Raw genomic sequence first — 57,671 nt, 5'->3', positions numbered from 1 at the left:
GCGCAGTTCGATATCCTCTTGCGTAGGCTTTGGAATTTTTTCTAATAACCAGGTAAAAAACAATAAGGGCAAAACAAATAATGCGCCTGTAATGGCAGGCATCCAAAACTGGGAAAATCCCCAGGAATCCATTACAAAAAACCCTACTGATTTCACTACACCACTTGAAACGATAAAGCTGGTGCTTAAGGCGACCCCTAATATTTCGGTGAATTTCCTGCCTTCGAGATAGGAAAAAACAATTCCCCAAATCATTCCCAGAGGAACCCCATTCAGGAACATAAAAATAACATTAAACGGTTTGGGAACCAAAGCAAATAAAACCAAGGCCAGTTCCGCAATGAGAATTAATGCTACAAGATAATATGCTCGTTGGTTTGCTTTTAATTCTGAAACCACTTTAATTCCAATAAATTTAGAAAGTGCATACCCTAATACCTGTGCGATAATTAAAATAATTTTATAATCAATATTAAATACTTCCATCCCTTCAAATGTGGCTACACTAAAGGGTTTCCTGAAGGCATACATGCAAAAATAAGCCCCGAAAGAAGCCAGTGAAGCGTTCAACACAAAAGGAATATTTGATTTTTTTGCTAACTTTCGCATTAGTTTTTTAATACTTTAATCGCACTAGATTTCATCTCAGCATCTTTCAATTTGCTGTCTAAAACCTGTAAAATAGTTGGTGCAATTTGGGTGCTAAACAACTGCTCTTTTGTTTTAACTTCACCTAATACGGAAACATTATTTCCAAAAACTATAAACCAAACCTGATCTGCCCCTGCTATATCTGCCCCATGACTCTTCCAAGTGTCTATTGGCTGCGTCCCTCTGCCATGATCTGTGGAAAGAATAAAAACCGTATTGTCTTTATAAAAAGGATCACTTTGTGTAAAATTCCACAATTGTTGTAGCAAAGCATCGGTATTATTTGCTGATGTTAAATACGCATTATAGTTCCCATCATGTGCAAAATCATCTGTTTCTCCGTAGGAAATAAATACCAATTCAGGATGCTCTTTTTTCATGTATTCCAAAGCATAATGTGACGTAAAAGCATCTAATCTCACACTCCCAAACGGAGATGGAATTTGTGTTTGCAATTCATTTAAGAAAATTTCATTGGGGCTAAGAGTATTTCCTGTTGCGGATTCAAAACCTGCGTTCACAGGAATTCCGGAACGTTCTTCGTTTATAATGTAAGGAAACACGTCCCAGCTCCCAAAAGCGGCTACTTTTCCTTTGTATTGGGCCATGTTATTTATTTTTTCTAAAATTGTAATATTAGGATTATTGAATTTATCGTTACTCGAAATTCTTTTATCGTCAGCTGAACCGGTTAAAATTTCGTTATATCCAGGATAGGAAAACCACATAGAATTAGTGAGATTTACGTTGCTATCTTCGTTTCTGTTTCCGTGCAACTGTCCCATTTGAGTGACTTTATTCCATAAAAAAGGCATTAAAGCAGTTCTTCTTTCACTTGGAGTGTTTCTCCAAAATTTCGTTTTTAGTTCTGCTGCATCATGGACAAAATCTTTATTTTCGATAAGATTAGCATCGGCACCAGTGAACAATTCTTGCCAACGCAAACCATCTAAGGTGATTAGAACGATTTTTGTTTTTTGAGTTTCCGCTTTCGGTTGTGCCTGGGTTGTTAAAAAAATTAGTCTAAATAGGCTTGTCAGTAAAATTAATTTTTTCATTTTATTTTGTTTTATTTTTGATGTTGTACTATAGTTAAACTTTCTTCTAAAATTTGCAAGGCTTCCTTCAATTCTGCTCTACTAATGGTTAGTGCCGGCGATAATTGCAAAACATTTCCCGCCGAAACTTTAAAACTAAGCCCGCGTTTCAAACAAGCATACATAACTTTTTCAGCCTCAACAATCGCTTTTTCCTTTGTAGTTCTGTCTTTTACTAATTCTATGCCCCATAAAAGTCCTATGCCACGAACATCACCAATGAGTGCGAATGTTTCTTGAAACCGTCTTAATACTGATTGCATATAAAGTGCATCCTCCTGTACTTTCTCTAAGAGATTATTTTCTTCAATAAATTGAATCGTAGTCAGCCCCGCGATTGCACCAACAGGGCTTTTTTCATGGGTATAATGCCCCAAAGAAACAGAGCCAAAAACGTTATATTCGTCTCTGGTAATTATAGCGGCCTGCGGAAAAATTCCACCTCCTAAACCTTTTCCTAAACACAGAATATCGGGTTCAATATCATAATGCTCAAAAGCAAACATTTTCCCAGTTCTTCCTAAAGCTATTGGGATTTCGTCTAACAGTAACAATACACCATATTTATCACAGAGATTTCTTGCCTCTCTCCAAAAATGTTTCGATGGAATTTGGACATCGGTATTTCTGATAGTTTCCACTATAAAAGCACCAATATCTCCCTCTTTTGCAAATACATATTCCAGATATTCTAAACATTTATTTTCATTGTTTTCAAAAATACCCCGATAGGTAACAGGAGGTGGTATTCGTTCAATTCCAGGCAGTAGCGGCCCCATATATTCTCTAAAAACAGATTCTCCGCCCACGCTGATAGCATCTAAAGAAGCACAATGAAAAGAATCCCAGAAAGAAACAACCTTAAACTTTTTAGTAATTGCTCTGGCTAATTTCAATGCGATTCCAACAGCAGAACTTCCGTTTGGCGTTAAGAGAATTCTGTTTAAACTTCCTGGACATAAACTAGCCAATTTTTCTGCAAAATTGATAGCAGGTTCATTTGTAAATCTTCTAGGTGAAAAAGATAAACGGTGTAACTGAGCAGTGATCTTTTCAATCAGTTTAGGATTTGAATACCCTATTTGATGGACATTGTTTCCATGAAAATAATAGTATTTCTTACCCGAAATTGCGGTAAAACTAGCATCATTGCAATCATTTAAAACATCTAAACAAGGTGTCGACAAAGCTTGATGCAAAAAATAACGGGCATCTTTATCTAAAAGCATTTTTGTCTTTTCGTCAATTGTCGTGTCTAACCAATCGATACGAGCCTCGGTAAGATTGATATCGCCTTCGGTTACACTATTATTTATAGAATTTTCTTGTTGCATTTTAAATTTTCAAAGCTATTGAGCTGTTAAAACTGTCGTCGGGATAATTTGTTTTGATATAATACTACTTTTGTAAAACACATCCAACCAACCATTACCGCCACCATTAAACCAACCAACTTGTAAAGAGTAAATACCTGGTTTCAGCATGATTTGACCACTTTTTTCTTTTACACCGTGATCCCCGTCATTATCTGTAATTAATTTAGAATCAATCCATAATTTACTTCCATCATCGGAACGTAAATAAAAAGTATAGGTATCCTCTTTATCAATTCTAATTTTAGTAGTAAACTGTACCACTGTATTATCTTTAATTGGTGCTTTTACTTCATCAGAAGTTATCTCAAAAGATTGTCCTTTAAAATCAGGTTTCATTTGGTCAACATTAGGCAAATCGGTTAGTGTATCTAAATAGTAAACCGAATAATCAATTGGAGCCGCAGTACCTTTCTCTTTTATGCGATAAAAAGCCTCGGATACTAAACTATTTATTTTACCTTCATTAAAAACAGCGCTTTTGACTACTGTGTTTTTGTTTATTTTGAAAGCTTGCCTATAGCGGTTTGAGTTTTTGGATGGCATCGTACCATCTGTTGTATATAAAACTTCGCCACTTGTGTTTAAATTTTGGATGACAACCATCGTTTCTTTCTCAAAAAGGCCTCCTGATTTTTTATTTAACTTTCCGTCCGGGAGCAAAACAGGTTGTAAATAACGTGATACTACTGGAAAATCATCTCCTATATTTATTCCTTCAAAGACATTCAAAACGGGTTTTCCTACCCAAGCTGTCGGAATAGAAACTCCTAATGCATAGGCTACTGTTGCTGCATTATCGTATTGATAAACTGGCGTTTTGATCCCTAGATTTTTCTTTATCGATTTACCCCAAACAATAAAAGGAATTTCAACTTCTTGCAAAGACTCGCCACCGTGACCCTGACCAACACCTCCGTGATCTGAACTAATAATCACCATCGTTTCATCGGCAATTCCCGCTGTAGCAATCGCTTGAAATAGGGTTGCCAATAAAGCATCTGCTTTTTCAACCGATTGGTAATATTCTGGAGTACCGTGACCAAATTCATGACCAGCGTGATCGATATGATCAAAGTGAATAAAAGTGAAAGTCGGTTTTTTAGCAATAATATAGGCACTGGCTACTTTTGCTGTTTCCTCTTCTGTTTTAGTATTCACATCATAATCAACGGCATTTTTTTCGAATAAACGACCAAAACCATCCCAATGATAAATAGCTCCTATTTCAGCATTTGGTATTTGCTTATCTATTAAAGAAAAAATAGTAGGGAATAAAAAATCTTCTCCTTGTACTATAGCAGGTAGAGTAAAAGTATCTTTTTCCCAATCATTCGATGTAATACCATGTTGCTCTGGTCCCGCTCCCATAATCATGGTAGCCCAATTAGTACTGGAACTGGAAGGCAATACTGCTCTGGCATGAAAACTGTAAGCACCTTCTTGCATGATCTTATGAAAATTGGGCGTCGCTGCATGAATCAAACCATCCGCGGACAATCCATCAAAACCAATCACAATTACATGTTTCGATTTTCCTGCAAGAGCGCTAAGCTGTGCCTTTGCTGTATAAGACCATAAGGAAGAAATCCCTATGGCCATACTTAAAATTTTTATGTACTTCATCCCTTGATTATTTTAACAACCACATTTTGACATTGATATCATCTGATCCTCCGTATTGACTTGTCAATGCAGCATTAACATTGGTTTTATTGGTTTCAAATTCAACTTGTGGATATTTCCATCGCATCGGGATTCGTAACCCATTTTTATTGGCAGGTCCTATATTAAAAATGGGAACTCCTGTTCTTCTATAATTAAAATAGGATTCCCGTTCTGAGTTTTGAAAAAAGGCAACATACTTTTGACTCAAAATTTGCTCTAATCCATCTGCTGTATTTCCCTTATAAACAATATTGGCACTAGCTAAAAAAGTATCAATATCACTTTTGGAAACAGCATAAAACTCCATTGAAGCTTTAATCCCTAAATTATAGAAGGTGGCCGCATCACCTGCAATCCATCCTCTATTAATGGCTTCTGCTATCCCAAATTGTTGTTCGGCATAGCCAATTAAGATATAATCTTCCCCTTTATAAGTGCTGTAATATCTTTTTTCATTTGGATAAGAAAATTTCCCTTCATCGGAAGCGACTTGCATGGCACCTTGGTCATCCCCCGTATTGGCACCAACATAAGCGCTTAATTTTAAGGGATTATTTGCATCGTAATAAAATTGAGCTGGGTCGGCTACTTTGTAAATTCTAGGGTCATTATTTTGTTTTAAGATATTTAAATAGGTTCCTCCCATAATATTTCTGTTCCTGTTAAAACCGTAACTACTTGGGTTTAATTCATAATTATTGCCATTCTCATCTGAAAAACAACGGGCCATATTATCCACAATTCCAGTCATAATTGGGTATTTTGTTGGATTGGATATGATCTGATTAAATTGTGTTTTAACAGCGATCTCTGATGTTTTTTTACTCAAACTGATTAAAACTCTAAGACGAAAAGCATTAATGGTTTTTTGCCATTTGTCTAAATCTCCTTGAAATAAAAAATCTCCTTCAACAGCTCCAGTCCCTACTTCTCCCTTAGCGATAATGATTTGATCATTTGCCGCTTCAAGGAGTGTTAATATTTCTACATACACTTCCTTTTGGCTATCGTATTTAGGTTGTGTAATAGCATCGGTGCCTGTTGCTCTTAATGATTCTTTCATCGGAATGTCTCCCATCCTTTTTGTCATGTAATCTAAAAAGTAAGCTTTAAAAAACTTAGACAATGCACCGTATTTATTTTTGGTGTCTAGATTTGTAGCTTCTTTTTCCATCGCGAGGACATTAGACAAGGTCGTATATCGCAAAGGTGCTGATCCCCAATTATAATCTTGAGATCCGTAATAATCAAACGATATTGCCCAGAATTGATTGTCTCTTTGTGCGTCAGACCAAGGACCTTCCCCAAGGTTATTCATCACTCTTAATACCTCTGATAATAACATCGAAGGAGGGACGCTTGTTGCTCTGTTTGGATCATTGGTTAATTCATCAAAATTGGTACAGGAACTAACTATGAAAATTAGAGCAATCGCAAATACTTTTTTATAATTATTTAATGTTTTCATTTTTATATTTTTTAAAATTTAAAGTTGAAGTTAAGACCATAACTTTTTACTGTTGGCGTCTGTAAAGGGGAAGAACCTTCGTTTAAAAATTGATCTAAATCTATGTTCTTGTTTTTAGAGAAATACAATAAATCTCTTCCTATCAATGAGATTGAAGCACCACTTATAAATGATTTTTTTAGAGTGGATTGGGCTAAATTATACGTAATACTTACTTCTCTTAGTTTAAAGAAGGTTTTATCTATAATATTAGCTGCAGTTTTTCCATGATATGATTTAGCATAATCTTGAAAATACATTTTTGTGGTATTAGTGGCATAGGTTCTGTTATCTGTCAGCACATTTCCTTGTCCATCAGTGACTAATTCTCCTCCTGTTACTATTACACCATCGGTTATATAAGACTTTATACCTTGAACATCATTGGCTCTTTCTGGAGTATCGCTGAATTCATGTCTACCACTTTGCCACATTTTAAGATTTACATAATTTTCGATTTTCCCACCATATCTTCCATCAAAACTGAAGTTCAATTCAAAGTTTTTATAGCTAAGATTGTTAGTAACTCCTAATGCCCAGTCTGGTGCCTTGTTCCCAACCTTAGTTTGGTACGAATTCATTAAAGGTTTCCCGTCTCCACCCACTATTAGTGCACCGATATTAGATCTCATAAAATCATAAATATAAAATCCATCAACACGTTCTCCAATATTTATTAAACCATTGTTTTGAATACCTGCATAAACTTCTTTCAGGTACTCTTTATAAGTAGACCAGTTTACATTAAAATTCCATTTAAAATTTTCACTGGCTATAGCTTTAACGAACAAAGAAACTTCAACTCCTTTTGTTTTTGTTGTAATTCCGTTTGCTTTACTTCCTAAATATCCAGAGGTTTCAGAATATTTTAAATCAAAAATTTGAGGTCCATTGGTGTTTTCAAAATAGGTTACATCAAATCCAAATTTATTTTTTAGCATTCTTGTTTCTAAGCCAACTTCTATAGAGGAATTAAAAGCAGGTTCTAAATCCGTATTGGATAAAACCTCTCCAACATAAGCCGCATTATAGGTTTTTCCATCGATTGTAAAAGGGTCTCTAAGTCTATAGGTATCTTGATTACTATAAATATCTAGAGAACTACCTACTTTTGCATAAGAACCTCTTACTTTCAAATAATCTACATGAGGAATATCAATTAGCTCACTCACTATAGCACTCACACCCACAGAAGGATAAAAGAACGTATTGTTTTGTTCTGGCAATCTCGAATCAGTATCAAACCTTCCTGTAGCTCCTAGAAATAAGAATGATTTATAGGATAAATCGAAGGAACCATAAGCACTATTACTTTCAAAATGACTCTTATAATTAGTGGGTTGAACCGGAGTTTGAGTATTGCTCAGGGTATACAATCCCGGAATAATTAAATAGTTCGTAGTAGCATAGGAATTTCTATACTTCTCCGTATTATTATTAAAACCAAGAGTGGCTTTCATTTCAAAATCATTGATTGTCTTAGTGTAATTCAACATCAAATCAGAATAATTTTTGAATTTATAATCGTATTGTTCTTTATAATCGCCTTGTGCTTTTTCTCTTCCATAAGTAGTCATGGAATAAGGAAATTTTTCATCTCTAAACAAATTACTCAAAGCCACGTTGGTTCTTAAAACAACATCAAAGTTGGTATTAAATTTATGGTTTAAACTAATTTGTCCGGAATAGTCATTTTTATAATATCCTTTTAGCCATTCATAGGCCATAAAATAAGGATTGTTATAGCGTGTATATTCAAAGCTTTTTACTTGTAAACCTTCTTTTCCTTCTTGCCAGTAATCTCTCAAATCTCTAACATCATAATCGGCTCCACCCCAAATTAACATGTTATATAAATAACTGTTAGGACCGTATTGCACATTTGGATTATTTGGAGAAGTTTGAAAATTAAAATTAGAACTTGCATCCACCCATGTTTTATCACTTAAATTATATCTGCCACTTAAGTTATAGTTGTAGATGTTTAATTTAGTATTGGGATTAATCCCTTTTTGGTAGGTATTAGAAACAGAGAATCTAATATTTCCCTTATCAAATGTAGAAGCTAAAGCTAAGTTGTCCGTAATTAGCAAACCGTCTTCCATAAAATTTTTAAAATTATTTACCCCTCTCGCTAGCCAAGGCGTTGCAATAAGATTTCCATTGGTGTCTAACGGACTGTCATATTGAGTAATTAATTGTCCGTCAAACTTGGGTCCCCATTGATCATAATCCGCATCATTAATTCCTCCTCCTTTACCATCTTTAAAGGCATAATTACCATAAGAACCTGGTCCATAAGAATTTTGTGTGTTAGGAATGGCATTAAACCCCGATTGAAATAAGGAATTATGATTAAACTCAACTACAAATCCTTTCTTATTTTTAGTACCTCTTTTTGTAGTGATTTGTACCGCACCATTACCTCCTACAGAACCATATAAAGCGGCGGCATTAGCTCCCTTTAACACATTGATACTTTCTATATCATCTGGGCTAATATTATAAGTGTCTGTACCTAATGGGACTCCATCTACAACAATCAAAGGACTTTTCCCTCGCAAATACAATTTTGGACTGCTAAAAAATTCTGAAGAGGCGGCAACTATTAAACCCGAAACTTTTCCCGAAAGAGAGTTCATAACATTTGCATCCCTGCCTCTTGATAAATTACCCTCCACTTCTTGAACAGAATATCCTAATTTCTTTTTTTCTTTCTTGATTCCTAAAGCAGTTACAACAACTTCATTTAAACTTTCTGAACTTGATTGAAGTACTATAACAGCACTGGTCAATTTTGTGGTGTTAAAATCAATAGAATCAAAACCAATATAAGAGATTGTAATAATCTCATTCCCTTTTGGTAATTCAATTTCAAAGTTACCATTCATGTCAGTTCCCACACCTGTTACTTTTCCTTTAATAAGAACAATTGCTCCCGGCAGTGAAATGTTTTGTTCGTCAACCACCTTACCCTTAAATGGGGTTGTTTGCGCAAAAATTATAGATGTAGTTAACATCAATAACAAAATCATAAAAGTTTTTAAATTTTTCATCATATTTTTAAATAGTTACTATTAGTAAATTTTACAAGGCAAATTTGTAAATTATTTTACTATTAGTAAACTTTTTTGTTTTAATAAATCTTTAACAAGTCTTTAATGTATTGTCAATTAAATGTTAACTGATGATAACGAAAGGGGGTTAATAAGTAAATCCTTTATTATATTTTAAATAAAAACCGAACAAAATTATCCTGATTCGGAATCATCTTGTTCGGCTAACCGTGGAGCAGAAATTATTAATGGCTTAAATATTTATTCCTTTTATTTTGTTATCTAATCGATGAGCATCTTATTCTTTAAGACTTCAAAATAAAGGCTAATTTTCAAGTCTATTTTAACCCATTGGATATAATTAGTTTTTAATTATAATTTTCGTTAGAAAACTATATCGAGAACAATAAAATTTTGAAATAAAAACGGTTCTCGATACAGTTTTTGTTCCGTTCTACGCAACAAAAAAACTCTAACTGACGTTTGGTATAATTATACCAAACGGGCTTATTTATTAATTTTCGGGTTCTTTTAAAATTGCATTCACGTCCTCTTCAGTTGTGGTTAATTTAATTTGCAAATTTAGTTAGTGCTGTTGCTCTTTTTACTTTTTCAGATAGTTCGTCAAAAGAAGCTTCTCAAAAGCAGTCCTATAATTCAATTCATCTTCCATTTTATTCTTTGATTTTGTGATTGAACTGTCTATTGTACCGTTAAATAACACTATGTTTATTTTTGTACTTTCTTCCAATTGAGAAATATCATTGACCGCTTTGCCATTTATATACGTTATGCTAAAACCTCTTTTTAAAATATTCATAGTCCATGATTTGGATGTTTTTTCTATGTTTTCCAATGCAAGTTCGGAATTTCTGATATAAACGATGGGTTGCATTTCTAATTTTTATTGTAGTTGAATTACAGCTGCATTTAATTGATTCAGATTTAATTTACTAGCAGTCAGTATTTTGACATGTAATACGTTTAATTTTTCGTGATTGTTTTTACTATAAATTATGATTATCACCGCCGCCATCCCTGCTAATGGCAACTAAACCAAAATGATAGATTCCTTTTTTAATTCTTTCTAATTGCATAATAATGCCACGAACTGCTTTGTCTCCTTGCAGTATGAATGAAATAAAATATAAAAAAACTTGTAATTCCAAGAATTTTTCATCCATTACATCTAAAAATTATCAAAATATTTGCTGTTTTCTACCGAAATTATCGCAATTCATTGGAGTAAAAAAGAGAGTTCTAGCTTTTTGTTTTAATCATAAATACCCGCTAGCTGTAGTTTTTTAATTGTTTCACGCTTTTCATTTGCTAAATCTTCCATAGTGCACTGGTTATCAATAATCTATTATTTGAAGTGAAAGTCAAAAGCAAAATCCAAGAATATTTTAGCAAGGAATAAAATTTTGATTCCATCTTTGAGCGGTTCCTTTAGTACACTCAGAAAATTGCGATTTATATTTTGGGAATCATCACGCCATAAGGATGCTTTTATTTACGCAATTATTTTTAAGTCTACTTTTTCTATTATTTCGGGAAAGCAGTGACCTAATTGACTGTAATGATTCAACTTATTCATTTCAACTTTAATCTAATATGTACTTTTATACCTTCCTTCTAAGGTTTTTTTGATACTGTTAGTTACCTCTAGCAGCTAAAAAATAGTCTTATTATTGATTTTTTCAGGCATACCAATTTATTTTGGATTTTTGTAGAAAAGGATGGTTCCTTTTATTTACATCAAAGATAAACTCCTTTTTTCCATTCTTTTATTGGATGGTTATTTTTAGTTTGGTTTTCTTACAGCAAAGAGGTTAGAAATGAGAGTTAGTCGTTATTGTTTGCTAATTGGAATGAATACATGTAATAATTTTGTTATTACGGGAGAAAATCGTTCCGAGCGAACGGGTTCTGCGGGTTTTACTTGCCTATCCAAATGATCAAAGAATTTCTTGAAGTTTTCATGAATTCAGAATAGTCTTACAGCACTAGATTATGGGCTGAGTTAATAAATCTCAGCTTTTTGACCGCATCTTTTATTATTTATCATCGATTATTAAATCAGCTGTCCAAAACAGATTTTCTAGAAAAATAATTATTTTTACTTCTCGTTTTTTTATGACAATTTACAAATTAAATGGAGAAGCCAATTTTATAGCTTCTTTTTTCTATTATCGGACTATAATAATAACCTATATATTTAAAAGGAAAATTCTTGTATATTTTAAATAAATATGCCGTTAATCGATTTTATCGAGTCTTTACACGATCAATGCTAAAGTATTTTTATTTTAGTATGGGGAAAAATAATTATTTTTTTAATAAATATAAGTTCGAAATTCAAGTGTTTTATTTATCTATTTACTTTTAACTAACCAACTAATTTTACATTTTTATGATTAAAAAATTACATAAAAAAGTGTTCCTTTCTGCAATATTTTGTTTCCAGGGAATAACGATGTTACATGCTCAGTCAACAGAACAGCAAATTGTCGTCAATTTAACCAATGATCAAAGAGTGAAGGTTTTTACCATGGAACCCAACCTAGGGACTCCTTCTTTGATCACGATGAAATCGACAGGTTCAACGCTTTCTTTAAATGAAACGCCTGCCTTTTTACAAGCGGTATTAGGTTTAGGTGAGGGAACCACTTTTCTAAAGGAAAATACCATCAATTCAAACGGTATTCAAATTGACAAATTCCAACAATACAATAATGGAATTAAAGTAGAACACGGCGTTTTTAAAGCTATTTCATCTAAAAACATTGTTCAAGGTTTTACTGCAGAGTTTTACAACCTCCCTTCAATGTCCATTAACCCTGGATTAAGTGAAAGCGCAGCCTTGCAAAAGGTGCTTAACCACGTAGGAGCAACTACCTATGCATGGGATTACATTCGGTCTCTAGGGAATTCACCTGAAATTACAGCCGCCTATAACGAAGTTTACCCTAAAGGTGAATTGGTTATCGTTGATAATTACATGACTCCTGCCGCCGATCTAACTTTGGCGTACAAGTTTAATATTTACGCTGCTGAGCCATTATCACGTGCTTACATTTATGTAGATGCAACGAATGGACAAATCTTACTATTAGATGCCATAATTAAACATGCAGAAGCATTAAACGGAAAGGAAGAAGTTACAAAAACTATAAAAGCACCTGGAACAATAATTGCTAACCCATCAGCCAACACATTTAAAATGGGGTCTTTCCCTGCCGCTTATACTGCCGCGACAGGAAAAACTCGTTATGCGGGAAATAGAACTTTTGAGACTTCAAAAAACGCTAATGGATTTTGGGAATTAAAAGGAATTTCACCGTCTGGAATCTCAAACGAGACCAAAAGTTACAGAGGTTTAGGTGGTGCTCCGATAAGTGTACCAGGATTATCTGATTTGACTGTTTCTATATTTGATGGAGACAGTAGTGCCTTGTATAATGAAACAGCCGATAACACTTGGACTTCAGCAGAGCATAAAAAAAATAATTTTTCTGCTACCAGCAGATACCCGGTATCCAATGAATTCAATAATGATGATATAGCTCTTGATGCACATTGGGGTGCGGAAGTTGTGCTTGACTATTGGAAAAACATTCACAACAGATCAAGCTATGATAATAAAGGGACAAAAATCATTAATTATGTACACTATGGTGATGCTTACGACAATGCTTTCTGGAACGGAAGCGCTATGACTTACGGTGACGGTAGTTACCAAGGTGGAACAAAACCAAATGGTTCTTTTGCTCCATTAACATCAATGGACGTATGTGCACACGAAATTGGACACGGTGTTTGTCAATTTACTGCTAATTTAGTGTACCAAAGAGAGTCTGGGGCTATGAACGAGGGTTTTTCAGATATATGGGCGGCTTCGGTTGAAAATTACGTACTCACGAATATTGATGGGACCTTGCCATACGACCCATGGGGTATCGGTGAGCAAATTGATGAGCGTGATTTAGGTGTTGGACCAGGTCAAGCTACCACAAGAGCTTTGAGGTGGATGGATGATCCAAAGGCGGCCACTGCACCAGACTCTTACGGAGGATTAAACTGGAAAGAACCAGAGTGTGGAACACCAACTTTGGCGAATGACCAATGTGGTGTGCATACGAACAGTGGTGTACTGAATAAATGGTATTACCTAATGGTAACTGGTTCTGGAAAAGCACTCTCTTTAGGGAAAAACAAAAAACCTTCCGATGATCAAATTACTGACAAAGGAAATGCCTATAAAGTATTACCTATAGGATATGACAAAGCTGATAATATTACGTATTTAGCAGAAACTATGCTTGCTCCTAATGCAAAATTTGCTAACATGCGTGCTGCCTCTATATTAGCTGCTCAAGTATTATACGGAATTGCATCTAATGAAGAAAAACAAGTTACAAATGCTTGGCATGCAGTAGATATTGGAAATGCATACGCTGCTGGGGTTCCTAATACAATTGTTTTCAGCACAAGTAATAATCAAATTTTATCTGAAAACAATCAAATTGATGGTTGTTCAGATGTTAACACATATGATATTATAATTACAGGAAATCAGGTTTCTCCACCGGTTACAGTAAGCTTTAGTCTTGCGGGAAGTACTGCAACTTTAGGACAGGATTTTACGCTATCTAATCAAAGTTTAACCTTTAACGGTACTGAAACAAAAACGCTTAAAATTACCGTAAATGATGACGCATTAATTGAAAATAATGAAACGATCGTATTGACTTACTTATACAACGGTAAATTAGAAAAACAAGTATTTACTATAGTTGATAATGACTTTGTTCCTAGAACTGGTAAAGATGTTTTCGAACTATTACCTACAGAAACTTTCTCACAAGTTGGTTTTCCTTCCGGATGGTCTACAGTTTTAATAGACACTGCAGGAACGAATGTATGGGCAATTAATGGTGCTTCAAGTGGAGCAGGAAGAGCATTTATTACAGATGGACTCACAAATACTACATTTTATAATTCTAATGTTCCCTCTAATACTGTTTTAAGATCTCCGGTATTAAACGCTAGTGGAGCAAGTAATGTAACGGTAAGTTTTGATTGGGAAGCTGGCGGAGAAAGAGATGCTGCCGAAGAAAACAGTATTTTTGACTTTGGTGAATTTGTTTATTCTACAGATGGTGCCAATTATATTTCAGTTAAGAAATTTGTGGGAGCAGCTCCAATTGGTGCTGTAAATACAAGTGGAAAATACACTGGTATTATCAATCAATTAGATGGTCAGTCCTTCTATATTGGATGGAGATGGTTTAATGACTCCAATGCAGGATCTCCATTTAGTTTTGCGATTGACAATGTAGTTGTTTCTGCCAAACCGGCTGGAATAGAAACGCAAATAGGAGAACATGCCACTGCAACACTATATGCAGGAAATTCAATTTATTTCATTAGTACTACCGATAACGCTTTAATAGCTAAAGTTGAGAATGCTTCTACAGATCTTGGATGTGTGACTTTATCTGTTATCGATGAAGGAACAACTGCCAAAACGTTTTCAAGTATTGCTACTACCAGAACTGCAAAAGCGTATGCTATAAATACTGCAAACGCTGAAGCTACTTATGATTTAACAGTTTATTACACAAATGAGGAGTTAAGTGCATTTAACAATGCATCGGCTTTAATTCCAATGAAAGTGAATAGTTCAAACATTGACGATGCTAATGACAAAGCAAAAAACTTTATATTATATGGAGTTTTGACAGAAGTTAATACTATAGGTCAATTTAGGGCCTACACAGGTAAATTCAAAGGTTCTGGAACTGTTACTCTTGTTAATGATTTTATATATTGTAAAGACGCACCTGCTCCTTGGATATCAGGTGCAGTAGGTACTACAAATACTGGTTCAGTATGTTACAAAGCTGGTAATTTTGAAGTTACAGCTTCGGGAAGTGGATTTAATGATTCTAGAATTGATTCGTTTAATTTCACATACCAACAATTAATTGGTAATGGAGAGATAATTGCTAAAGTAACGAGCCTTAATAATACAAATAGAGCAGCTAGAGCGGCAGTAATGATTAGAGGATCTTTAGATAAAAGTGCTATGTTTGCTATGACTTCAATCGCTTCAAACCCTAATTTAACAGGAACAGCTGTTAATTTTGAATCCAGAAAAGCAGATGGAGATAAATCTAAAATTTCTGGGTTTACTACTTGTATTTTGCCTAATTATATCAGAGTAGTTAGAAACGGAAGTACAGTTACTTCATATACTTCCTCTACAAATGGTAATTGGGTACAATTAGGCACCAACATTGTAAATTTTGGAGAAACAGTATTGATAGGATTAGCAAGTACATCAAATCTTGATGGAGTTAATACAGTAACTAATTATACTGATGTTACTATAATCTCAGGTTCTGGCATGGCCAAATCTACAACTGCTAAATCAGCTTTAAATCCAGTGGTAGATGAGGATATTAAAGAGAATTTCGTTACGATTTATCCTAATCCGGCTGTTAACTCTCTTAGCATTGAGTTGTCAGATTCTACAGTTGAATCAATCGCGATTTACAATTTCTTGGGTAAAGTTGTGAGAGTTGAGAATTTGAAATCACCCAACAAAACTGCTAATATTGATGTTTCAGATTTTTCTAAAGGGTTATACCTTTTAAAAATAAATACTACGGATGGAAGATCATTAAACAAAAGTTTCTTAAAAGAATAACTTTAATGGTTTTTAATTTCCTCAGATTAAAGGGGCGGATTTATCCGCCCTTTTTTTATGCACGGACAATTCCATGTAGTACCATTATTGTCTCGTCCTAGTATAGCTTGACACTAAAATACAAGAAATGAAGACACAAACAGTAAAAAAGATAAAACCAAATGCTCCAATTAGTAGAAAAAACAGCTGGAATGATTGATAAGAAAGGTAAATTAAAAATTGTTGAGGTAGTAAAATCAGGTATGATCAGCTACCTCAGTGCTAGTCGAAAATATGGGGTTTCAAGAAATAGTATCAAAGCATGGGCAGGAAAGATTAATTAGACTATCTCGTTTATTGTTAGTAAATTTTTACAAACTATTGATATTACCCAAAACTATGAATCTAAGTTGCTTGTAAAGAAAATAGAAGAACTCACCAGAGCTTTAGAGTTATCACGATTGGAGCATCTTACCCTTGAAACAATAATTGAGGTAGCTGAAAGTGACTTCCATATCAAGATTCGAAAAAAGCATGATACCAAACAGTGTTAAGAACGCGGCAAAAACATCCAGAATATACTCTGGTGGAGTTTTGTGCACTGTTTAGAGTGAGCAGACAAGCTTACTATTTAGCTCATCATAAAGCGACAAGAAAAAGTATAGCACATTTTGCATTGCCCTGAAATTTCTTCTCATTTTAGGTTACATAAAAACGATAACTAACCATCATTTCGGTATTTTACTAATGGTAAGCTTGCTTTAGTATGCACGTTTAAATCTATTCGTGTTCCGGTATTGATTTTTGTGTATTCAAAAACAATACATCCTTTACGTATTTGGCGTTTTTCAAGTAATACAAATCAATCAAATAACACCCGCCAAAATAAAACTGCAAGAGGAATAAATCCAAATATTTTTGTTTTCATTTTTCAGATCTAATTTTCAGTTCCATTATAATAGGTGCTAAAATATCATAATCAGGATGCTTGCTGGAAATCGTTTTTCCATAAGCAATAAAATGAGTAACTTTGCAAAGTGCAATAGTTTTTGATTTACGTATATTTTGGTGCGCAATTTCTACTACCAAAGGAAAGCCTTCGGATGATTATTTTCCGGAGGCAAGAAGCTAAATTTCTATTTTCATGTTCGTGATTTGTTCGTGAAAATGTAGCAAAATGTTGCGATATTTTGTTGTGAATGTAGGAAAATAAGAAATACAAAAATCATTAAACGCAAAAAACCCACTGAATTCAGTGGGTTTTGTTGTGAAGGCAGAAGGATTCGAACCTTCGACCGCCTGCTTAGAAGGCAGGTGCTCTATCCAGCTGAGCTATGCCTCCATTGCTCGTGTAAAAAATCTAGTCGGGGTGGCAGGATTCGAACCTGCGGCCTCCTGCTCCCAAAGCAGGCGCGATAACCGAGCTACGCTACACCCCGAAAAAACAAAATTATAAAGCGGAGGGACAGGGACTCGAACCCTGGCACCGATTGCTCGGTGACAGTTTAGCAAACTGCTCCATTACCACTCTGGCACCCCTCCAAGCTCAAGAAACGTGTCCTGTTTTGCGGTTGCAAATTTAAGACATCTTTACGTTTCTCACAACTATTTAAAGGCTTTTTTTTAATATTTTTTATCATTTTTATAAAAACACTTCACAATCAAACATATAGAATCAAAATAAATTTAAAAAAGATAATCTCAATATCAAAATATGAAATTGTTTAAAAAAGATTAAATTTGCTAGATAAACTAACATTATGAAAGTCATGAACAAAAGAGTTGTTATCGTTTCTGCCGTTAGAACACCTATCGGAAGTTTTATGGGGGGATTATCTACAGTTACTGCTCCAAGATTAGGCGCAATAGCCATTAAAGGTGCTTTAGACAAAATAAAATTAGACCCAAATTTAATTGATGAAGTATTTATGGGCAATGTAGTGCAGGCTGGTGTAGGACAAGCTCCTGCCCGACAAGCTGCTATTTATGCCGGTTTACCAAACACTGTTGCTTGTACCACTATAAATAAAGTATGTGCCTCTGGAATGAAAGCGGTGATGTTAGGCGCACAAGCCATTCAATGTGGTGATGCTGAAATCGTAGTAGCTGGAGGAATGGAAAACATGAGTTTAATTCCACATTACATGCATTTGAGAAATGGAACTAAATTTGGTCCTGCAACCATGATTGACGGAATGCAGAAAGATGGACTTACAGATGCTTACGATAACAGCGCTATGGGAGTGTGTGCTGATTTATGTGCTTCAGAATATGAATTTACACGTGAAGACCAAGATAACTTCGCAATTCAGTCTTATGAGAGAAGTGCAAAAGCATGGACGGCCGGTAAATTTGATAACGAAATAGTTCCGGTAGCAGTTCCCCAAAGAAAAGGAGATCCAATCATCGTTTCTAAAGACGAAGAATTTACAAACGTAAAACTAGATAAGATCCCTACATTAAATCCTGTTTTTACAAAAGACGGAACGGTAACCGCAGCCAATGCATCAACAATAAATGACGGTGCCGCAGCTCTAATACTAATGAGTGAAGAAAAAGTACTTGCTTTAGGCCTTAAGCCTCTTGCTTATATTAAAGGATATGCTGATGCAGCTCAAGAACCAAAATGGTTCACAACTACTCCATCTAAAGCAGTTCCTAAAGCATTAGAAAAAGCAGGAATAGCAATAAATGATGTTGATTATTTTGAATTCAACGAGGCATTTGCAGTAGTAGGTCTAGCAAATTCAAAAATTCTTGGGCTAAAGGATACTAATGTAAATGTAAATGGTGGCGCTGTTTCTTTAGGACATCCTTTAGGTTGTTCCGGTGCAAGAATAATTGTTACTTTATTAAATGTTTTAGAACAAAACAACGGAAAAATTGGTGCCGCTGCAATTTGTAACGGTGGTGGAGGTGCTTCAGCAATTGTTATTGAAAGAGCCTAAATAATTATAAGCTATGAGTTATAGGTTTAAAAACGTATGACTCATAGTTCTTAACTCAAAAAATGAACCTGAATGTTCGGAATTTGTAATCTAGCCATAATCCCACTCCGCTTTGAACCCAGTGATCGAAGCGAAATTGTTTCTCAAGTTTTATTTGGTGAACATTTTGAAATTTTAGAACAATTAAAACAATGGTCTAGGATCCGTATGCAATATGACGATTATGAAGGCTGGATTGATACCAAACAATTACAACTGATTTCTGAATCTAGTTTTAATTATTTATCTACCGAAGCCATCATTCTTAATGCTGATTTATTAGAATATATAACAGGGCCAAACAATCTGTTAATACCCATTCCTCTTGGGTCTTCGATATCATTTATCCATCATACTGATATAAACACTTCAAATTTTGATTTTGAAGGAACTAAAATCAGTGGTATAAAGAATAAGTCAAATTTAATTAATACCGCTTTTATGTATTTGAACGCCCCTTATCTTTGGGGAGGAAAAACACCTTTTGGTATTGATTGTTCTGGTTTTACTCAAATGGTGTATAAATTAAATGGATACCAATTACTCCGCGATGCATCACAGCAATCAAAACTGGGAGAAGCCCTAAGTTTTATTGAAGAAAGCGAACCAGGAGACTTGGCCTTTTTTGACAACGACGAAGGTAAAATTATCCACGTAGGAATAATAATGGATGATAATTACATCATTCATGCTAGTGGAAAAGTACGTATTGACCGACTGGACCATTTAGGAATATTCAACGCCGAGACTAATAAGCACACACACAAGTTAAGAGTTATTAAAAAAATTATATAAAAAAAACCTATCAAGAGTATACTCTTGATAGGTTTTTTTATAAAAACTAAAATTATTACAACTTTGCTTTCAACGCTTTATACTCTGCTGTCATTTCTAAAGCACTATAAACGCCTAAAAGAGTTTTTGAAACATCCGTGTTCTTAGGATCTAACTCAACCGCTTTTTGAAGAAAAGGAATTGCACTTCTGAATAAATCCTCTCTTTTCTTTTTCAGTTCATCATAACGCTTCATATCTTTAGCAGAAGTACCCAACTTATTCATTTCGTCAATAATGGCCTTTTCATTTTCTAATTTTAAGGCTGCTAAATTAATATATCCATTAATATATTTTGGATTAATTTCTATAACTTTTTTATAATATTTTTCAGCATCTGCTACATTTTTAGCATTTGCACTTAAGACACCCAAGTTAAAAATTAAATCAGCATCATTGGGATTTTTTTCCAATACTTCAGCAATTAATTTTTTATACATGTCAAAATCTTTTGTCTCCAAATAAAGATTAGCTTCAGTTAAAGTCAAGGAAGTATCTTCAGGATTTGCTCTTCTAGCTTCTGAAATTGCTTTTTTAGCTTCTTCAGTTTTACCTTTTTCAACTAAAATCAAAGCTATATTCTTGTAGATTTCTCCTCTTTTTGATGGAATTACTTCTGTTCTAGGTTTTTCATGAGTACCTAATTTCACCATTCTGTCTCTTTCTTGAGCTGTTGTAAAAAGATCTTCTTCGTTCGTTAATTTATTAACTGCAAAATAACTCGTACCAATACCAGAATAGTTTAGTATTTTCAAATCATCATACAATTTGAGAGCCGTATCATATTCTTTTGCATTTACATAAGTAGAAGCAGCGTAATATAAATTTATAGTATCTTTTTTATCTAACAAATACGCATCATATAATTTTTTAGCACTATCAGCTTGCTTATCTACTTTTGAATCAGCAATGGCAGCATTAATTAATTTAAATTTTATGTCGGTAATTGAAGTTGCTGCCTGAGTTGAGAATTTTACTTTCCCAGAAGTTTTTTCTATAGCAATTAAATCTTGATACGCTTTTGCTGCCAGTGAAAGATTTGAATTAGCATCAATATTCTTGTTAGCTAAATCTAGTAAAGCATTGCCTTTTACAAAGAAAAATTGCGCTTTTTCAGCCTCAGTTGCATTTACTATCAAAGATTCTGCACCCATTAAAATGGTAACAGCTTCTTGTGACTTTCCACCTTTCAATGCTTTCTCCGCTGCTTTAATTTGATCTTTTTGAGCAAAAGTAGCAACTGATATCAATAACGCTGATGCTAGTAATACATATTTACTTTTCATATATTCTATTTTAGTTTAATAATTATTCTTCTTTTTATATTTCTAATTTTAAGCTTCTTCATCTGAATCATCTTCTTCAGTCTCCTCATCAAGGTCTTCTGCTTCTTCAGAATCGTCGTCATCGTCATCATCTTCAATTCCTTCATCTTCTAGAATTTCTAGAACAGGCTTCACTCTTTCGATAGCTTCAGATTCAACAATATTTCCTTCTTCATCAACCACCACTTCTGCCACATCGTCTTTCATTACTTTTGTAACTGCAGCAATAGAATCATTCCCTTTGATATTGATCAGTTTAACTCCTTGTGTTGCACGACCCATAACTCTCAAATCTTCGACTGCCATTCTGATAGTCAATCCAGATTTATTGATAATCATCAAATCATCTGCATCTGTAACTGAATTTATAGAAATCAACTTACCCGTTTTTTCCGTAATATTTAAGGTTTTTACTCCTTTACCACCACGATTTGTAATTCTATATTCATCAAGGCTTGAACGTTTTCCGTAACCGTTTTCGGCAACAACTAAAATTTCGCTGCTCATATCATTTACAGTAACCATGCCAATAACTTCATCCGTATCATCCTTAAGGGTAATCCCACGAACTCCAGAGGCTGTTCTTCCCATAGGACGCGTTTTTGTTTCTTCAAAACGAACTAATTTACCAGATTTTACGGCTAAAATAATTTGGCTTTCTCCGTTAGTTAATTTTGCTTCCAGTAATTCATCTCCTTCTTTGATCGTTATTGCCGCTACACCATTTACTCTGGGTTTAGAATATTTCTCTAAAGACGTTTTCTTGACCTGACCTTTTTTAGTCACCATAATAAGGTTATGGCTGTTGATGTACTCTTTGTCTTTTAAATCCTGAGTACAAATAAATGCTTTTACTTTATCGTCACTTTCAATATTAACAAGATTCTGAATTGCTCTACCTTTAGCTGTTTTACTTCCTTCTGGTATTTCATAAACACGCATCCAGAAACATTTTCCTTTTTGGGTAAAGAACATCATGTATTGGTGATTCGTTGCCACAAACATGTGTTCTAAGAAATCCTGGTCTCTTGTACCAGCACTTTTTTGTCCAACTCCACCTCTATTCTGAGTTTTGTATTCGGTAAGATTAGTACGTTTTATATAACCCGCATGAGAAATGGTAATCACCACATTCTCATCGGCAATTAAATCTTCAATACTTACATCTCCTCCTGAATATTCAATTACAGAACGACGCTCATCTCCATATTTATCTCGAATTTCAGTCAGTTCTTCTTTAATCAAAGCAATTCTCAGGTTTACATCTGCTAGTAAAGCTTTCAAATGCTCGATTAACTTCATGATTTCATCGTATTCAGTTCTTAACTTGTCTTGTTCCAGACCTGTCAATTGTCTCAAACGCATTTCTACAATGGCACGAGATTGAATATCCGATAATTTGAATCTTTCAATTAATCTTTCTCTGGCTTCTTCGGTACTTTTTGAGGCTTTAATTAAAGCAATTACTTCGTCAATATTGTCCGAGGCAATAATTAAACCTTCCAAAATATGTGCTCTTGCTTCCGCTTTTTTTAATTCAAATTGCGTTCTGCGAGTCACTACATCATGACGGTGTTCAATAAAATAGTGAATCAGATCTTTTAGATTCAACATTTGCGGACGCCCATTTACAATGGCAATATTGTTTACACTAAATGAAGATTGTAATTGCGTAAATTTATAGAGTGTATTTAAAACTACATTTGGCGTAGCATCACGTTTCAATATATAAACGATACGCATCCCGTTTCTATCCGATTCATCTCGGATATTAGCAATACCCTCTATTTTTTTATCATTTACCAAATCAGCAGTACGTTTAATCATGTCTGCCTTATTGACTTGATACGGAATTTCAGTAACGATGATACACTCGCGACCATCCACTTCTTCAAAACCAACTTTAGCACGCATTACAATACGCCCTCTACCAGTTTTGAATGCTTCGCGAACCCCTTCATATCCATATATTATACCTCCAGTAGGAAAATCTGGGGCTTTGATATGGTTCATTAACTCATCAATCTCTATGTCATTATTATCCATGAAAGCCAATGTACCGTTAATCACCTCAGTTAAGTTGTGAGGAGGCATATTGGTTGCCATACCTACTGCAATTCCTGTTGCCCCATTTATTAATAAGGTAGGAACACGAGTCGGCATGACTGTTGGCTCTTCAAGCGTATCATCAAAATTTAATTTAAAATCAACTGTCTCTTTATCGATATCTGCCAAAATTTCTTCCGAAATCTTGCGCATTCTAGCCTCTGTGTAACGCATCGCTGCAGGACTATCTCCATCTACCGATCCAAAATTACCCTGACCATCAATCAATAAATAACGCATGCTCCATTCTTGAGCCATACGAACCATGGCATCATAAACGGAAGTATCACCATGAGGATGGTATTTACCAAGAACTTCTCCGACAATTCTTGCTGATTTTTTGTGGGCTGATCTTGAGTTAACACCCAAATCATGCATACCAAATAGTACTCTTCGATGTACTGGTTTCAAGCCATCTCTAACATCTGGAAGTGCTCTTGATACAATTACCGACATCGAATAATCGATGTAAGCTGTTTTCATTTCATCTTCTATGTTAATGGGAATTAACTTTTCTCCTTCAGACATAAGTTGTTATATTAAATAATTATATTAGTTTCAAAACGTGCCAATATACGATTTTTTGATTTTTTTTTATCTATTTGACTCTAGTTATTTCAACGATTTATTAACAAATTTTTCCGCTCTTTTAGTTAATAATTTAAGTAAAATTTAACTTCATTATTACTATTATTTTTGTCTATTAGCTGACACTACTACTTATAGGAATGGTTTTTGTTTTTAAATTACTAATTCACTAAATTTACGATATCAAATATATATTATGGATGATAATTTTTCACCAAGAGTAAAAGACGTTATCACTTACAGCAAAGAAGAAGCTTTGCGGTTAGGTCATGACTTTATAGGAACAGAACACTTAATGCTGGGCATTTTAAGAGACGGTAACGGAAAGGCTATTCAAATATTGAACAACCTCGCTGTTGACCTAGACCACTTACGCAGAAAAGTGGAAATTTTAAGTCCGGCAAGCCCAAGCCTGGAAGTAAATGTTGAAAAGAAAAACTTACACTTGACCCGACAAGCGGAACGAGCCTTAAAAACAACTTTTCTTGAAGCTAAAGTATTTCAAAGTACATCCATTAGTACTGCACACTTATTGTTGTGCATTTTACGAAACGAAAACGATCCTACAACCAAGCTATTGAATAAATTGAAAATTGATTATGATGTAGCTAAAGAACAATACCTAAACATGACTCCAAACGAAGAAGATTTTATAGAGAATTTGCCACGAAATGAATCGTACAATGACGATTCAGGACAAGATGACAGTCTAAAAGAAGGGACTTTTAATAATCCTGCTAATAAATCCAACAAAAAATCTAAAACACCTGTTTTAGATAATTTTGGAAGGGATTTAACAGAAATGGCTGAAGAAGGAAAACTAGACCCCGTTGTGGGACGTGAAAAAGAAATTGAACGCGTTTCTCAAATTTTGAGTCGTCGTAAAAAGAATAACCCATTACTTATAGGGGAACCTGGAGTGGGAAAATCAGCAATTGCTGAAGGCTTAGCTTTGCGAATTATTCAGAAAAAAGTATCACGCACTTTATTCAATAAACGTGTAGTAACTTTAGATTTAGCCAGTCTTGTTGCTGGAACAAAATACCGCGGACAATTTGAAGAGCGCATGAAAGCAGTTATGAACGAACTAGAAAAAAATGATGATATCATTCTTTTTATAGATGAAATTCATACTATAGTAGGTGCTGGTGGTGCTACAGGATCACTAGACGCTTCTAATATGTTCAAACCTGCATTGGCCCGAGGAGAGATTCAATGTATTGGTGCAACCACATTAGACGAGTACAGACAATACATAGAAAAAGATGGAGCATTAGAGAGACGTTTTCAAAAGATAATTGTGGAACCTACATCTGTTTCTGAAACAATTACTATTCTGAATAATATCAAAAACAAATACGAAGACCATCACAATGTTACCTACACACAAGAAGCAATCGAAGCGTGTGTGAAATTAACAGATAGATATATGTCGGAACGTTTTTTACCGGATAAAGCTATTGATGCTTTAGACGAAGCAGGTTCTAGAGTTCACATCACCAATATTGAAGTTCCAAAACAAATTCTAGATTTAGAACGTCAATTAGAAGATGTTCGAGAACTGAAAAATGTTGTGGTAAAAAAACAAAAATACGAAGAGGCCGCTAAACTTCGTGATGACGAAAAACGCATTGAAAAAGATTTAGCAATTGCCCAAGAACAATGGGAAGAGGATGCAAAAAATAACCGAATTGAAGTTACGGAAGACAATGTTGCTGATGTAGTTTCTATGATGAGTGGAATACCTGTAAATCGTATTGCTCAAACCGAAAGTAATAAGCTCGCTAAATTACCAGAACTGATTGAAGGAAAAGTAATTGGACAAAGAGAAGCCGTAATGAAAATAGCGCGTTCGATACAAAGAAATCGTGCTGGGTTGAAAGATCCGAACCGTCCAATTGGTTCTTTTATTTTCTTAGGACAAACCGGAGTTGGTAAAACCCAATTAGCTAAAGTATTGGCTAAAGAATTATTCGATTCTGAAGATGCATTAATTCGCATTGACATGAGTGAATACATGGAGAAATTTGCAATCTCTCGATTAGTTGGAGCACCTCCAGGTTATGTAGGATATGAAGAAGGTGGCCAATTAACAGAGAAAGTGAGAAGAAAACCCTATTGTGTAGTCCTACTAGATGAAATTGAAAAAGCGCATCCTGATGTTTTCAATATGTTACTGCAAGTTTTAGATGATGGTTATTTGACAGACAGTTTAGGCCGAAAAATTGATTTCAAAAACACAATAATTATCATGACTTCTAATGTTGGAGCCAGACAATTAAAAGATTTTGGACAAGGAGTAGGTTTTGGAACTGCTGCCAAAGTGGCTCAAGCAGATGACAATTCAAAAAGCATTATTGAAAACGCATTGAAAAAAACTTTTGCTCCTGAATTCCTTAACCGAATTGATGATGTCATTGTGTTTAATGCTTTAGAAAAACATGATATTGATTTGATTATTGAAATCGAATTGAAAAAATTATTCGCACGTGTTGCTGAATTAGGCTATCAGTTGAATCTTTCTGACAAAGCAAAAGCATTTATTGCTGAGAAAGGTTTTGATAGACAATTTGGCGCAAGACCATTAAAAAGAGCGATTCAGAAATATGTAGAAGACGCCCTTGCCGAAGAGATTATTACTTCGAAAATCACTATTGGTGACGAAATTTTTATGGATATTGAAGAAGGCTCACAAGAGTTAACGGTAGAAATTCATAAGGCTGGAGAACCTACAAATCCATAAATTTACAAGCAACTATAGTAAAATAAACCCGTTACGTTTTTATAACATAACGGGTTTATTCTTTACAGTAAACACACTTTTTTTGAAAACAAATATTTACATTTGGTCTTTATAAAAAAGGTTAATTAAAATTAATTTATGTCAGATAACAAAGTTATTTTAGGTAGTGAAGAATGGTGTTCTTTTCCAGAATTAGGAATTCCTACTATCAAAGCCCGAGTGGATTCCGGTGCAAAAACATCTGCTTTACATGCTATAAACATTGCTCCATTTATTAAAAATGAAAGCAACTGGGTAAAATTTGACATTAACCCAATACAAAATAATTTAAAAACGGTAATTCATTGTGAAGCGCCTTTAATCGACAAACGCATTGTTAAAAGTTCCAGTGGTTTCAGAGAACAACGTTATGTTATTCAAACTAACCTACAAATAGGAAGCTCTAAGTGGCCTATTGAAATGACGTTGACCAATCGAGATTCTATGGGGTTTCGAATGCTTTTAGGCCGCGAAGCCATGAGCGGAAGAGTACTTGTAGATCCAGAACAAAAATATCTCTTGGGACAACCCACTTCTGATATTTTAAAAGAGCTGTATAAGAATTCAGAAAAAGCGAGCTCTGGTTTACGTATTGGTCTTTTAGCCAGCAATCCTGAATTGTACAGCAACAAGCGTATTATGGAGGCGGGAGAAATGCGGGGTCACGAAATGCATTTTTTAAATATTAAGGAATGCTACATGAAACTGGATGCAAAGACACCAGAAATACATTATCGTGGCGGTAAAATACTAAATCAATTTGATGCCATTATACCAAGAATAAGACCTAGTATTACTTTTTACGGTTGTGCTTTGACCAGACAATTTGAAGCATTAAATGTATTTTGTTTAAATTCATCTACCTCAATTACACAATCTCGAGACAAATTATATTCCTTACAATTGCTTTTGCATAGCGGCATCGATATCCCTACTACGGGCTTTGCAAATTCTCCATTGGACACTGATGACTTGATAAAAATGGTTGGGGGCTCTCCTTTAATTGTAAAATTACTGGAAGGAACCCAAGGAAAAGGAGTAGTACTGGCGGAAACAAAAAAAGCTGCGGAAAGCGTTATAAATGCATTCAAAAGTTTGAATGCCAACATATTAGTACAAGAATTCATAAAAGAAGCGAATGGCAAAGACATTCGTTGTTTTGTAATTGATGGAAAAGTAGTTGCAGCCATTCAGCGTGAAGCAATGCCCGGAGAATTTAGAGCCAACATCCATCTTGGAGGAACGGCATCTATTATAAAAGTAACTCCCGAAGAAAAGCGTATTGCCATAAAAGCGACCAAAGCAATGGATCTTAAAGTCGCAGGAGTTGACATTATCCGTTCTGCTAAAGGACCATTATTATTAGAAGTAAATTCTTCACCCGGCTTAGAAGGGATTGAAGGTGCCACCAATAAAGATATTGCTGGAGAAATGATAAAAGCCATTGAGAAGAATTTTAAACTAAAATAATGACCAGTGATCACTCCTATTTTTTGTTAGTGGCAAAAATTTGTACTTTAAACTTTATTCAGAAAAAAAGTGAACGAATATCTTGATATAATTCTTCGAAGTACTGCTGTTTATTTTTTTATGGTTATCGCCTTACGTATTTTTGGCAAAAAAGAACTATCTCAACTGAACACAGCTGACGTAATACTGATATTGCTGATAAGCAATTCTGTTCAAAATGCAATGGTAGGCAATAATACCAGTCTTTATGGAGGTATAGCTGCGGCAACTGTATTGTTTACCATCAATTTTATTTTAAAAAAATTGATGTACAAATACAAGAAATTTGGTGCTTTTATGCAAGAAAAACCAGAGATTCTAATTCATAATGGCACATTGGATTTTAAAGTATTAAGCAAATTAAATATTTCTTCGGATGAATTAAAAGAAGCTATGCGGGAACATGGCATTGAATATTTTAAAGATGTGAAATTAGCAATGTTAGAAATAGATGGAAATATCAGTATTATATCCGGTGACAATAGTCTTCGTCAAACCCATTACAAGCGCAGACACAATCACAAAAATTTAGACGGAATAAACTAGATAAAGTCACTATAAAAAGATTAAGTATAGTACCAATCCAACCGTTAAATAATTATGCTCGATTCTTTCAAAACCTATTTTCAATCCAAAACTAATATAACAGACGAACAATTTCTTTCAATTACTGGTACATTGGAATCCAAAAAAGTAGAAAAAGGGTCCATCCTACTGCATCAGAGCGCTATTTGTCATCATTCGTTTTTTGTATCCAAAGGATTATTGCGTTCGTACACCATTGACGAAACCGGAAAAAAGCATATCATTCAATTTGCGCCTGAGAATTGGATTATTTCCGATAGAAGCAGTTCATATTTCAATGAGCCTTCTGAATTGTTTATTGATGCCATTGAAGATACTGAAATTGTATTTATCGACAAAAAATTCATTAATGCCGCAGCTGAAATCAGCATTTCCTTTCGAGAACAGGATAATATTGCTTTACACAATCACATTCGCCAACTTCAAAAAAGAGTAAATCTTTTACTAGGAGCAACAGCTGAGCAACGCTATATGGATTTTATAACTATTTACCCAAGTCTAACAGTACGCATCCCACAGTGGATGATTGCCTCCTATTTAGGAATTACACCCGAAACATTGAGTAGGGTGCGCAAGGAATTGGCGAAGAGAAATTTTAAGCCTTATTAGTTTTCCAAATTCATTACTTATCCTACATCAAGGCACTTGAATTTAATTTATAATAAATTTGTATTGATATTAATAGAAGACATCCAAATGAAAACAAAAAACATTGAATTAGTATTGGCTCCACCTCCACCACACATGGTCGGTGACGGATTTAGAGTACACAATTTTATCCCAAGTGGCCCTGGTTTAGACATGAAAAGAATGAGTCCATTTATTATGATGGATTATAATTCTAAATTTTACTTTCCGCCAACGGACCAACCCAGAGGCGTTAGTGTTCATCCTCACAGAGGTTTTGAAACCGTTACAATTGCCTACAAAGGAAAAGTAGCACATCATGATAGTTCCGGAAATAGTGGTATCATTAGCGAAGGTGATGTACAATGGATGACTGCCGCCTCGGGAATATTACATAAAGAATACCATGAAGAAGAGTTCAGTAAAAATGGGGGTGATTTTCAAATGGTACAGCTTTGGATCAATCTTCCCGCAAAAGACAAAATGTCTACACCAAAATACCAGGGAATTACTAACGACCAAATCAACAAATTTAAGCTTCCTGAAAATGGAGGCGTAATTGAGGTTATAGCAGGACAATACGAAAATGTTAAAGGTACAGCCTCAACTTTTACACCAGTGCATTTACTAAATGCCAAATTGAATAATGGCGCAAAAGCGTTTTTCCATTTTCCGGAAAATTACAATACTGCTTTATTAGTAATCGAAGGAAGTATAAAAGTCAACAATACGGAACATATTTCTGGAGACCATTTTGCATTATTTGAAAATGATGGAGAAGAATTTACAATTGAAGCAATTGAAAACACAATAGTTCTAATTTTAAGTGGTGAACCAATTCAGGAATCTATTGCAGCACACGGTCCTTTTGTAATGAATACTCAGGCCGAAATCAGACAAGCATTTGAAGATGTGAATACCGGTAAATTTGGATATTTGGAAGAGTAATACGCTAAATTTATAGTTAAAAATAGAAAAAATCTCTAAATAAAATCATTACAAATTAACATTCGAACAATAGTAACTTTGCAGTTGGGCAATTGTTTGCCGTTTCGGAAAAATAATGGTTCCCCTTTACATTTTTTAAATACATGAAATCAAAAGGTAAGAGTGATTATGAAAATTTAGACACTCCATCACAACCACAAATTAAACTTTCTACCTTTACTTATTTGTTTGAAAGCAAGTTTTCTATTCAGGACAAAGTGTAAGCAAAAAATAACAATAAAAACAATGTAGGAAGTAAAGAAAAACAATCTTGAAATTGTATCCTACTATACTTTTCTAAAAGCGTATTTACTGAATCTAAAGATATAAAGGCTCTACAATTTTAAAAAAAATTAATTTTTTAGATCATAAAAAAACCATTCTTAAATAGAATGGTTTTTTTATGCTTCTTAATAACTTCTAAATAAAAATACTAAAAATATAGTAAATTATTGCTGCCAAAATTGCCGATATTGGAATTGTTAAAACCCAAGCCCATAATAAACTTACGGTCATCCCCCATCGAACTGCAGATACTCTTTTAGTAAGTCCTACTCCAATTATAGATCCTGTAATAGTATGTGTTGTACTTACAGGCACTTTAAAATGTTCTGTAAAATATAGTGTTAATGCGCCGGCGGTTTCTGCGGCAACCCCTTCAAAAGAAGTCACTTTTGTAATTTTAGATCCCATTGTTTTGACGATCTTCCAACCGCCACTTAATGTTCCTGCGGCAATAGCAGAATAGCAAGCCAAAGGGATCCAAGTAGGCATTTTAAAAGCACCCTCATCATTTGGAAGAACAACGTCTAGCCAACTAGGTAAACTTTCTTGCGCTACCCCGCTGGTATGAATGTATACCGCTACTGCTGCTGCAATGATACCCATTACTTTTTGAGAATCGTTCCCACCATGACCTAAACTAAAGGCTGCAGACGATAATAGTTGCATTTTTTTTAACCATGCAGTAGCTTGAGTTAAATTTAAACTACTAAAAATCAAACAAAAAAAGCTTATTGAAAGAATAATAAAGGCAACCAAAAACCATTTAATATTGTGTGCTTCAAAAGCAACGCTCCAGAAATGAGAATCAAAACGAGGTTTCACAATTTCATTGTAGTAAACCATTTGACTTTCTACGAACCAAATCGTCAAAATCATTAAAGAAGCTGTAAAAATTTTTGGATAAATACTCTTTTTGGACGCATTAAGCAGCCAAATCGAAATCAAATAAGACATTAAAGCACCTAACAATGGAGCCAATATAATAAAAGCAATAATAATTAAAACACCTGTTGGCATCCCTCCATCACTTCCTACTTTGTACCAAGAAACTACACCAAAACCAGCGTGAGCTATCGCTGCACCAGCAAAACCGCCTATGAGTGTATGAGAAGAACTGGAAGGTATTCCTTGCCACCAAGTAAATAAATTCCAAATAATAGCCGCAATTACACCAGCCAGAATAACAACCAAGTTGATATCCATGGTGTTAGCCGTTTTTGCAACTGTATCTGCTACACCAAAACCAAAAACCCAATAGGCCAAAAAGTTAAAAAAAGCAGCCCAAACCACTGCTTGAAAAGGACTTAAAACTTTTGTGGCAACAACGGTTGCAATAGCATTAGCCGCATCATGAAAACCATTAATGTAATCAAAAATTAAGGCCAGGACTATAATAACAATAAGTAAAGTAAATTCCATAATTATAATTTCAGAATAAAACCGATTGAATTAAGAATGTTTAACAGCAATTGATTCTAAAACACTCGCTACACTTTTACATTTATCCGCAGCAGTTTCTAAAACTGACAATACTTCTTTGTACTTTATAATGTTTTTAGCATCCGTTTCATTTTCAAATAGATCCAGAACTGCTTTATCATAAACATTATCTGATTTATTTTCTAATTTGTTGATTCTGACACATGCGTCGGTGATATTTTTTATTTTTTTCAAATCCCTTAATTCTTTCACAGCAACATCAATATTTTGACAGGCTTCAAGATTGATTTCGGTTAATTTACGTATTGATTTTGTAATTTTATCAACTTGATATAATCTCATTCTGCTTGCTGCACCATGAAGATTATCCGCCACATTATCAATAGAAGTAATTAAAGAATGTATATCTTCTCTATCAAATGGAGTAATAAAATTTCTACTCAATTCAAGACTCGTTTGACGGGTTATATCCTCTCCTTTTTGCTCTAGGGTATCAATTTTTTGAAAAAGATCCTCACGTTCCTTCAAAGGAAGATTTACAGCTTCGTGCAGGTTTGTCGCTATTTCAATTAAATTGCTAGATGCTTGTTCAAAAAGTGGAAAAAACTTTTTATCTTTAGGAACCAAAAATTGGAAAAAATTATTTATGTTCATTTCATTAAAATTTAGTTTGGCAAAATTACTTGATTATTAACGGCTAATGTTAAGCTAATATTAACAAATCACTCTCTATTTGAAAAGTATTTAAAAACAAAACCGTCTTCTCAATATCATAATGCAAAATCCGATCTTCTTTGATTAATGGAACATCTTTGCGATACGCTCCTAAAAACATTTTAATAAAATCACTGGATAATAATGGTTTTCTGTATTCGATTGCTTGTGAGGCGTTCATCAACTCAATCGCTAAAATTCGCTCTAAATTATCTAAAACTCGCAAAGCTTTTGTTGCGGCATTTGCTCCCATGCTCACATGATCTTCTTGTCCGTTACTAGATACAATACTATCAATGCTCGCAGGAGTTGCTAATTGTTTGTTTTGACTTGCAATACTAGCTGCTGTATATTGCGGAATCATCAACCCGGAATTCAATCCTGGATTATCTACCAAGAAAGCCGGAAGACTTCTGGAGCCCGAAATCAGCTGATAGGTCCTTCTTTCGGAAATACTCCCTAATTCTGCCAAAGCAATTGCCATAAAATCTAAGGCTAAAGCCAAAGGCTGTCCGTGAAAATTTCCTCCTGAAATGATTTGATCACTTTCAATAAATATATTGGGATTGTCGGTAACTGAATTGATTTCTGTCTTAAACACTTTTCTTACATATTCGATTGCATCTTTTGAAGCACCATGCACTTGTGGCATACATCGAAAAGAATAAGGATCTTGAACGTGCGTTTTGGGCTGTTCGATAATTTCGCTACCGTCCAGAAAGCCTTTAATGCGGTTTGCAGTTACAATTTGACCTTTATGAGGTCTAATAAAATGTATTAATTCATTAAAAGGCTCTATTCTTCCATCAAACCCTTCAAGGGAAATTGTTCCTATTAAATCAGCCAAATAAGAAAATTTGCTGACTTTCATTAAGATATGTACTCCATAGGCACTCATAAACTGTGTTCCGTTTAATAAGGCCAATCCTTCCTTAGATTGTAACACTATTGGTTCCCAATCAAAATGCTTTAAAACGTCACTAGAATGCACTTTCTTTCCTTCAAAATAAACCTCTCCTTCCCCTAACAATGGTAACGATAAATGAGCCAAAGGCGCTAGATCTCCTGAAGCCCCAAGCGAACCTTGTGTATAAACTACGGGCAGAATATCATTATTATAAAACGCAATCAAGCGCTCTACCGTTTGTAATTGAATTCCGGAATAACCATAACTTAATGATTGAATTTTTAGCAATAACATCAGTTTCACAATCTGGGCAGGTACTTCATCACCTGTTCCGCACGAATGCGATTTTACTAAATTTTCCTGTAATTTTGATAAATTTTCGCTAGATATCTTAACATTACAAAGCGATCCAAAACCTGTATTTATACCATAAATGGGATCCGAATGCGAAGCCAATTTTTTGTTTAAATAATCACGACATTTCTCAATATTAATTTTTGCTTCTTCAGACAGTGCCAAAGATTTATGATGCGAAACAATTTCTTCTAATGCTTCAAGGCTAAGTAATTCAGTACTAATATAATGTATGTTATCCATTTTGATCGTGTTTAAAAAGTAAAAATGAATAAATCTTTATAAATACGCAACATTTATTGATAATAATTTAAACTTTACAGTTAAACAAAACCTAATAATAAATTTCATGTAAATATTCACATGGGACCTAGAATAGCTATAATTTTAATTGCTCCCTTTTTTCTTCTTTAAAATATTATACAAACCTTCACCTTTTAAATATAGACAAGTTCAGCCTAATTTGAATGCAACACAAGCATCAATTGAATCAATTGACTAAAATAAAACTATATTTGAATTATATTCAACCTTTGTAAAAAGAACTAAATTATACGAATAACTCCATTACGCACATCATAAATCACTCAATATTTAATTATCCGCAAATAGCACTTATAATTTTAAAATATTCGCAAAAACACAATTAAACCTCTAGTTTTTTGCGAAAAACTGTACTTTTGGATTATCAAAATGGTAAACAATAAAACAACATATCACTCTTCGATAACAACTCAAATTTGGGTTGATACTGCTGTTAAGTCTACTACTACTTCTACTACCCCATTGGGGTAAACCTTTCACATATAATCCTAATTATCTATTTTTTCTGAAGAAAGAAAGTTCTTGGGTGTATAACAAACGGTTGTTTTTTCAGAAAAACAACACATACAATTAAATTGTCAGCCTGTCACAAATAAAAAATGGCGATTCCCTATTACATAAAAAACAAATAACTTCGTATGAAAGTATTAAAATTTGGCGGAACTTCGGTTGCCAATGCACAAAACATAAAACTAGTTTTAGCTATTATTAGCCATAAAGCACAAGAAGAAAAATTAATAGTTGTGGTTTCTGCTTTCAGTAAAGTTACTGATTTACTCCAAATTGCATCCCAAAAAGCAGCAGCTGGAGATGAAGGCTTTAAAGATATTCTTGCCGATATAGAGAAAAAACATTTAGACGCTCTCAAAGAACTTATTCCCATAAACCAACAAAGTAGCCTTTTGAGCCATATCAAAAGAATTATCAATCATTTGGAAACCTTATTGGATGGATGTTATCTTTTAGGAGAGTTATCAACCAGAACTTCCGATACAATTTTAAGTTTTGGCGAATTATTGTCGTCCTATATTATTGCCGAGGCGTTAAAACAAAATCTAAAAAACTGTAGTTATAAAGACAGTCGCGAACTGATAAAAACCAACAATCGTTTTGGAAAAGCTGTGGTTAATTTTGACATTTCTAATAAATTAATCATTGATTTTTTTGCTTCAAATGAAAATCAGGTAGTGGTCATGCCCGGATTTATTGCTGCCTCCTTGGACGGTATTAATACCACTTTAGGTCGCGGTGGATCCGATTATACTGCAGCCATTATTGCTGGAGCAATGCATGCAAATGACTTGGAAATATGGACAGACGTCAACGGAATGTTTACAGCCAATCCAAAAATTGTAAAACAAGCGCAACCCATTGCGTTTATTTCCTATCAGGAAGCGATGGAGTTATCCCATTTTGGTGCCAAGGTTTTATATCCGCCAACGATTCAACCGGTTTTGAAAAAAAATATTCCAATCTTAATCAAAAACACTTTTGAACCTGGAGCCGTAGGAACATATATTTCAAATCAAGAAATAGTCCAATCTAATCCTATAAAAGGAATTAGCCATATTGATCACATTACATTGATTACGCTTGAAGGATCAGGAATGATTGGAGTTTCCGGTTCATCTAAAAGGCTTTTTGAGGTATTATCACATAAAAATATTAATGTGATTTTTATTACTCAAGCCTCATCTGAACATTCAATTTGTATCGGAATTCTAAATTCAGATGCAAATGTAGCCGAAGATGCAATTAACAAAGCTTTTGAAGTGGAAATTTTACAAAATAAAATAGAACTTTGTATTGTTGAAAAAAACCTTTGTATCATTGCTTTGGTTGGCGAAAATATGAAAAATCATCAAGGTTTAAGCGGTCGAATGTTTAGTACTTTGGGCAAAAATAACGTGAACATCCGTGCGATTGCTCAGGGAGCTTCCGAAAGAAATATTTCGGCAGTAATCAATGAAAGAGATGTAAAGAAAGCATTGAATTCATTACATGAAAACTTTTTCGAAGAAAACACCAAACAATTGAATCTATTTGTGATGGGCGTTGGAAACGTGGGGGAGAAATTCATTGAACAAATTCACCAACAAAAAAAATTCCTAAAAGACAATCTAAAAATAAACCTACGTGTCATTGCTTTGTCAAACTCTAGGAAAATGTATTTCGACGAAGATGGAATTTCTCTTAAAGATTGGCAATTTGCATTAGAAACTGGGGAACCCGCAGATAAAGAAAAATTTATTTCTAATGTAAAAGAACTCAATCTTCGCAATAGTATTTTTGTCGATATCACTGCAAATGAAAGCGTATCGAAAACGTACGAGCAGTACTTAAAACGAAACATTGCCGTAGTAACTTGCAACAAAATCGCTTGCGCCTCCGAGTACGACAATTATAAAAACCTTAAAAAATTATCCAGACAATTCAATGCACCTTTTCTTTTTGAAACTAATGTTGGAGCTGGGTTACCAATCATAGATACGTTAAAAAATCTTGTTGCCTCAGGAGACAAGGTCAATAAAATACAAGCTGTTTTATCTGGAAGCCTAAATTTTATTTTTAATAATTTTGATAAAAACACTACTTTTCATGACGTTGTTAAAGAAGCTGGTGTACAAGGATTTACAGAGCCGGACCCTAAGATTGATTTGAGTGGAATTGATGTAGCAAGAAAGATATTAATTCTGATACGAGAAAGCGGTTACAAAATGGAAATTGACGAAATAACTAACGAATCGTTCTTACCAGCAGAATGTTTAAATACGACCTCAAATGAAGCTTTTTTTGAATCCTTATTGAAGCATGAGCCCCATTTTGAAACTATTTATAACGAAGCATCAAGTAACGATTCTCGATTAAAATATGTAGCGCAATTCGAAAACGGAAAAGCAAATGTTGGTCTACGATTCATCCCGAAAGACCATCCTTTTTACAATCTGGAAGGAAAAGATAATATCGTACTATTCTTTACAGATCGTTATCTAGACCAACCATTAATTATAAAAGGAGCCGGTGCAGGAGCTGCAGTTACCGCATCGGGTATATTTGCTGATGTGATTAGAATTGGAAACATATAAATAAGTAGTAAAGTCGAATGTTGTAAAGTCTAAAAGGAGCCTCTTGATTTTATATTCATTCCAAAGACTTTACCACTCTATGACTTTAGACTTTAAGACTCGTATTATGAATGAAATAAAAATATTTTGCCCAGCCACAATCGCTAATCTTTCCTGTGGATTTGATGTCCTTGGACTGTGCTTAGAAACTGCGGGTGACGAAATGATTATCCGAAAATCAGATAAAAAAGGGATTCGCATCACTAAAATTGTAGGTGCAGACTTGCCCTTAGAAACTAAAAAAAATGTAGCTGGCGTATCTGCTTTGGCAATGCTAGAAGCGATAGAAACCGACTTTGGGTTCGAAATTGAAATTTACAAACACATCAAAGCAGGTAGCGGAATTGGTAGCAGTGCCGCAAGTTCAGCTGGTGCTGTTTTTGGAATCAATGAATTACTGGGACGCCCATTTACAAGAAAAGAATTAGTACAATTTGCAATGCAAGGTGAAAAACTAGCCAGCGGAAATGCACATGCTGATAACGTGGCTCCAGCCCTTTTAGGCGGATTTACGTTGGTAAGAAGTTATAATCCTTTGGATATTATCAAAATTGAAAGTCCATCTGAATTGTATGCTACTGTAGTACATCCTCAAATTGAGTTGAAAACCTCGGATGCTCGTTCCGTATTAAAGCAAACTGTTTCCTTGAAAAGTGCGATTGTGCAATGGGGAAATGTGGGGGGATTAATTGCTGGTCTTTACACTAAAGATTACGAATTAATCGGGCGCTCGTTGCATGACGAAATTGTCGAACCGTTGCGCAGTGTCTTGATTCCCGGATTTGATTTAATCAAGCATACGGCATTAGCAAACGGAGCCTTAGGTTCCGGGATTTCGGGTTCAGGCCCTTCAATTTTTGCGCTAAGCAAAGGAAGAGAAACTGCTGATAAGATCGCAAAAGCTATGAGTGTAGTATACGATTCAATGAATTTACCATACGAAATTCACGTTTCTAAGGTAAATGATGAAGGAATGAAAATAATATAATTCCTTGATCAGAGAAGGGGAAATAAAAAGAAATAAAAATAGTAATTTTAAAATTACAATAAACACGTTCTAAATCCAGTTTCGTCTCCCTTCCCTTTGGGAAGGGTTAGGTTGGGGATTCTAAAATTAATATAACTAATGAAATATTACAGTTTAAACCATAACGCACCCAAAGTTTCTTTCCGAGAAGCCGTAATCCAGGGATTAGCAACTGATAAAGGATTGTATTTTCCAGAAACAATTACCCCTTTAACTTCTGTTTTTTTTGACACTATCGAAAATTTAAGTCATGAAGAAATCGCTTTTGAGGCAATCAAACAATTTGTGGGTAACGAAATCCCAGCAGACACTTTAAAACTAATCATTGCCGAAACGTTATGCTTTGATTTTCCTTTAATCGAAGTCGAAAAAGATATGTATTCCTTAGAATTGTTTCATGGTCCGACCATGGCTTTCAAAGATGTAGGCGCACGATTCATGTCACGTTGTCTGGGTTATTTCAATAAAGATAATAAAGATAGTAAAAACACAGTTCTCGTAGCTACCTCTGGAGATACAGGTGGTGCGGTAGCCAGTGGTTTCCTTGGCGTAAAAGGCGTTGAAGTAATTATCCTGTATCCTTCAGGAAAAGTAAGTGATATTCAAGAACGGCAATTGACCACATTAGGTCAAAATATTAAAGCACTTGAAGTAGATGGTGTTTTTGATGATTGTCAGGATATGGTGAAGAAAGCTTTTCTTGACGAAAGTTTAACACATAGAAATCTAACTTCGGCAAATTCAATTAATATTGCGCGCTGGTTGCCTCAGATGTTTTATTTTTTCTTTGCCTATAAGGCTTTAAAAAAGCAAAACAAAACATTTGTATTCTCTTGCCCAAGTGGTAATTTTGGAAATGTTTGTGCGGGAATCATTGCTAAAAAAATGGGATTGCCTATTGAACATATTGTAGCCGCTACAAATGTAAATGATACCGTACCACGATTTCTAGAAAACGGAATTTACGACCCTAAGCCTTCTATTGCCACTATTTCGAATGCGATGGATGTGGGAAATCCAAGTAATTTTATCCGAATTCAGGAAATGTATCAAAATGATGTAAAACAGTTCAAAAAAGATTTTTCTTCGTTTATGTTCTCTGATGAGGAAACTATTAATGCAATGAAAACCATATACGATATCGACGGTTACATCACAGAACCCCACGGAGCAATAGGTTATTTGGGATTACAAAAAGAATTACAAAACCATCCGAATGCAATTGGTATTTTCTTAGAAACTGCGCACCCTATTAAGTTTTTGGATACGGTAGAACCAATCTTAAACGTAAAATTGCCGATTCCTTCGCAAATTAAAAGTGTTTTAGGAAAGAGAAAAGTAAGCGTGAAAATTAAAAATTATCAGGAACTAAAAGCTTTTTTGGCGTAAAAATTCTCCTAAATTAACACTAGTATGATTTGATAAATTTTAAAGTAACAAGGTCAAAATAAGACTAAAAATTAAACCGCAGATTTAAAAATTAAATTCTTCCAAACGAAACAAATAATTCAGAAAGCTGACACGAAATTTTAGTATTTAAAGCCATTTTTAAGAATTGTAATTTTTGTCTACTGAAAAAATGACAAAATCCATTTCAACTGTTTGTTTATACTTAAATAAACCTATTAATAGAGTGACCATAAGAATGAGTTTTAGAATAACAAATAGTAATCTTGCCCATTTTAGTCTCCAATTTTAAATATATAATTATGAGTAATTTAGGGGTAACAAAAACAATAAATTTCGAGGCAAAAAAATAAAATTCCAGATCTGAAAATATTCTTTGAATATGATTTATATTATACCTAGTTTTGCACGAAAATTAAGTAGTATATCTTTAGGTCTTGTATGAATACAAAAATACAAACCACACAAAAAAATGACTAAGTATCTAATACCTTATTTGAATCTTATCTATAAAATTCAATGAATTAAAAATACTTCAAAAAACTACCTGATAAAGTAGCTTCCCATATCAACATAATTTATTAAAAGAAGGAGAAAAAAGTTTATGACGGATCATAGCATGAATGCTGTTAGTTTTGAAATTGAATTATTGGATAAGCACAAAGATTATAGGAATCAATATAAATCAAATGATTTGTATTGGGGCGTAGGAATCGAAAACGAATGTTATTTAGAGTTTGAAAATCATCGCGTGGTGGACAAACATTTTTTGCTAAACAGAGGACTTCGTGAAAAATATAGTGTAAATCATTTTAACAATTACAAAGAAAACATATTCAATACTTCATTACAAAAAATATTATCCGATAAAGAATACTATTTACCAGTGCTAATGAACTCCCATTCGTTTACAAAAACGGACATCAATAATCAGCATAAAACTTTTGACCCCATTGATAACGAACCAAATCCAGAATATTCAGGGGAAAGTATCTTTGAAATACTTCAAAAAAGCAATCCTTATTTTATAGATGAACTTCAAAAAGAATTCATTTTTGATGGTGATACTGTCGAGTTTGTTACGCAAAAATTTTACAAAACAGATGTTGATTCCGTTATTACTGAACTTGCTACAATTAAACAAGGCTTTATAAATAATTTACAAAATGCCTTTCAAAAAGATAAAATCTTTACGGAATATGGCGCTATAAAAATATGTTCTGAAAACCATCCCTTTGCTATATTTATTTCAAACAACACTAATTATTCTGTTTTTAATAATATGACCTATCATTTCAATTTAACTATTCCAACTGAGTTAAATAAGGAAGGTGAAATTAAAGACAAAATAGATTTTATAAAAAAACATCAGAGAGCTATTCGATTATTTCAATGGTTGAGCCCCTTGTTTATGATAAAATTTGGTTCATCCGATTATTTATCCCATCATGACAGCAGTGTCAATTTAACTAAAGCATCTCAAAGATGTGCTATGTCAAGATACATTGGGGTGGGTACATATGATACCAATGTAATGAAAACCGGGAAAATTGTTCAAATGAATTTTAATGAACACCCCATGCATGAGAATCCAATGTGGTGGGTGAATCGCTATTCTGAAATATCAGATTACGAAAAAATTGATAAAATTGGGCTTGATATCAATTTCCACAAGCACAAAAATCATGGCATTGAGTTTAGAATATTTGATTATTTCAACGAAAAATACTTACAAGAAGTTTTGAATTTTCTTGTTTTTATAATGGATCATGCCTTATTGAACGAAATCGAAAATCCAATTTGTGATTTGGAGTGGAATAACTTTGTCTATGAATCTATAATACATGGCAAAGAAACCTGTGTACCATCAAACCTTATTCTCCTTTTAGAAGACATGTTGTCTATTAAAATAGAATCTAATGATCCTATACTAATTTACGAACAAATATACAGCAGCTTACATGATACCTATTACAAAGAAGGTTTTTGCAGCTCTTTGTTAATTAAAAAATAAGTGACAAACACTATACTTCTTGTTGCCCTATGACAGCAAGAAGTACACTATTTAAAGGTTTTACTAGTCATGATAATAAAAAATAGCAGAGGCATATCCTTTTTCCTGCTCTTTATTGTTCCACCAATCTTTTCTTATTTCTGAAAAATAATTATAATTATCAGCGCCTGCTTGGGACTGTAATGGATAAATCACCTTGCCGTCTTTCCTGTAGGCCTTGTATGTATCAGTTTCTGGCACTACCACTACAATATGTCCCGATTTATTCAAAATTAGTCTTTTGGCACAAATGATACCTACTCCACCATTAGCATTTACTTTCTTTTGAAGTTCATCTACATCCTCAATCCTTACCCATCCAAACTCATTCCCAGATTGTATAAACCAATCATAAATGTAATTTGAATAAAAAGGCTTTACAGTATCATCAAAAACCAATGCAACTTCGTTCCCTTTCTCAAGCTGCGCAATTGCCTTATCAGTCCATCTGAGTCTGGGGATATATACCTTGGCAAAAAAACAATAGTCAAATGTGTAAATATTACAATAGGTATCCGAAGCATCTTTCTGATACCTGAAACTATTTGAAACATCCAGCGCCTTTATTATGTTTCCAATTGAAATCAACTTAGATTCCGTACTTGTTAAATCCCTAAAAGGGATGGAAGTATCATCAATAGGTTTGTACGTTTCTTCCTTATTGTTTAGACTTGCTTTAGCACTTAGTTCAAAATTAGGAATTTCAATATCTATACTTTTTACGTTGGTTTCAACAACGGCCTCGATATCTTTATAAAACACAAAACCCTCTTTTTCAGTATTTAAAAGTTTTACTTTCCACCAATCTGGTGTCGTTTTCTCAATTAATTTTACGGTATGCCTAAAAGGTATTTGTATTAAAATTTTGGAATTATTTTGCGTTGCCGGTAAATCTCTGAGATTTAATGACGGGGAAGTGACTCTATATTTCATACTAATCAGTTAATTATAAATGATTCTGGAGCCAAAATACTAAAAACAACCAAGAAAGTATCAAAGAAAACGATTATTTTTAGTGCTTTTTATTATTTTGAGGTTAAGTACTAATTGATTCCACAGTATTCTGAGACAACAAAAATTTTAACTAGGCATCTGTTTTTTCTTTAATAAATTCAAAACTCAATCCTACCAATGGATACTTATTTATTTGAATTGGTAGTAAGGGACTATCTTTTACTTATAAATAACTTACTTTTCCTGATATAATATAATTTATTTACTTTTCTAATTTTATTCTTGTATTTAGGTTACTACAATTTATAAATAATTTTTTAAGAAATGTATGGTACAAACAGAATGAAAAGTCAATAGTTTTAATGTTAAAAAAGCCAAAAATTTGGTTCTCAATTTAAACTGAAAAGTTACGTTCAGTTTTAACCGAAAATAGTGGTTAATTTACATTGGAACTGGGATTGTCAATTTGAAGGTTTTTCAAATATCAAATTTATTTTAATTATAATAAAAAAAAATTATTAGCCATTATAAATTTACCCTTTCACACACTAAATCAGCAACTTACAATATGCGAATGTTATAATAAAAAATAATAATTGTGTAAAAATCAAACCTTCATTTGTTCTCATCTTTGTATCGTTAAACTTAATTATCAATCTAAATACTAAAAAGATGAATACTGAAAAATCAATTAGCATAATAAATTCTCTTATTCAAATCAATAATGATAGAATTGAAGGTTATGAAACTGCTTCAAAAGAAGCGGATGAAACAGACTTAAAAACACTATTTTCTCATTTTACAGAAACCAGTTTAAAATGCAAAGCTGAACTTGTTGCTGAAGTAAAAAAATTAGGAGGAGAACCTAAAGAAGGAACTACAACTTCCGGTAAATTTTACAGAGTTTGGATGGACATCAAATCGGCAATTACAGGCAGCGATAGAAAAGCAATCATTAATTCTTGTGAATATGGAGAAGATGTAGCTGTTCAGACCTATCTAGATGCTTTGAAAGAAAGCGAGAACTTATCTCCAGATCAGGTCATGATGCTCAAGCAACAACATTTACTTATAAAAGCGGATCACGATAAAGTGAAGCACTTAAAAGATATCATGGAGTAAGTTACATCCTTCCGATCAGCAACAGTATTTATCTAAACCACTAAATAATATGTACATTTCTGGTTCCGCAAGTGTAAATGATATAAGTTTTTTAAAAAATTTTATAACATTTAGCATCAATAATCATAATATATTTGCTAAATAGTTATAACTTTAATAAAAAAAGAGATAATTATTTTGAAATGCATTTTTTAAATCAATTTGATTAAAAATTGATTTAAAAAAAGAAATATAAATCTTAAAAAAAAAATTATGAATCTTAAAAGAATCTTTGGAGCATTACTTACTGCTCTTGGAATAGGTGGTCTTATTTACACTGCAGTTATATTTGCAGGAACATCAGGTGAAACTAGAGATGTAAAATCGCTAATTATTTATGGTATCCTTGGAATTATTTTCTTTGTTTCTGGAATTAGCTTAGTTCGTACTACTAAAGACGAATCATAAATTTTAGTTCCGAAAAAGTTAGATTGCAAAACAATTTAAGTGCAATTCAAACGATTAGAAAAAATTTGCAACAATATGCTCTTTAGATTCTCTTTGCTTTTCTAGCAGAGAGAATTTATTTTATATACAATACAACCATCCTTTGCTTGCTAAATATTTAATATATAAAAATATTTAGCATTATATAATTGAAAATCAGGTATTTGTTACATAAATTATACTTAAATTTAATAATTATAATTTTATTGTAAAAAAAGTGAATTTAATAAATTCACTTTTCTATTTCTAAATTAATACTGCCTTTTATGAAATAAAAAAGAGCCCTGTTAATTAATCCATATTGGTAAGCTTTAATAAAATATTACATGTCATTGAAGCTCTAAAAAAATTACACTATTTAGGAATTGACGTTTATAATTATTCAAGACGATTTAATTCAACACTTTAATCGCTTTCAAGCGTATTAATTATTCGAAAATTAAGGTTTTTTATTAAGGAAGCATTGAATCAAATTACCTCAACAACTTTAAAAAAACTTACTGATTTTGAAGAGGATTTTCCATTCCAAGACGAACTGAAATATTAAATAGGTATATTAACTTTCCAAACTTATATATGTGAATTTTACAATTTCTCTTTAATATTATGTAATGAATACCAAGCTATTAAGGCTCAACTTTACAATATTGAACTACGGTCTATAAATTTAAACAAATGAAAAGTACAATCACTAAATCGGATAGAAAAGCCATGCTAAAAAAAGGGAAAGGAAATTCAGACCAAACAACTCCTGAAACTAATAAAAGTTGTCGTAATGTTTTTGTTGAGGAATTAAAAGAAATTTACTTGACAGAAAAAGCACTCATCATCTCGATTCCTATAATGATCCAGAATGCCGCTACTGATGAATTAGTAAAAGCACTAAAAGTCCATTTGGATTTTACATTACAACATATAAAACGCCTTGAGGATTTTTTTAATTCAATAGGAGAAACAGAAATCATATTAAAATACGAGGCAATGTACGGATTAAACATACCTGAAAACCTACAAAAAAAACCGATTAACCCTTCTAAAAAATAAAAAATGGCTATTCAAACTGTTAATCCTAATACTAATAAAGTCGAACGAACATTTGATGAAATGACGGATGAAGTTGTAGATCTGTTAATTGCGCAATCTGCTGAAACATTCGTTACATGGAAAGAAAAAAATTATGAAAGCCGTGCTCAAATATTACATAAAGTCGCATCATTAATGCGAGAGAAAAAAGAATCATTGGCTAAAATAATAACCCAAGAAATGGGTAAACTAATAGCTCAAGCCGAAAGTGAAATTCTATTAAGTGCCGCTATTTTTGATTATTATGCAACTCATGCTGCAAAATTTCTGGAAGACAAACATTTAGAGCCTACAACGGGCAGTGCATATATCCGTTGCAGTCCAATAGGCGTACTATTTGGAGTGGAACCATGGAATTTTCCATTTTATCAAGTTGCCCGGTTTGCAGCACCTAACCTAATGGTAGGAAATACAGTACTTGTCAAACATGCCTCCATGGTGCCACAATGTGCTTTAGCCATTGAAGCTCTATTCCAAGAAGCAGGTGCTCAAAAAGGACTTTACACCAACTTATTCATATCCGCAAAACGTGCCACTTCCCTAGTTTCAGACAAGAGAATTAAAGGCGTTTCATTGACAGGAAGCGAAGAAGCTGGCGCAAGCATAGCCGCTGAAGCAGGTAAAAATTTAAAAAAATCAGTATTGGAATTGGGCGGTAGTGATGCTTTCATTATTCTTGAAGATGCAGATATAGATAAAGTAGTCGAATGGGCGGTAGTGGGTCGAATTAATAACAACGGTGAGTCTTGTGTTGCATCTAAAAGGTTTATAGCCTTAGAGGCAGTTGCAGACGAGTTTATTGAAAAATTCAAAGAAAAACTATCCAATTTAATTGTAGGAGACCCAATGGATCCTAAAACGCAATTAGGACCAATGAGCAGTGAAGAAGCCGCTGTGCATATTATTGACCAAATTAGAAAATCTGTGGATGCAGGAGCTACTCTTTTATTAGGAGGTACACGTTCTGATTTGCCGGGTGCTTTTGTCCAACCAACAATATTAACTGATTTAAAGCCAGAAATTCCGGCTTATTATGAAGAAATATTTGGTCCGGTAGCTTCTTTCTACCGTGTAAAGGATGAGGAATCAGCGATTATTTTAGCTAATGATTCTGATTTTGGACTTGGTTGTTCTATATTCAGTCAAGATATAGCTCGTGCGGAACGTATTGCGGATAAAATTGATACTGGAATGGTATTTATAAACCATCCAACCGGAACTCAGCCGGATTTACCTTTTGGAGGTACAAAAGGTTCTGGATATGGTAGAGAACTATCCGAATTAGGAATCCATGAATTTGTAAATAAAAAATTAATTCGCATTAGCGACATTTCGGATCCATTATAAATTTAAAGTAGAACATAGAATAGCAATACATTCTGTTAGGTAACATTTTTTCTGGTTTGCCAGATTGGCGTAACGGCATCAAGAACATAGGGGTTTTCCAATCTTCCGCCTATGACCAACGAAATGGTACACGAGCTTGATAACCGTTAATCAGAGTATAAATAAAAATGTTACCTAACTTTTTTAAAAAATAAAATTACTTTCAAACTAACGAGTAAATTCTCAATCAATAATTCTGATACACTAGTAATTATTTTATGTTGTTAGTAATACTTTAAAGATTTAGTTTAAGAATTATTGTACAATGGAGAAATATACTACCATTAAATTCGCTGTAGGTATTTACTGCAAGTATTTAAAAAATATCTTCAAATACATGTAACCAAACAACTAAAAATTCCAATTAAATAAATTCTAAGAGAAGAGCTATCCAATAGTTGTTTCAACCAGAACTTAGGAGATGCTAATTGCTTATTAACGACTATTGCATTATTATAATTTTAAAATCAGTTAAATATAAGTACCTTTATAACAACACCTTAAGAATTATTAAAATGAAAAAAAATAATTTATTTACACCAATAAAACTGGGTTCAATCGATTTGAAAAACAGAATTGTAATGGCACCAATGACCAGATGCAGAGCGATTGGAAATGTACCCAATGAACTAATGGCTAAATATTATAATCAACGTTCAAGTGCTGGCTTAATCATAACTGAAGGAACATCACCATCACCTAACGGATTAGGCTATGCTAGAATTCCTGGGATTTTTAATGCCGAACAAGTCGAAGGATGGAAAAAAACTACAGCTGCTGTTCATAAAAGTGGTGGGAAAATAATAGTGCAACTAATGCACTCCGGAAGGATTAGTCATCCGCTAAACATGCCCAAAGGCACTCAAATACTTGCACCCTCCCAAGTAAAAGCAGCGGGACAAATGTGGACGGATACTAATGGTTTACAGGATTTTGTTGTTCCCAATGAAATGACTCTTCAAGATATTTTACATGCCAAAACAGAATATATTTCTGCTGCAGAAAATGCCCTATTTACAGGATTTGATGGTGTAGAATTACATGCTGCCAATGGATATTTATTGGAAGAATTTCTCTCGCCAGTAAGTAATATACGAACCGATAAATATGGAGGAAGTATAGAAAATCGATGTAAATTTGTCATAGAAGTAGTTACAGCAGTGGCTCAGGCCATTGGAAAAGAAAAGACCGGAATACGATTATCTCCTTATGGAGTAGCAAGCGATATGCCCCATTATCCTGAAATTGAAGCCACTTACGATTACTTATCTAAAGAACTGAACAAGTTGGAAATTGCTCACATTCATCTTGTAGATCATTCCGGTATGGGTGCCCCAGCTGTCCCTTTGGAAATAAAAAAATTAATCCGTGATAACTTCCAGAATACTTTAATTAGTTGTGGCGGTTATAGTAAAGAAAGTGCCGAAGAAGCCCTAGAAACAGGACTTGCTGATCTTATCGCTTTTGGAAGACCTTTTATTAATAATCCAGATTTAGTAGATAGATTTCAAAATAATTGGCCCTTATCTCAAGACCTCAACATGGATTTATTTTATACTGCTGATGAAAAAGGATATACAGATTATTCTGTTTATAAATCTTAACTCAGCCCAATCGTGACTTTTTAAATATTTTTTTTATACCAATTACACCAAATTGACAATGAAAGATATATCCCAATTACTCACTTTATTAGGCGATGAGAAAGACACTTTGTTAAACCACGTTTGTAAAACAATTCCAAAAGATCTGATTAATTTGCCCAATCCGGCTACTATTGATACCTTTTTTTTACAAAGCAATCGAAATGGACAAACCATTCGGAGTTTAACGCAACTCTACCACCATGGCCGACTTTCAGATACTGGCTATCTTTCCATTTTACCAGTAGACCAGGGAATTGAGCATACTGCGGGAAGCTCTTTCGCTGTAAATCCATTGTATTTTGATCCAGAAAATATTATCAAGCTAGCTATTGAAGCAGACTGTAATGCTGTTGCCTCGACAATGGGAGGTCTTGCAATGCTATCAAGAAAGTATGCTCATAAAATTCCGTTTGTAGTAAAAATTAATCATAACGAATTAATGACGTATCCTAATAAATATAATCAAATCATGTTTGGAAACGTCCGAAACGCTTGGAATATGGGAGCTATAGCTATAGGAGCTACAGTATACTTTGGGTCTGCCGAATCCGACAGGCAAATCATAGAAGTAGCAAAGGCTTTTGAAGAAGCTCATAGTTTAGGTATGGCAACAATACTTTGGTGTTACTCTAGAAATGATGCTTTTATAAAAGAGGGAATTGATTATAATTCAGCCGCTGACATAACAGGTCAGGCAAATTATCTAGGCGTTTCAATTCAGGCAGATATCATTAAACAAAAATTACCATTGCTTAATGGTGGTTTTACTTCTATAAAATTTGCCAAGACTAATCCCGATATGTACACCAAATTATCCAGTGCTCACCCTATAGATTTATGCCGTTATCAGGTTATAAATTGTTATTCTGGTCGTATTGGGATGATTAATTCTGGTGGCGAATCAAAAGGGGATAGCGATTTAGCAGAAGCTATAAAAACAGCTGTAATAAATAAAAGAGCGGGTGGAGCAGGAATGATAATGGGCCGAAAAGCTTTTCAACGCCCCTTTAGCGATGGCGTAAAACTTATACATGCCGTACAAGAAATTTATTTAGCTAAAGAAATTTCAATAGCCTAACGCACATATTTAGGTAGTATTTACTCTTGTACCATTTAAAATATTCTTTAGAAAATGTTTGATACAATAGAACCTAATTCTTTTGGAACTGTTTTTCTTTAAATTAATTTATTACAAAAAAACATATTTATTAATCACAACGGTTGGTTTTCTAATTGTTAGAATAAGAACAGGTGTGAAATATATAACTTCTTAAAGTAATTTTATAATACTTTTTAAAAGCAATAAAATGAACTTTGTAACGTAAAATATTTATTAAAAGACAACTATTATTAATTGTTTAAATTAATATTATTTTACAAAAATAGTCTACAACTAAAACATAGAAAATATGAAAGTTCAAATTGGAATTACCGAAGCACATTTAAAAAACAGCATTTCAATACTATCTTCAATTTTAGCAAATGAAATGACTTTATATATAAAATTAAGAAAATTTCATTGGAACGTTTCTGGTCAAAGTTTCATGGAGCTACATAAATTATTTGAGGGTCAATATGTACAACTGGAGGAATCAATTGATGAAACGGCAGAACGTATTAGTAAGTTAGGTGGGAAGACTATTGGGACAATGAAAGAATTTTCAGAATTTACAATTATCAAAGAATCTCCTAATCAGTATCCTGAACAAAAGGAAATGCTACAAGAAGTATTAAAAGACCATGAAACCGTTATTATTCACCTGCGTAAAGATATTGACAAAAGCGCTGATGAAAACAAAGATGCCGGCACAGCTGATTTCCTTACAGGTTTACTACAAGCGCATGAAACAATGGCTTGGACATTGAGAAGATATTTAGAATAATTAAGAAATAAAATATAAATAAAATGGAAAATATAGAATCAGACGTTTATTTAGTCTCCAAAAGTCATTGCAGAGTGGGCAAAATAACTGCTAAAAAACGTTTTGAAGAAGTTAAATCAGTCCCTGAAACAGAAACCAAAACATACATTATAGAAAGATAAAAATCAGATCGTTTGCTCTTTATTTTTTATATTTAGCAGTAAAGCTTTCGGTTTCTTTTACAAATTAGAATCATTTAAAAAAAAATTTAAAACACTCTCATTTAGTGTTTTAAAAAAGTTTTTAAATGGTTTTTTTTTATCTATTAATATTTGATCAAATACTCATTTATCATTCAAACTAAAAAAATTATAGGTGTGAATGATACAAATTATAGATAAAGTTCTATAACAAATAATATATCCATGTTTATAACCTTTGTGTTAAATAATTTAACAATAAATTAATATGAAAAAGATCCTTTTACTATGTACATGCTTGGCATTTACAGTAATCTCAAAAGCCCAAACTGAAGACATGAAATGGAACGTTGGTCTTCATGGAGGAGTAACCCAATACCAGGGTGATTTAGGTAATAATTTTTACAAAACCAATAAGGCGTATTATGGTTTTGGCGGTATTTCTGTATCTAGATATTTAGGTCGCTATTTTGATTTAAATTTTTTAGCTTCAAAAGGAACAATTGGTTACAATAATAGTCCGAATGGAAGTTTCAAAAGTGATTTTAATTCGGTTGCATTAAATTTAAGATTTAACATGACAGGTCCAGAATCTATTGTGAGACCATATGCATTTGCAGGAGTTGGTGTTATTCTATTTGACAAAGACGTAAACTTTGATCAGGACAGGATTGATTATGCATTACCTACTGCAGGGGGTGGATTAAATTTTAGGTTGACTGATGTTATCACATTAAATTTACAAGAAACATTCAGTTTTTCTAATAAAGATAGAAGAGACGGTGTTGTAAATGGTAAAAAAGATGCATACTTATCGCACATGGCCGGTTTGACGTTCAATTTAGGAGAGAAAAAAGATGCTGATAATGATGGTGTAGCAGACCGTAAGGATACATGTCCTAATACTCCAGCTGGTGTAGTTGTTGATGAAAATGGCTGTCCATTAGACAGAGACAAAGACGGTGTAGCTGATTATTTAGATACTTGTCCAGATGTGGCAGGAATTGCCTCTCTAAATGGTTGTCCTGATAGTGATAAAGATGGGGTTGCTGATATAAATGATAAATGTCCAGATACTAAAATGGGGACCAAGGTAGATGCTACAGGTTGCCCTATGGATAATGACAAAGATGGAATAACAAATGATTTAGATCGTTGTCCCGATGCTGCAGGACCAATGAGTTTAAATGGTTGTCCAGATACTGATGGAGATGGGGTAGCAGATATTGATGACCGATGCCCTACTGTAAAAGGCACAATGGAAAACAAAGGTTGTCCTGAAATTACAAAACAAGATGTAGAGAGAATTACTTACTTAGGAAGTAAAATATTTTTTGAAAATAATAGTGCTAAATTAAAAGTGGGTTCTTTAGTACAATTAGATGAATTAGTAAATTTAATCAATAAATATAGTGCCTCTAACTTAGTTATAGAAGGTCATGCTGACAGCAATGGTAGTGATACTTTTAATTTAGAATTATCTCAAAAACGTACTGAATCCGTTAAAAACTATTTAATGGAAAAAGGGGTTTCAGGATCGAGAGTAACTGCAATTGGATACGGAGAAAGTAAACCTATTGCAAGCAATGGTACTGCTTTAGGACGTGCAAAAAACAGAAGAGTTGAGTTGAAAATGACCTACGAAAAATAGTAGGACCAGATTAAATTTTCATTATATAGGCTTAGGGCTGTTGGAAACGACAGCCCTTTTTTATGAAGGCATTAAAAATAAAAATCGAATTCAAATTTTTCATGAGTAAAGCTCCTCTTTTTTGAATGTTTTAAAAGTAACAATTTCCCCTATATTCCAAATTAATTTTGCTTTGTTTTGTTTTTTATTAGAAGATTAAGAGTAAAATTATATAATTTTTATCTAAATTTATATAACAATTAAACACTTGAACTTTAGAACTTTATATTTTATTAATATTTATTAAATGTTAAACCACGTAACATTAATAAATCCAAAAATAGATAATCATGTCAGCAACAAAAAAATTAGGAATTTGGATGGATCATTCGTTTGCACATTTAATGGAATTTACATCCAAACATTTTGAGATTGAAACAATTGAAGCTAAATTTTTAAACAACGAAAAAAAACAACGTTACGACTACTACAAAAAAATTGGGGAAGCCATAAAAAATTACAAACGTGTAATTTTGTTTGGTCCTACTAATGCGAAAGTTGAACTTTTTGATCTTTTGAGTGAAGATGAGCGATTTCTTAAAATTAAATTCGAAATAAAAGAGACTGATAAAATGACAGCAAATCAGCAACATAATTTTGTTAAAGAATATTTTTCGGGCGTCTAATTTTAGCTTTTTAAAATTACTTTAAGAAAAATTAACTTTAAAATAATTAAAGAAATGAAAACTAAAACTATAGGGATTTTACTGATTATTTTGGGGATATTCATGTTGCTCTACAACAGCTTCAATTTTACAACTACAGAAAAAGTTGTAGACATAGGTCCTATAAAAATAAATAAAGAAGTCAATCATCCCATAGCCTTATCTCCTTTAGTAGGAATAATACTTGCTGCGGGTGGTATTGTTTTGTTAGTAATGAGTAGTAAAAAAAGTACTTAAAAAAAATAATTTCATTTTTATTTAACGTAAATAATATAACATTTTAAAATATTTATATAACAAATTTTACTGCTTTCAGTATGAAATTTGTTATGTAAACATTTTAAAAACACACAATGGTAATTCAATACAATTTAGACATAAAAAAAATATTCTTTGGCTTTTTAACCATATTCATTTTGCTATCACTTGTTTCATGTGGAAAAAATATTGCTTTTCAAAACTCCTCTATAGTCCCTGCTGCGCAAGGCAATGTGAGTATCAAAAAAGACAGCAATAAAAATTATTCAATAAAAATTAAAATATTAAATCTAGCAGAGGTAAACAGATTGCAACCTCCAAAAAATGTTTATGTAGTTTGGATGGAAACTAAAGATGCGGTAGTCAAAAATATTGGACAAATTAAAAGCGACACAGCATTCTTTTCTTCAAAACTTAAAGCAGATTTTGAGACTGTCACATCATTTGAACCATCAAAAATATTTATTACCGCTGAAGAAGATGCCGATGTCAAATACCCGGGAATGCAGCTTGTTTTATCGACGAATAGATTTTAGATATATCTTCTATTACCATAAATATTTATTAGAATTAAGCGTGAATGAATACTTTTTATTAAACGTTAATTTTTTCTAGAAAAAGAAACCTAATTTTAGTTTATTTCACATAATAAAGAAAAGGATGAATACAGAAAAATCAATCTTAGTACTAAATAACCTCATTGAAATCAATAATGACAGAATTGAGATTTATAAAACCGCTTCAAAAGTAATTGAAGAAAATGATTTGAAAGATTTATTTTTTGAATTTCAAAAAACAAGTACAATTTTCAAATCAGAATTGGTTCAACAGGTCCATAAAATGGGAGGCACTCCTATTGATACAATCAAAAATAATGGATTATTTTTAAGAATTTGGATGAATTTTAAATCAATCCTAATCGAAAAAGGCAAAGAGGACCTCTTGAATACGCTTGAATACAATGAATTTGTTGCTATTAATAGTTATAAAAACAGTTTGTCTGACAATTTAGAGAATCTTACAGGCGAACTACATAGTATGCTTAAATCACAACAACTATTGCTGACAGCACATCATGATAAAGTAAAAAAATTAGGAGATTTGATGTTATCATAAAAAAGCTTAATTACTTTCGATTATTAATAATTTCTAGACTCTAATTTCATAGAGCTCTACTGCCCTATTCATATTGAAATAAAATATGATAACTATATAATTATAAAGAAACAGATTAACATTTTTCTTTCATAGTAATTTTAGTTTCAAAAAAACATCCAAATTAATTACAACCTAAAAATAATAAAATGATACATGAATACTATAGTAACAGCTAAAAAGGAAAGTTTAATTATCTATCTAAAAGATACTTTTAATGATGTGGGCCAAGTTACATTATTTGCTGCACGTTTTTTTAAAGAAGTAATTAAACCACCATATGAAATGAAGGAATTCATTAAACAGTGTTATATTATTGGTTATAAATCCTTACCCTTAGTAACTATTACAGGTTTTATTATGGGATTAGTACTTACACTACAGTCAAGACCTACTTTAGCCAAGTTTGGTGCTGAATCTTGGTTGCCAAGTATGGTAGCACTTTCACTTATTAGAGAAATAGCACCTGTAATAACAGCTTTGATATGTGCAGGTAAAGTTTCTTCCGGTATTGGTGCAGAATTGGGTTCGATGAAAGTGACAGAACAAATCGATGCTATGGAAGTATCAGCTATAAATCCTTATAAATACTTAGTTGTGACCCGTATTTTAGCTACAACACTTATGATCCCGCTTTTAGTTTTTTATGCTGATGGCATTGGGGTTTTAGGAGGGTATGTTGGAATTAACATTCACAGTGATGTTAACTTTTACAGGTATACCTCACAAGTGCTTGAATCAATTGCATTTTTAGATATTTTTCCAGCGACTATCAAAACTTTTTTCTTCGGCTTTTTCATTGGTATGATAGGATGTTATAAAGGATTTAATGCCGCAAATGGAACAGAGAGTGTAGGCAAAGCTGCTAACTCTGCTGTAGTCACTGCATCTCTTACCATATTTATTATTGACATGCTTGCGGTTCAAATAACTGATTTATTTTTCTAGTATGATAAATGAAAATAAAGTACTAAAACCAAATCCTATTCCTGAAACAAATTCTCCAGTAATAGAAATAAAAAACCTTTATAAATCCTTTGGGAAAAACGAGGTTTTAAAAGGGGTAAATCTAACCGTAAACAAGGGAGAAAACTTGGTTATTCTAGGAAAATCAGGGTCCGGTAAATCAATTACAATAAAATGTATTGTTGGACTTATAGGTATTGATAAAGGAGAAATAAATGTCTTTGGTACTGATATTGCGAAATTAGATCCTACTGCACTTAACGAAATTAGGATTAGAATTGGGTTTCTATTTCAAAATGCTGCCTTGTACGATTCTATGAGCGTTCGGGATAATCTTGGATTTACATTAAAACGTCATGCTAAAGATCTAACTCCAGAGGAAGTAGAAAATCAAATAAAAGAAATATTGGAAAGTGTAGGTTTGATTGAAGCTATTGATAAAATGCCTTCAGAATTATCAGGCGGTATGCGCAAAAGAATTGGTCTGGCAAGAACCCTAATTCTTAAACCGGAAATCATATTATATGATGAACCCACAACTGGATTAGATACAATAACATCAAGAGAAATCAGTGAATTAGTATTAGAAATCCAGAAAAAATACAAAACATCCTCTATCATCATTACGCATGACATGGCTTGTGCAAAACATACTAGTGATCGACTGATGATTTTAAAAGACGGTATCATTCATGCCGAAGGAACTTATGAAGAATTAGAAAAAAGTGACGATGAATGGGTTCGTTCCTTTTTCATTTAACCAATAAAACAAAAAAAATGAACAAAGAATCTGGATACCAATGGAAATTGGGAATGTTTGTAATTATAGGATTAATCCTTTTTGTAGGAACTATTTATTTTGTTGGTAAACAGAATAATTTATTTGGTTCAACTTTTGAGCTAAATTCAAAATTCAATTCGGTAAATGGTCTTGAAGTAGGAAATAATGTTCGTTTCTCTGGTATTAATATTGGTACTGTTGAAGAAATTGAATTTCTTACAGATACATCAGTAGTGATTAAATTAGTCATAAAAGAAGATGTTCGAAAATTCATAAAAAAAGATGCAGTTGCGAGTATCAGTTCTGATGGTTTAATGGGTGATAAAGTACTTACCATTTCTTCAGGGAAAAATTCTAAAATAATTGTGGAAGACAATGATAATATAGCTTCTAAACAGGCTATAGAAATGGATGATTTAATGGTTAGTGTCAAAAAAAGTGTCGATAATGCAGGAATAATTACCGCACAACTTGCCCAATTCAGTTATAGCATGAATAATGGAAACGGAGCTTTGTCCAGGTTAGTTTCAGATGAACAATTTGGAAATAGTATAAAAAACATGGTCACTAATCTTGAAAATAGTTCCACAGAATTTAAAAAATTTACCTATAATATGAATAATGGCAAGGGGGCTTTGTCTAAACTGGTAAGCGATGAAAGAATGGGTAAAGTTATTGATTCTTCATTAGTAAATGTTAAAACAGCCACAAAAGGGTTGAATGAAGTTATAGAAGCTGCAAAACATAATTTTTTATTAAGAGGTTATTTTAATAAGAAGAAAAAAGAAGCTGAAAAAAAGTTGAATGAAACGGAAGATCCAGAAGAAGCTGAAATGAAAAAAGAATTAAAAATAGGCGTTGATAACGATTCTCTAAAATAATTGCCAGTACTATGCCCGATTATTATAAAACACGTATTGAGTTACTAGAATTTATTTTCTAATCACTAGTAATTCTAGATTTTAAACAAATGTATCCATACAACACTATAACTCGTATTTATAAAAATATATTTTCATAATCATAAAATATAAATTCCAGCTAACATAAAATGAACTATAGTATCGGGACATAAAATCATTATTTATTGTAGTTATTGAACTGCTTATAAGGTCTGCTATTTTAAAATAAAAAATTCGGATAGTGATTAATCTTAATTAGCGTATTAAAAAGTTACTCTATTTAAGATACCAATGAGAATCATTATAAAATAAAAAATTAAGAATGTAAAATCATTCAAATCCTTAACGCTCTTGGTGAAGTGCCAGTTATTCTTTTGAAGTATTTATTAAAATAGCTTGGATATGAAGATGTAATAATTTCCATGAATTTGGAAAATTAAGGTTACCAAAAAACAATATTGTACCATCTGTTTCAATCCCTCTGTCGGCATAATGAATGAGATT

General features: G+C 33.2%; 43 protein-coding genes and 3 tRNA genes (1 of these 46 only partly in view). 29 read left to right on the top strand and 17 right to left on the bottom strand.

The window, feature by feature from the left end:
• From ACNQF9_RS06715 to ACNQF9_RS06680, 8 genes are all read right to left on the bottom strand, one after another.
• Positions 1-609, bottom strand: the beginning of a protein-coding gene (locus ACNQF9_RS06715) for a DUF5690 family protein (RefSeq protein ID WP_417960277.1). The gene continues 687 nt to the left of window position 1, outside the view; the window shows 609 of its 1,296 coding nt (coding positions 1-609); it begins with the start codon at positions 607-609; its stop codon lies beyond the left edge, outside the window.
• Positions 609-1,709, bottom strand: coding sequence for a phosphoglyceromutase (locus ACNQF9_RS06710; RefSeq protein WP_417960278.1), 1,101 nt, complete (start codon positions 1,707-1,709; stop codon positions 609-611). The genes ACNQF9_RS06715 and ACNQF9_RS06710 overlap by 1 nt, the downstream gene beginning before the upstream one ends.
• 11 nt (positions 1,710-1,720) lie before the next feature.
• Entirely contained in the window at positions 1,721-3,082 is a 1,362-nt protein-coding gene (pbfA, locus tag ACNQF9_RS06705; protein ID WP_417989898.1) for a (R)-1-hydroxy-2-aminoethylphosphonate ammonia-lyase, read from the bottom strand.
• A gap of 15 nt (positions 3,083-3,097) precedes the next feature.
• Entirely contained in the window at positions 3,098-4,747 is a 1,650-nt protein-coding gene (locus ACNQF9_RS06700) for an alkaline phosphatase family protein (RefSeq protein ID WP_417960280.1), read from the bottom strand.
• A gap of 7 nt (positions 4,748-4,754) precedes the next feature.
• Positions 4,755-6,257 carry a SusD/RagB family nutrient-binding outer membrane lipoprotein gene (locus ACNQF9_RS06695; protein ID WP_417960281.1) on the bottom strand — a complete coding sequence of 501 codons (1,503 nt, stop codon included), beginning with the start codon at positions 6,255-6,257 and terminating at the stop codon, positions 4,755-4,757.
• An 11-nt stretch (positions 6,258-6,268) separates the two neighbouring features.
• Complete coding sequence (locus ACNQF9_RS06690) at positions 6,269-9,355, bottom strand: SusC/RagA family TonB-linked outer membrane protein (protein WP_417989897.1); 3,087 nt, start codon at positions 9,353-9,355, stop codon at positions 6,269-6,271.
• Between the two features lie 601 nt (positions 9,356-9,956).
• Positions 9,957-10,247 (bottom strand): hypothetical protein, encoded by a 291-nt coding sequence (locus ACNQF9_RS06685; RefSeq protein ID WP_417960283.1) that lies wholly within the window; start codon positions 10,245-10,247, stop codon positions 9,957-9,959.
• Between the two features lie 112 nt (positions 10,248-10,359).
• Positions 10,360-10,536: a hypothetical protein gene (locus tag ACNQF9_RS06680; protein WP_417960284.1), complete on the bottom strand. Its 177-nt coding sequence runs from the start codon at positions 10,534-10,536 to the stop codon at positions 10,360-10,362.
• Positions 10,537-11,765: 1,229 nt separating this feature from the next.
• Here ACNQF9_RS06680 and ACNQF9_RS06675 point away from each other — a divergent pair.
• Positions 11,766-16,067: a M4 family metallopeptidase gene (locus ACNQF9_RS06675; protein ID WP_417989896.1), complete on the top strand. Its 4,302-nt coding sequence runs from the start codon at positions 11,766-11,768 to the stop codon at positions 16,065-16,067.
• 161 nt (positions 16,068-16,228) lie between these two features.
• Positions 16,229-16,390, top strand: a complete 162-nt coding sequence (locus ACNQF9_RS06670; protein ID WP_417960286.1) for a hypothetical protein — start codon at positions 16,229-16,231, stop codon at positions 16,388-16,390.
• A gap of 924 nt (positions 16,391-17,314) precedes the next feature.
• Here the strand turns inward: ACNQF9_RS06670 and ACNQF9_RS06665 are convergent.
• The 3 genes from ACNQF9_RS06665 to ACNQF9_RS06655 form a co-directional block, all read right to left on the bottom strand.
• Positions 17,315-17,388: transfer RNA gene (locus ACNQF9_RS06665), tRNA-Arg, on the bottom strand.
• Positions 17,389-17,410: 22 nt separating this feature from the next.
• Positions 17,411-17,485: transfer RNA gene (locus ACNQF9_RS06660), tRNA-Pro, on the bottom strand.
• A gap of 19 nt (positions 17,486-17,504) precedes the next feature.
• A tRNA-Ser gene (locus tag ACNQF9_RS06655) sits at positions 17,505-17,588 on the bottom strand.
• A gap of 227 nt (positions 17,589-17,815) precedes the next feature.
• Here ACNQF9_RS06655 and ACNQF9_RS06650 point away from each other — a divergent pair.
• Together ACNQF9_RS06650 and ACNQF9_RS06645 are read left to right on the top strand one after the other, a co-directional pair.
• Positions 17,816-18,994 (top strand): acetyl-CoA C-acyltransferase, encoded by a 1,179-nt coding sequence (locus ACNQF9_RS06650; RefSeq protein WP_417989895.1) that lies wholly within the window; start codon positions 17,816-17,818, stop codon positions 18,992-18,994.
• 72 nt (positions 18,995-19,066) lie between these two features.
• The gene (locus ACNQF9_RS06645) at positions 19,067-19,828 is read left to right on the top strand and encodes a C40 family peptidase (RefSeq protein WP_417960289.1); all 762 of its coding nucleotides are present in this window, start codon (positions 19,067-19,069) and stop codon (positions 19,826-19,828) included.
• Positions 19,829-19,883: 55 nt separating this feature from the next.
• Here ACNQF9_RS06645 and ACNQF9_RS06640 read toward each other — a convergent pair whose 3' ends face one another.
• Positions 19,884-21,152: a tetratricopeptide repeat protein gene (locus ACNQF9_RS06640; protein WP_417989894.1), complete on the bottom strand. Its 1,269-nt coding sequence runs from the start codon at positions 21,150-21,152 to the stop codon at positions 19,884-19,886.
• A gap of 48 nt (positions 21,153-21,200) precedes the next feature.
• A complete protein-coding gene (gene gyrA / locus ACNQF9_RS06635) occupies positions 21,201-23,825 on the bottom strand; it encodes a DNA gyrase subunit A (protein WP_417989893.1) in 2,625 nt (874 codons plus the stop codon).
• A 256-nt stretch (positions 23,826-24,081) separates the two neighbouring features.
• Between gyrA and ACNQF9_RS06630 the strand changes: the two genes are divergently transcribed.
• From ACNQF9_RS06630 to ACNQF9_RS06610, 5 genes are all read left to right on the top strand, one after another.
• Positions 24,082-26,628 (top strand): ATP-dependent Clp protease ATP-binding subunit, encoded by a 2,547-nt coding sequence (locus ACNQF9_RS06630; RefSeq protein WP_417989892.1) that lies wholly within the window; start codon positions 24,082-24,084, stop codon positions 26,626-26,628.
• A 138-nt stretch (positions 26,629-26,766) separates the two neighbouring features.
• Entirely contained in the window at positions 26,767-28,137 is a 1,371-nt protein-coding gene (rimK, locus tag ACNQF9_RS06625) for a 30S ribosomal protein S6--L-glutamate ligase (RefSeq protein ID WP_417960293.1), read from the top strand.
• 120 nt (positions 28,138-28,257) lie between these two features.
• Positions 28,258-28,722, top strand: coding sequence for a DUF421 domain-containing protein (locus tag ACNQF9_RS06620; RefSeq protein ID WP_417960431.1), 465 nt, complete (start codon positions 28,258-28,260; stop codon positions 28,720-28,722).
• A 51-nt stretch (positions 28,723-28,773) separates the two neighbouring features.
• Positions 28,774-29,370, top strand: a complete 597-nt coding sequence (locus ACNQF9_RS06615) for a Crp/Fnr family transcriptional regulator (RefSeq protein WP_417990212.1) — start codon at positions 28,774-28,776, stop codon at positions 29,368-29,370.
• A gap of 87 nt (positions 29,371-29,457) precedes the next feature.
• On the top strand, positions 29,458-30,336 hold the full coding sequence (locus ACNQF9_RS06610; RefSeq protein WP_417989891.1) for a pirin family protein: 879 nt from the start codon (positions 29,458-29,460) through the stop codon (positions 30,334-30,336).
• A gap of 459 nt (positions 30,337-30,795) precedes the next feature.
• On the opposite strand, the gene ACNQF9_RS06605 is transcribed toward ACNQF9_RS06610, so the two are convergent.
• Genes ACNQF9_RS06605 through hutH form a run of 3 tightly spaced genes read right to left on the bottom strand, consistent with a single transcriptional unit; the run spans position 30,796 to position 34,318 of the window.
• Positions 30,796-32,079, bottom strand: coding sequence for an inorganic phosphate transporter (locus tag ACNQF9_RS06605; RefSeq protein WP_417960295.1), 1,284 nt, complete (start codon positions 32,077-32,079; stop codon positions 30,796-30,798).
• Positions 32,080-32,109: 30 nt separating this feature from the next.
• The gene (locus ACNQF9_RS06600; RefSeq protein WP_417960296.1) at positions 32,110-32,754 is read right to left on the bottom strand and encodes a DUF47 domain-containing protein; all 645 of its coding nucleotides are present in this window, start codon (positions 32,752-32,754) and stop codon (positions 32,110-32,112) included.
• A gap of 49 nt (positions 32,755-32,803) precedes the next feature.
• Complete coding sequence (gene hutH, locus ACNQF9_RS06595) at positions 32,804-34,318, bottom strand: histidine ammonia-lyase (protein WP_417989890.1); 1,515 nt, start codon at positions 34,316-34,318, stop codon at positions 32,804-32,806.
• A gap of 719 nt (positions 34,319-35,037) precedes the next feature.
• Between hutH and thrA the strand changes: the two genes are divergently transcribed.
• The 4 genes from thrA to ACNQF9_RS06575 all read left to right on the top strand — a co-directional run bounded on the left by thrA (position 35,038) and on the right by ACNQF9_RS06575 (position 41,972).
• Complete coding sequence (thrA, locus tag ACNQF9_RS06590; protein WP_417960298.1) at positions 35,038-37,485, top strand: bifunctional aspartate kinase/homoserine dehydrogenase I; 2,448 nt, start codon at positions 35,038-35,040, stop codon at positions 37,483-37,485.
• Positions 37,486-37,591: 106 nt separating this feature from the next.
• The gene (locus tag ACNQF9_RS06585) at positions 37,592-38,512 is read left to right on the top strand and encodes a homoserine kinase (protein ID WP_417960299.1); all 921 of its coding nucleotides are present in this window, start codon (positions 37,592-37,594) and stop codon (positions 38,510-38,512) included.
• 138 nt (positions 38,513-38,650) lie between these two features.
• A complete protein-coding gene (gene thrC / locus ACNQF9_RS06580) occupies positions 38,651-39,940 on the top strand; it encodes a threonine synthase (protein WP_417989889.1) in 1,290 nt (429 codons plus the stop codon).
• Positions 39,941-40,562: 622 nt separating this feature from the next.
• Positions 40,563-41,972 carry a hypothetical protein gene (locus tag ACNQF9_RS06575; RefSeq protein ID WP_417960301.1) on the top strand — a complete coding sequence of 470 codons (1,410 nt, stop codon included), beginning with the start codon at positions 40,563-40,565 and terminating at the stop codon, positions 41,970-41,972.
• Positions 41,973-42,035: 63 nt separating this feature from the next.
• On the opposite strand, the gene ACNQF9_RS06570 is transcribed toward ACNQF9_RS06575, so the two are convergent.
• Entirely contained in the window at positions 42,036-42,944 is a 909-nt protein-coding gene (locus ACNQF9_RS06570) for an SH3 domain-containing protein (RefSeq protein ID WP_417960302.1), read from the bottom strand.
• A gap of 693 nt (positions 42,945-43,637) precedes the next feature.
• Here ACNQF9_RS06570 and ACNQF9_RS06565 point away from each other — a divergent pair.
• The 16 genes from ACNQF9_RS06565 (at position 43,638) to ACNQF9_RS06490 (ending at position 57,146) form a co-directional block, all read left to right on the top strand.
• Positions 43,638-44,087 carry a ferritin-like domain-containing protein gene (locus ACNQF9_RS06565; RefSeq protein WP_417989888.1) on the top strand — a complete coding sequence of 150 codons (450 nt, stop codon included), beginning with the start codon at positions 43,638-43,640 and terminating at the stop codon, positions 44,085-44,087.
• Between the two features lie 252 nt (positions 44,088-44,339).
• The gene (locus ACNQF9_RS06560) at positions 44,340-44,534 is read left to right on the top strand and encodes a hypothetical protein (RefSeq protein WP_073355583.1); all 195 of its coding nucleotides are present in this window, start codon (positions 44,340-44,342) and stop codon (positions 44,532-44,534) included.
• A gap of 714 nt (positions 44,535-45,248) precedes the next feature.
• Entirely contained in the window at positions 45,249-45,617 is a 369-nt protein-coding gene (locus ACNQF9_RS06555) for a DUF892 family protein (protein ID WP_417989887.1), read from the top strand.
• A gap of 3 nt (positions 45,618-45,620) precedes the next feature.
• Positions 45,621-47,003, top strand: a complete 1,383-nt coding sequence (locus ACNQF9_RS06550; protein WP_417989886.1) for an NAD-dependent succinate-semialdehyde dehydrogenase — start codon at positions 45,621-45,623, stop codon at positions 47,001-47,003.
• Positions 47,004-47,557: 554 nt separating this feature from the next.
• A complete protein-coding gene (locus ACNQF9_RS06545; RefSeq protein ID WP_417960306.1) occupies positions 47,558-48,646 on the top strand; it encodes an alkene reductase in 1,089 nt (362 codons plus the stop codon).
• Positions 48,647-48,704: 58 nt separating this feature from the next.
• Positions 48,705-49,766: a class I fructose-bisphosphate aldolase gene (locus tag ACNQF9_RS06540; RefSeq protein WP_417989885.1), complete on the top strand. Its 1,062-nt coding sequence runs from the start codon at positions 48,705-48,707 to the stop codon at positions 49,764-49,766.
• A gap of 331 nt (positions 49,767-50,097) precedes the next feature.
• The gene (locus tag ACNQF9_RS06535) at positions 50,098-50,571 is read left to right on the top strand and encodes a Dps family protein (RefSeq protein ID WP_417960308.1); all 474 of its coding nucleotides are present in this window, start codon (positions 50,098-50,100) and stop codon (positions 50,569-50,571) included.
• A 23-nt stretch (positions 50,572-50,594) separates the two neighbouring features.
• Positions 50,595-50,732 (top strand): hypothetical protein, encoded by a 138-nt coding sequence (locus ACNQF9_RS06530; RefSeq protein ID WP_417989884.1) that lies wholly within the window; start codon positions 50,595-50,597, stop codon positions 50,730-50,732.
• Between the two features lie 286 nt (positions 50,733-51,018).
• Positions 51,019-52,401, top strand: a complete 1,383-nt coding sequence (locus tag ACNQF9_RS06525) for an OmpA family protein (protein ID WP_417989883.1) — start codon at positions 51,019-51,021, stop codon at positions 52,399-52,401.
• A 329-nt stretch (positions 52,402-52,730) separates the two neighbouring features.
• Positions 52,731-53,066 carry a hypothetical protein gene (locus tag ACNQF9_RS06520; RefSeq protein ID WP_417960310.1) on the top strand — a complete coding sequence of 112 codons (336 nt, stop codon included), beginning with the start codon at positions 52,731-52,733 and terminating at the stop codon, positions 53,064-53,066.
• 54 nt (positions 53,067-53,120) lie between these two features.
• On the top strand, positions 53,121-53,342 hold the full coding sequence (locus ACNQF9_RS06515; RefSeq protein ID WP_417960311.1) for a hypothetical protein: 222 nt from the start codon (positions 53,121-53,123) through the stop codon (positions 53,340-53,342).
• A 116-nt stretch (positions 53,343-53,458) separates the two neighbouring features.
• Entirely contained in the window at positions 53,459-53,899 is a 441-nt protein-coding gene (locus ACNQF9_RS06510) for a hypothetical protein (protein ID WP_417989882.1), read from the top strand.
• 124 nt (positions 53,900-54,023) lie between these two features.
• The gene (locus ACNQF9_RS06505; protein ID WP_417960313.1) at positions 54,024-54,479 is read left to right on the top strand and encodes a PA2169 family four-helix-bundle protein; all 456 of its coding nucleotides are present in this window, start codon (positions 54,024-54,026) and stop codon (positions 54,477-54,479) included.
• A 195-nt stretch (positions 54,480-54,674) separates the two neighbouring features.
• Complete coding sequence (locus ACNQF9_RS06500; RefSeq protein WP_417960314.1) at positions 54,675-55,466, top strand: MlaE family ABC transporter permease; 792 nt, start codon at positions 54,675-54,677, stop codon at positions 55,464-55,466.
• Between the two features lies 1 nt (position 55,467).
• Positions 55,468-56,244 (top strand): ABC transporter ATP-binding protein, encoded by a 777-nt coding sequence (locus ACNQF9_RS06495; RefSeq protein ID WP_417960315.1) that lies wholly within the window; start codon positions 55,468-55,470, stop codon positions 56,242-56,244.
• A gap of 17 nt (positions 56,245-56,261) precedes the next feature.
• On the top strand, positions 56,262-57,146 hold the full coding sequence (locus ACNQF9_RS06490) for an MlaD family protein (protein WP_417960316.1): 885 nt from the start codon (positions 56,262-56,264) through the stop codon (positions 57,144-57,146).
• The last annotated feature ends 525 nt before the right edge of the window (positions 57,147-57,671 follow it).

It is taken from the genome of Flavobacterium amylolyticum, from assembly GCF_048284335.1.
GTDB lineage: Bacteria > Bacteroidota > Bacteroidia > Flavobacteriales > Flavobacteriaceae > Flavobacterium.
Note: the sequence above shows the minus strand (reverse complement) of the source record. Positions and strands in the feature narration are given on the sequence as shown.

What these genes read in the sequence shown, in the direction of transcription:
- ACNQF9_RS06710 (WP_417960278.1), bottom strand. Translation starts at nt 1,709, where the DNA reads ATGAAAAAATTAATTTTACTGACAAGCCTATTTAGACTAATTTTTTTA.
- pbfA (WP_417989898.1), bottom strand. Translation starts at nt 3,082, where the DNA reads ATGCAACAAGAAAATTCTATAAATAATAGTGTAACCGAAGGCGATATC.
- ACNQF9_RS06700 (WP_417960280.1), bottom strand. Translation starts at nt 4,747, where the DNA reads ATGAAGTACATAAAAATTTTAAGTATGGCCATAGGGATTTCTTCCTTA.
- ACNQF9_RS06695 (WP_417960281.1), bottom strand. Translation starts at nt 6,257, where the DNA reads ATGAAAACATTAAATAATTATAAAAAAGTATTTGCGATTGCTCTAATT.
- ACNQF9_RS06690 (WP_417989897.1), bottom strand. Translation starts at nt 9,355, where the DNA reads ATGATGAAAAATTTAAAAACTTTTATGATTTTGTTATTGATGTTAACT.
- ACNQF9_RS06685 (WP_417960283.1), bottom strand. Translation starts at nt 10,247, where the DNA reads ATGCAACCCATCGTTTATATCAGAAATTCCGAACTTGCATTGGAAAAC.
- ACNQF9_RS06680 (WP_417960284.1), bottom strand. Translation starts at nt 10,536, where the DNA reads ATGGATGAAAAATTCTTGGAATTACAAGTTTTTTTATATTTTATTTCA.
- ACNQF9_RS06675 (WP_417989896.1), top strand. Translation starts at nt 11,766, where the DNA reads ATGATTAAAAAATTACATAAAAAAGTGTTCCTTTCTGCAATATTTTGT.
- ACNQF9_RS06670 (WP_417960286.1), top strand. Translation starts at nt 16,229, where the DNA reads ATGCTCCAATTAGTAGAAAAAACAGCTGGAATGATTGATAAGAAAGGT.
- ACNQF9_RS06650 (WP_417989895.1), top strand. Translation starts at nt 17,816, where the DNA reads ATGAACAAAAGAGTTGTTATCGTTTCTGCCGTTAGAACACCTATCGGA.
- ACNQF9_RS06645 (WP_417960289.1), top strand. Translation starts at nt 19,067, where the DNA reads ATGTTCGGAATTTGTAATCTAGCCATAATCCCACTCCGCTTTGAACCC.
- ACNQF9_RS06640 (WP_417989894.1), bottom strand. Translation starts at nt 21,152, where the DNA reads ATGAAAAGTAAATATGTATTACTAGCATCAGCGTTATTGATATCAGTT.
- gyrA (WP_417989893.1), bottom strand. Translation starts at nt 23,825, where the DNA reads ATGTCTGAAGGAGAAAAGTTAATTCCCATTAACATAGAAGATGAAATG.
- ACNQF9_RS06630 (WP_417989892.1), top strand. Translation starts at nt 24,082, where the DNA reads ATGGATGATAATTTTTCACCAAGAGTAAAAGACGTTATCACTTACAGC.
- rimK (WP_417960293.1), top strand. Translation starts at nt 26,767, where the DNA reads ATGTCAGATAACAAAGTTATTTTAGGTAGTGAAGAATGGTGTTCTTTT.
- ACNQF9_RS06620 (WP_417960431.1), top strand. Translation starts at nt 28,258, where the DNA reads ATGGTTATCGCCTTACGTATTTTTGGCAAAAAAGAACTATCTCAACTG.
- ACNQF9_RS06610 (WP_417989891.1), top strand. Translation starts at nt 29,458, where the DNA reads ATGAAAACAAAAAACATTGAATTAGTATTGGCTCCACCTCCACCACAC.
- ACNQF9_RS06605 (WP_417960295.1), bottom strand. Translation starts at nt 32,079, where the DNA reads ATGGAATTTACTTTACTTATTGTTATTATAGTCCTGGCCTTAATTTTT.
- ACNQF9_RS06600 (WP_417960296.1), bottom strand. Translation starts at nt 32,754, where the DNA reads ATGAACATAAATAATTTTTTCCAATTTTTGGTTCCTAAAGATAAAAAG.
- hutH (WP_417989890.1), bottom strand. Translation starts at nt 34,318, where the DNA reads ATGGATAACATACATTATATTAGTACTGAATTACTTAGCCTTGAAGCA.
- thrA (WP_417960298.1), top strand. Translation starts at nt 35,038, where the DNA reads ATGAAAGTATTAAAATTTGGCGGAACTTCGGTTGCCAATGCACAAAAC.
- ACNQF9_RS06585 (WP_417960299.1), top strand. Translation starts at nt 37,592, where the DNA reads ATGAATGAAATAAAAATATTTTGCCCAGCCACAATCGCTAATCTTTCC.
- thrC (WP_417989889.1), top strand. Translation starts at nt 38,651, where the DNA reads ATGAAATATTACAGTTTAAACCATAACGCACCCAAAGTTTCTTTCCGA.
- ACNQF9_RS06575 (WP_417960301.1), top strand. Translation starts at nt 40,563, where the DNA reads ATGACGGATCATAGCATGAATGCTGTTAGTTTTGAAATTGAATTATTG.
- ACNQF9_RS06570 (WP_417960302.1), bottom strand. Translation starts at nt 42,944, where the DNA reads ATGAAATATAGAGTCACTTCCCCGTCATTAAATCTCAGAGATTTACCG.
- ACNQF9_RS06565 (WP_417989888.1), top strand. Translation starts at nt 43,638, where the DNA reads ATGAATACTGAAAAATCAATTAGCATAATAAATTCTCTTATTCAAATC.
- ACNQF9_RS06560 (WP_073355583.1), top strand. Translation starts at nt 44,340, where the DNA reads ATGAATCTTAAAAGAATCTTTGGAGCATTACTTACTGCTCTTGGAATA.
- ACNQF9_RS06555 (WP_417989887.1), top strand. Translation starts at nt 45,249, where the DNA reads ATGAAAAGTACAATCACTAAATCGGATAGAAAAGCCATGCTAAAAAAA.
- ACNQF9_RS06550 (WP_417989886.1), top strand. Translation starts at nt 45,621, where the DNA reads ATGGCTATTCAAACTGTTAATCCTAATACTAATAAAGTCGAACGAACA.
- ACNQF9_RS06545 (WP_417960306.1), top strand. Translation starts at nt 47,558, where the DNA reads ATGAAAAAAAATAATTTATTTACACCAATAAAACTGGGTTCAATCGAT.
- ACNQF9_RS06540 (WP_417989885.1), top strand. Translation starts at nt 48,705, where the DNA reads ATGAAAGATATATCCCAATTACTCACTTTATTAGGCGATGAGAAAGAC.
- ACNQF9_RS06535 (WP_417960308.1), top strand. Translation starts at nt 50,098, where the DNA reads ATGAAAGTTCAAATTGGAATTACCGAAGCACATTTAAAAAACAGCATT.
- ACNQF9_RS06530 (WP_417989884.1), top strand. Translation starts at nt 50,595, where the DNA reads ATGGAAAATATAGAATCAGACGTTTATTTAGTCTCCAAAAGTCATTGC.
- ACNQF9_RS06525 (WP_417989883.1), top strand. Translation starts at nt 51,019, where the DNA reads ATGAAAAAGATCCTTTTACTATGTACATGCTTGGCATTTACAGTAATC.
- ACNQF9_RS06520 (WP_417960310.1), top strand. Translation starts at nt 52,731, where the DNA reads ATGTCAGCAACAAAAAAATTAGGAATTTGGATGGATCATTCGTTTGCA.
- ACNQF9_RS06515 (WP_417960311.1), top strand. Translation starts at nt 53,121, where the DNA reads ATGAAAACTAAAACTATAGGGATTTTACTGATTATTTTGGGGATATTC.
- ACNQF9_RS06510 (WP_417989882.1), top strand. Translation starts at nt 53,459, where the DNA reads ATGGTAATTCAATACAATTTAGACATAAAAAAAATATTCTTTGGCTTT.
- ACNQF9_RS06505 (WP_417960313.1), top strand. Translation starts at nt 54,024, where the DNA reads ATGAATACAGAAAAATCAATCTTAGTACTAAATAACCTCATTGAAATC.
- ACNQF9_RS06500 (WP_417960314.1), top strand. Translation starts at nt 54,675, where the DNA reads ATGAATACTATAGTAACAGCTAAAAAGGAAAGTTTAATTATCTATCTA.
- ACNQF9_RS06495 (WP_417960315.1), top strand. Translation starts at nt 55,468, where the DNA reads ATGATAAATGAAAATAAAGTACTAAAACCAAATCCTATTCCTGAAACA.
- ACNQF9_RS06490 (WP_417960316.1), top strand. Translation starts at nt 56,262, where the DNA reads ATGAACAAAGAATCTGGATACCAATGGAAATTGGGAATGTTTGTAATT.